Below are 56,359 nucleotides of genomic sequence, written 5' to 3' on the forward strand. Positions count from 1 at the left end.
CGCGCGCTCACGCAGCTCCCGGGGGTACTTACTCGGACGTGCCATGACTTCATCCTCCAACTAATGAAGTCTCCGGACATCCCGGGGCGGTTCACCAACGGCGACATCCGCTTCACCAGACGCACATAGACCGACGGGTCACAACAATCCACAACCCCAACCGCGCGGACGACCCCCGTGACATGCCGAGTCGGCGTGTCTGCCCCGCGCCGCGCGGTCGAGTGGGCGTGTCTGGCCCGGGTCGTGCGATCGAGTGGGCGTGTCTGGCCCGGGTCGTGCGATCGAGTGGGCGTGTCTGGCCCGCGTCGTGCGATCGAGTGGGCGTGTCTGGCCCGCGTCGTGCAATCGAGTCGTGCGATCGAGTCGGCGCGTCTGCCCCGTGCCACGCGATCGAGTCGGCGCTTCTGCCTCTGCCTGGGATGCTGAGTCGGCGCGTCTGTCTCACTCTCGGAACGCCGTACCACCCAAGCAATGCGGCCCTCTGCGCCGATCTGGTCAAGAGCGCCTTCGACGTGGACATGGCCGCGTCCGAATGCAGGGGATGCGGGCAATGCCGCCGCCTAGCGACTGCGGGGGAGTTCGACGTCGAGGACTGGTCTTCGGCGCTCGCTCACCCGTGGTCGGCAGCATCGCGACGCTCGTTGTCCCGGCTGACCTCGGCGGCGTGATCCGGGACAGATGCGCCGACTCGATCGCAGGGTCCGTCGTCGCGCTATAATTTGCGCATGCATGCAAATACGCAACCTCCGGTGTGGGGGGACGACGTCGTCACTCTTGCCGTCGAGGTGCTGCGGATGCTGGCTGACCCGACGCGTCTGCAGGTGGCGGGCCTGTTGCTGGATGAGGAACGGTCGGTCTCCGAGCTTGCCTCGATGTTGGAGAAGCCGGTGCCGGGGGTGTCACAGCATCTGGCGAAGATGCGGATGGCTCGGCTGGTGACGACGCGGAAGGAGGGGACCTCGGTGCTCTACCGGGTCGAGAACGGGCATGTGCGCCAGCTCGTCCTCGACACGATCGGCCACGTGGAGCATCTCCTGGACCAGGTCCCTGCGCACCATCGGTCGTCGGGGGAGGAGCCGGCATGACCCATACGTTGCACGATCACCCACGCGACCATGCCCGCGCCGGACACAGTCACGGCCATGATCACGGCCACGATCATGAGCACAGCCATGGGCACGTTGGGCGGTGGGCGCGCGTCAAGCATGCGGTCTCGGACGTCTTCGGGGCCCACTCCCACGATGCCGCGGACCAGGTCGACGAGGCGCTGGAGGCCGACGTACGTGGGCGACGGGCGCTGTGGATCAGCCTCGGTGTGCTCGCGCTGACGGCGGGGCTGCAGGCGGTCGTGGTGACCCTGACCGGGTCGGTGGCGCTGCTGGGGGACACGCTCCACAACGTCGCGGACGCGCTGACGGCGGTGCCGTTGCTCGTGGCGTTCTGGCTCGCTCGGCGTCCGGCCAACGATCGGTTCACCTATGGGTACGGCCGGGCTGAGGATCTCGCCGGGCTCTTCGTCGTCGCCATGATCGCGCTCTCCAGCATCCTGGCGGGTTGGGAGGCGATCGACCGGCTGTTCCATCCGCGTGAGGTCGAGCATGTCTGGGCGGTCGCTGCGGCGGGAGTGGTCGGGTTCTGTGGCAACGAGATCGTCGCGCGCTACCGGATCCGGGTGGGCCGCCAGATCGGCTCGGCGGCTCTGGTCGCCGACGGGCTCCATGCGCGCACCGATGGGTTCACCTCGCTGGCCGTGGTCCTCGGTGCTGCCGGGGTCGCGGTCGGGATGCCGTGGGCCGACCCGGTGATCGGGCTGCTGATCGCTGTCGCGATCCTCGGTGTGCTGCGCTCGGCGCTCAAGCAGGTCGGTGCTCGGTTGATGGACGCGGTCACCCCAGACGACGTACGGAGGGCGCGGGAAGCGGTCGGCACGGTGGACGGCGTGCTCGCGGTCCGCAGTCTGAGGCTGCGGTGGATCGGGCACACCCTCCATGCCGACGGCGACATCACCGTGTCAGCCGAGTTGCCCGTCTCTGCTGGGCACGACATCGCCCACCACGCCGAGGAGCATCTCCTGGAGGCACTGCCGCGGCTGACCAGTGTGGTCCTCCACGTCAGCCCCGACGGCGCGCACCCCTAGGCTCTGCCCTGATGAACATCTTCGAATTCGACGGCAAGAGTCCGCAGATCCATCCCGACGCCTGGGTGGCGCCGACAGCGACGCTGATCGGTGACGTACGCCTCGGTCCGAACGCCAGCGTCTGGTACGGCGCGGTGCTGCGTGCCGACGTCGGGCCGATCATCATCGGCGAGGGCTCCAACGTGCAGGACAACTCGGTGCTGCACGTACGGCCTGGCTCCTCCCTCGAGATGGGCGCGCACAGCACCATCGCGCACGGCTGCGTGGTGCACGGCGACCGGATCGGGACCGGGTCGCTGATCGGCAACGGGGCAGTGGTCTCCGACTCGGTCGTCATCGGCGACGGCTGCCTGATCGCCGCCGGCGCGATGGTCGTCGAGGGCACCGAGGTGCCCGACCACAGCCTGGTGATGGGCGTGCCCGCGAAGATCCGCGGCACGATCGAGCCCGACTCGAACCCGGCGGTGATCCTGGAGCTCAACGCGCCCGGCTATGTCGAGTTCATGAAGTTGCACCGCGCGACCGTACGACCGGTCTAACCCTCACCCTGAGGTGGAGGGTCAGTCGGCGCCGCAGGCCACGCAGTGGAGCGAGCCGACCCGGCGGTCGGCCTCGCAGGTCGCGCACGGGGCGATGGTCTCGCGGCCGCAGCCCTCGCAGTGCTTGCCGCGGACCGGGTAGCCGCAGTAGGGGCAGTCGCCCTTGCGTACGCGCATGGCCGGAATCCGCTTGGCCAGGAGCCGCTGGACGGCGACGAACACGCCGACGGTGGCCGCGGCGCCGAACAGCGACAGGATGAGCGGGCCGAAGTCGGCGTACTCGAAGGTGTAGTGGAAGGCGAAGACCAGGGCCATGATCACCCCGGTCGCGGCGAGCGCGAAGCCGAGCGGGAGGAAGCGGGAGCCGCTCCGGCGCAGCCGGTAGAGGACCCAGAACCCGACCAGGCAGAGCAGGATGATGAAGCCGAGGCGGATCCCGATCTGGATCGCCTCGTGGCCGGGGATCTCGCACGCCGTCTGGCCGTTGTTGCACTGGTCCCAGTCCATGTAGAGCGGCCACCAGCCGGCGACCTTGACGTAGAACCAGACGGTGCCGACGAGCAGGAAGGCGGTCAGCGCGACCGCCAGGAACCGCTCGCTGCGGGTCGACTCGACCTCGTCGGCGGCAATAGGGGTCTTCATGGCGTGCTCCTGTGGGCTCGGGTGCGGGGGTGGAAGCCGACCTCGAGGCGGCAGTCGAGGGCGGCTGCCACCCGGAGGAGGGTGTCGATCTTGGGTGGGCGGGACCCGGACTCCAGCCGAGCGATCGCCGACTGGGTCGTGCCGCAGAGCTCGGCGAGCTCGCGCTGGGACAGGCCCCGCGCGACCCGGTGCTCGGTGACCTGCGCGGCGATCCCGACGTAGAACGCGGTGTCCTCGTCGTCGGTGCTCATGAAATCGAAGGTATCGCAGAACTGCTATGGCTGTCCATAGCAGGACTGCTATCGAGTCGGTGAGACGATTCGGGGGCCGGGTCGCGTACGGCCTAGGCTTGACGCTCGTGAAGACGTTCGACGAGCTCTGGGCCGAGCTGAGTGAGAAGGCCCGGACCCGACCTGAAGGATCCGGCACCGTGGCACAGCTCGACGCCGGGGTCCATGCGATCGGGAAGAAGCTGGTCGAGGAGGCCGCCGAGTCCTGGATGGCGGCCGAGTACGAGGGCAAGGAAGCGACCGCGGAGGAGATCTCCCAGCTGCTCTACCACGCCCAGGTGCTCATGCTCGCCAGCGGAATCTCGATCGACGACGTCTACTCACACCTGTAGGGGAACCTCATGACAACCGATGACAAGCCTCTCCGGATCGCCGTCCCCAACAAGGGCTCGCTGTCCAGCTCCGCCTCCGAGCTCCTGCGCGAGGCCGGCTACCGCCAGCGCGAGGACTCCAAGCGCCTGACCCTCATCGACGACGAGAACGGCGTCGAGTTCTTCTACCTGCGCCCGCGCGACATCGCGCTCTACGTCGGCGAGGGCACCCTCGACATCGGCATCACCGGCCGCGACCTGCTCCTCGACTCCGGCGCCAAGGCCGACGAGGTCATCGGGCTCGGCTTCGGCCGCAGCCGGTTCCACTTCGCCGGCCGCGCCGGCGCCTTCACCTCGATCGAGGAGCTGCGCGGCAAGCGGATCGCGACCTCCTACGTCGGCGTCGTCTCCGCCTTCCTGGAGCGCGAGGGGATCGACGCGAGCGTCACCCGGCTCGACGGCGCCGTCGAGACCTCGATCCAGCTCGGTGTCGCCGACGCGATCGCCGACGTGGTCGAGACCGGCTCCACGATGCGACAGGCCGGCCTGGAGATCTTCGGCGACCCGATCATGCGCTCCGAGGCCGTCGTGATCACCCGGTCGGGCGCGCAGCTGCCGGAGGCGTACGAGACGTTCAAGCGCCGTCTGGACGGCGTCCTGATCGCGCGCAGCTACGTGATGATGGACTACGACATCCGCGCCGAGGACCTCTCCGAGGCCTCCGCGATGACGCCCGGCCTCGAGGGGCCGACGGTCAGCCCGCTGCACCGCGAGGGCTGGGTCGCCGTCCGTGCGATGGTGCCGCGTGCCGGTTCGCAGAAGCTGATGGACGACCTGTACGCCGTGGGTGCCCGCGCGATCCTGCTGACGGAGATCAATGCCTGCCGGATCTGAGCCCGCCGGATCTGAGCCTGCTGGCCCCAAGCTGCCGGTGAAGCTGCCGCACACCTGGCGCCCGCTCGGAGCGCGCTTCATGGGCTGGTTCCTCGTGGCCGCCCTGGCGGTCATGTGCACGATGGTCTGGGTCGGGTTCACGCCCGAGATCAAGGCACAGGTCACCATGTTCGAACGGCTCACCTTCGGAGCCGTGGGTCTCGGGATCGTGGCCTGCGTGTATGCGCTGACCCGATCGCGGGTCGTCGCCCGTGCCGACGGCCTGACCGTGGTCAACGGCTTCAAGCGCCGCGACCTGGAGTGGGCCGAGGTCCTCGCGATCAACTTCCCGCGTGGCGCTCCCTGGCCCAACATCGACCTGGCCTCGGGGCACAACATCTCCGTCCTCGGCATCCAGGCATCCGACGGGGGCGCGTCGAAGAAGGCCGTACGCACACTGCGCACGCTGGCCGAAGAGCTGTCCTAGCAGCAACCCTCCGGCGAACCACTTACTACGCTTCGGGGAAGACTCGCCCGAACCGCTGATCGTGGTGCCCGCGGCGACTTAACGTGTCTGCGTGACGTCATGGACTCGTGCTTTCGCGGCGCTGGCGGCCGTCCTCGCCCTGGTCTCGACCGTGCCGGCCCAGGCCGCGCCGGTGCACCCGGTCGCCACCTGGGGTGCCTCGGCCGACGAGGTGGGCGGCCAGACCGGCGCCGCCGGCCTGGCGGACCGGTCGGTGCGCAACCTGGTGCACACCTCGCTGGGTGGCTCCGGCGTACGCATCACCCTGTCCAACGTGTTCGGCGACCGTCCGGTGACCTTCACCTCGGCACACCTCGGTCTGGCCGGGGATGGAGCCGCGCTGGTGCGCGGCACGAACCGGCCGCTGACCTTCGACGGCGCCGATCAGGTCACCGTCGCCCCCGGCGCCGAGGTGCTCAGCGACCCGGTCGATGCGACGGTGCCGGCCGATAGGACCCTCGCGGTGAGCTTCCACGTCGTCGGCGAGAGCGGCCCGATCACCGGGCACGACGTGGCCACGCAGACCTCCTACGTCTCCGGGACGGCGGGCGCGGACGTGGCCGGCGAGGAGTCGGGTGCGGCATTCACGACGGAGATCTCGAGCTGGTACTGGGTCGAGAGCGTCGTCATCGAGAAGCCGCGCCGGGTCAAGACCGTGGTGCTCTTCGGCGACTCGATCACCGACGGCAACGGCTCAACGGTCGGAGCCAACCGGCGCTACCCGGACGTGCTGGCAGACCGGGTGGCGGGGAGCACCTACGCCGACCGGTTCGCGATGATGAACGAAGGCATCTCTGCCAACCGCGTGCTCGTCGACAGCACCGGTGGCCAGCGCGGTCTGGACCGCTTCCGGCGAGACGTCCTGGACCAGCCCGGCGTCTCCACGGTCGTGCTGCTGGAGGGGATCAACGACATCCGCTGGGACGACGCCGACGAGGCCTCCGACCTGACCGCGGCCTACCGCGACCTGATCGCGCAGGCGCACGCCGAGGACGTGTGCGTCGTCGGCGCCACCCTCACCCCGTACGAGGGCGGCAGCCGCTACACCCCCGCACGCGATCGCGTGCGGGTCGCGGTCAACGAGTGGATCCGGACCTCCGGCGAGTTCGACGGCATCGTCGACTTCGACGCGGCCACGCGTGACCCCGACCGACCGGCGCGGTTCCTGCCGGCGTACGACTCCGGGGATCATCTCCACCCCGGCGACGCCGGCTATGCGGCGATGGCCGAGGCGGTCGACCTGTCGTTGCTGGAGTGCGACCGTTAGGCCGTGACGATCAGATCGCGGTGATGCCCCAGGTGATCTCGAGGCGCTCGCCGGGGGCGAGTGAGATCAGGTCGGTGCCGGAGTTGAAGGCGTCCGGGGGAGCGGTCATCGGCTCGACGGCGAGGCCGCCGCGTGCGGGTGCCTGGTCGTCGGCGCTGTAGACCATCAGCCACGGGTGGTGCTCATCGACCCAGAGCGCGACACCGCCGTCGGGGCCCTGGATCGTGACCGTCGCCCGCCCGTCCTCGCCACGGTCGAGATCGGTGAAGGCGTGGTCGAGGACGACGCCGCCGATGGGCTTGGCGGAGGTGAAGTCGTAGGCCGTCCCTGCCGTCGCCTCGCTCCCGGTGGGCAGCTTGCGCTCGGGGTCGGAGAGCAGTCGCGTCCGCGCCGGAAGGGTGAGCGTCCACTCGTCGACCGGACCGGCGCCGACGGTGAGATAGGGGTGTGCGCCGGCGGCGTAGGGCGCGGGGGAGCCGGCATGGTTGGTCGCCGACTGGGTCACGGTGAGCCCGTCGGCCCCGATGGCGTACGTCACCTCGAGGTCGAGCGTCCACGGATAGCCGCTCTGCGCCATCAACCGGGTGGCCAGGGTGATCGAGCTCTTGGCCTCCTCGATGGGCAGCCACTGCGACCACCGCACCAGCCCGTGGGAGGCGTTGTTGCGCGCGACCTCGGTGAGCCCGAGCTGGTACGTCTTCCCGCCGAACTCGTAGCGGCCGTCGCGGATCCGGTTGGGCCACGGCGCCAGCAGCTGACCCTTCCCGCCGCTGGACTGCTCCTCGTCGCCGAACCCGGCGATCAGGTCCCGCCCCTCGTAGGACAGCAGCCGCAGCGCGCCGCCACTCTCCGTCACCGTGGCGGAGTAGCCCCCGCCGTCGATCGTGAACTGCTCTCCACTCGGTCTCAGCACGCGCACAGGCTATCGAGGTGGCCGCGCCGCCCCGGTGGCTGGTCGGGGTTAGCCTCGGGCCATGGAACGACGACAGCTGGAGTTCTTCCTTGCGATCGCCGAGGCGGGCAGCTTCACCAGCGCCGCGGCGCGGCTGCACGTCGCCCAGCCGTCGTTGTCGTACGCCGTGCGGGGGCTCGAGCGGGAGCTGGGCGGTCCGCTCTTCGAGCGTCATGGCAGAGGAGTGCGGCTCACGCCGGCGGGCTCGGCGCTGCTGGGGCCGGCCCGTCGCGTCGTACGTGGCTTCGAGCTCGCCGCGGGTGCGGTCCGGTCGGTCTCCGACGAGGGGTTCGGGCGGCTGCGGATCACCTCCAGCACGGTCTGGGCGGTCGAGCCGCTGGTGCCGGTGCTGGCCGAGTTCCGCCGGATCCAGCCCGGAGCGCAGGTGGTCGTCACCGACCCGCAGCACCGCTCCGACGTCCTGGACCAGGTGCGCAAGGGCGAGGCCGACGTGGGGCTCATCGACGGCGCGACGCCGCACGGCCCCTTCGGCTCGCACCGCCTTGCCGAGCACGAACTGGTGGCGGTCCTGCCGCCGTCGGGCGAGGCGCCGGAGGAGATCCGGATCGAGGAGCTCGCCGAGGTCGGCCTGATCGCGACACCGGCCGGCACGGCGCTGCGCACGTTCCTCGATGCCCGCCTCGAGGCCGCGGGTCTGCCCACCGAGGTCGCCATCGAGACGGCCCACGTCGCCTCGATCATCCCGCTGGTGCTGGCGCGGGCCGGGGTCGCGATGCTGACCGAGGGCATGGCCGGTGCGGCGTCGCGAGCCGGGGCGAAGGTCGTGCCGCTGACTCCGGTGACGCGGGTGAGCGTGTCTCTGGTGTGGCTGGAGGAACGCGGCGACGCGCTGGTCGATCAGTTCGTCGCGCTCGCTCAGGATCTCACCGACCAGTGACTCACCTATAGAGACGCTCTATCGCAGCATCTCGATCTTGGTCTTGCTCACCGCGCGGGCGTGCTGGAATACCCGGGAGTCGAATGTCTAGTGTGTTAGACATATATGAACCGATTGGATGGAGCAAGCATGCGCCGCCCCCAACGCCTTGCTGTGGCCGCCCTCGCCATCGCGGCGACAGCCGGCACCCTGACCGCCTGCACGACCGCGAGCGAGCGTGACGGCTTCGCCCAGAGCGACTCCGGTGGAGCCGAGAACTCGGTGGTCCTCGCCGAGCAGCCGTGGGTCGACCTGCAGGTCGAGAACGAGATCGCCGTCCAGATCCTCCAGAAGCTCGGCTACGACGCGAGCATCAAGAAGAACCTGTCCGTCGAGAACGCGGCGACCGCGGTCTCCTCGGGCCAGATCGACGCCTACCTCGGCAACTGGTGGCCCTCCCAGGAGCCCAGCTTCGGCGACCCCATCGACTCCGGCGACGTCGAGGTGCTCTCCACGATCGTGAAGGGCACCGAGTACGCCCCGGCGATCCCCGGCGACGTGGCCGACGAGCTCGGGATCGAGTCGCTCGCCGACCTCGACGCCAACGCCGCGAGGTTCGGGAAGAAGATCTACGGCATCGAGGCCGGCTCGCCGGGTAACGAGACGATCCAGAAGGCGATCGATGAGGACGCGTACGGCCTGGGGGACTGGAAGCTCGTCGCCAGCGGCACCCCGGCGATGCTCGCCCAGGTCGAGAAGTCGCAGAAGGCCGGCCAGCCGATCGTGTTCCTCGGCTGGAGCCCGCACTGGATGACCGTGCAGTTCGACGCCGCCTTCCTCGAGGACCCCGACAAGGTGTGGGGAGGCGCCGGTGAGATCCGCACGGTCACCCGCAAGGGGTTCGAGGACGACAACCCGGAGATCGCCGAGTTCCTCTCCAACCTGACCTTCACCACCGACGAGGCCGGGCAGTTCTACTACGACCACGACAAGTCCGGGAAGGAGCTCGCCGACATCGCCGAGGCGTGGATCGACGACAACCCCGACAGAGTCGCCGAGTTCCTCGACGGGGTCGAGGACGCCGACGGAGAGAAGGCGGAGATCTGATGAGCGAGACGACGTTCCAAGCCGACGAGACAGCCGAGCCCGCGATCGTCGGGCGTGGCCTGAGCAAGGTCTACGGCCTCGGCAGGAGGCAGGCCGAGAAGGCACTGGCCGCCGAGGACCCGCGTGCTGCGGCGGCCGCCGCGGGCGGCTACCTCGGCGCCCACGAGATCGACTTCGAGATCGCCAAGGGCGAGATGTTCGTCGTCATGGGCCTGTCCGGCTCGGGCAAGTCGACCGTGCTGCGGATGATCAACCGGCTCAACGAGCCCAGCGCCGGCGAGCTCCTGATCGACGGCGAGGACATCACCCAGGTCTCCGACCAGCGGCTGCGCGAGCTCCGCAACAACGGCATCGGGATGGTCTTCCAGCACTTCTCGCTCTTCCCGCACCGGACGGTGCGGGAGAACGCGGCGTACGGCCTGAAGGTACGCGGCATCACGAAGCAGGAGCGGCTCGAGAGGGCCGACGCCGCCCTGGACCGGGTCGGCCTGGGCGGGCGCGGCGACAAGCTCCCGCACGAGCTCTCCGGCGGCATGCGGCAGCGGGTCGGTCTGGCCCGCGCGCTGGCCGTGGACCCGCCGATTCTGCTGATGGACGAGCCGTTCTCGGCGCTGGACCCGCTGATCCGGCGCGACATGCAGGATCTGCTGGTCGAGCTCCAGGCCCAGGACCAGCGCACCACGGTCTTCGTCACCCACGACCTCAACGAGGCGATGCGGATCGGCGACCGGGTGATGGTGATGCGCGAGGGCCGGGTCGTCCAGCTCGCTCCCGGGCCCGAGATCGTGGCGCACCCTGCCGACGACTACGTCAGCGAGTTCGTCTCCGACGTCGACCGGGCACGGGTGCTCAGCGCCGGTGACCTGATCCGGCCGGCCCGTCTCGTACTCCCCGAGGACATCACGCCTCACGACGCGCTGCGCAGGCTGGGGGAGAACGAGGTCACCGGTGCGTTCGTGACCGGCGCGGACGACAGGCTGCTGGGCGTCGTGACCGACGACCGGCTGGTGAGCCTGACCCGCCGCGGCGCCAAGAGCGTCCACGGTGCGCTGGGGGAGGACTACCACCAGGTCAAGGAGGGCGACGTGATCGGCGACTTCATGCATCTGGCGGGTCGCCAGGTCGTGCCCGTCACCGTCCTCGACGAGGACGGCAGGCTGCGCGGCGTGGTGCCGCGGGGCGCGATCCTCTCGGCGCTCTCCACCGTGAACGACACCGTGAACGACACCGACGAGGCTGCGGAGGTGGCCCATGCCTGACCTTCACATCGGCGACATCGGTGAGGACGTCATCACCTTCCTCACCGACAACCTCGGGCCGTTCTTCGACGGCATCAAGGAGGCGCTCAACTTCCTGCTCCGGATGGTCTACAACGTGCTCGGCGGCCTGCCGCCGGTCGCGATGATCATCGTGCTCGCGGTGATCGCGCTCCTGGTGACCCGCCAGGTCGTGCTGACCCTGGTGCTGACCGCAGGACTGCTCCTGATCGAGTCGATGGACCTGTGGTACGAGACGATGCAGACCACCACCTCGGTGCTCGTGGCGACGCTCGTCGCACTGGTGATCGGCATCCCGCTGGGCATCTGGTCTGCCTTCTCGCCACCGCTGCGGGCAGCGCTACGGCCGGTCCTCGACCTGATGCAGACGCTCCCGGTCTTCGTCTACCTGCTGCCGACGATCCTCTTCTTCGGCGTCGGCGACGCACCCGGCCTGGTCGCCACCATCGTCTTCGCGCTGCCGCCGGCGGTCCGGCTCACCCAGCTCGGCATCAACCAGGTCGACCCCGAGACCGTCGAGGCGGCCACCGCCTTCGGCGCGGGCCGCTGGGAGATCCTGCGCGAGGTCCAGCTCCCGCTGGCCAAGGACTCGATCATGACCGGCGTCAACCAGGTCATCATGCTGGCCCTCTCGATGGTCGTCGTGGCCGGACTGGTCGGCGGCTCCGGCCTCGGTGGCGTCGTCGTCAACGCGGTCCAGGGGCTGCAGATCGGCGCCTCGATCGAAGGCGGGCTGGCCGTCGTCGTCATCGCGATCTACCTCGACCGCGTCTCGGCCGCGCTCGGTGGCCAGCGTGGCCTGGTGCCGTCCTGGTGGCCGAAGCTCGGCCGCGGTCGCGGTGCCCACGCCACGCCCCCCGAGCCCGAGCTCACTCCCGCCTGACCCGAAATCCCTGATCGGAGGAGAACGACTGTGACCATCACCGAGCTGCATCGTCCCGCGGACGTCGTCGAGACGCCCTCGGGCGTGCGGATCCGCCGCGCCGGCGCTCGGATCGGCGCCGTCATCGAGGGCCTTCACCTGGCCGAGGCCGACGACACCCAGATCCAGGACGTACGCAACGCCCTGCTGCGCCACAAGGTGCTCTTCTTCCGTGGCCAGGAGGGGCTCACCGACGAGGCGCAGAGCGCGTTCGCGGCGCGGTTCGGCGAGCTGACGACCGCGCACCCGACTGTCAACACCGGCTCCGGGCGGGTGCTGCGGGTCACCGCCAACGCCGGGATGGCGGCCAACGCGTGGCACACCGACGTCACCTTCGTCGACCGGGTCCCGGCGATCTCGGTGCTCCGCGCGGTCACCCTGCCGCCCTACGGTGGCACCACGATCTGGGCGAACACCGCGGCCGCCTACGACCGGCTCCCGGCGCCGCTGAAGGCATTGGCCGACGCGCTGTGGGCGGTGCACACCAACTCCTACGACTACGCCCAGCGCGACGAGGAGCACGAGCAGCCCGACGCCAACTACTCCCGCGACGACTTCGCCTCGGTCCACTTCGAGACCCGGCACCCGGTCGTCCGCGTCCACCCCGAGACGGGGGAGCGGACGCTGGTCCTGGGCAGCTTCGTCAAGGAGTTCGACGGGCTCACCTCCACCGAGTCGATCCACCTGTTCAACCTGCTCCAGGACCGGGTCACCAAGCTCGAGAACACCATCCGCTGGGCCTGGCAGCCCGGCGACGTGGCGATGTGGGACAACCGCGCCACCCAGCACTACGCGGTCGCCGACTTCGACCACCACCCGCGCGAGATGCGCCGGGTCACGGTCGCGGGTGACGTACCGGTCTCGGTCGACGGGCGGCGTTCGGAGGTCCTCCAGGGCGACGCGCGGGCCTACAGCCGTTTGGACGAGCTGATCTCCTGACCCGTTCCGGGATCACGTGGTCACGATGATGTCGGCGCGGGCGGCGGTCAGGTCGCGGGCGAAGTGCTCGGTCTCGGCCGCTGCCCAGGCGTTCCAGTGGGGTGCGAAGGTGTCGCCGTCGCGGTCGATGCCGCGTCGCTTGCGATCGTCCTCGGGCGCGTCGACCCAGGCGAGGGCGGTGCGGAAGCCGTCGTACGCGGCGGCGCCGCTGCCGACGCCCTCGATGACGAGCAGCGGGCTCGGCGGGACCAGCACGGTCTCGGCGAACTCGCCCGCGTGCCAGTCGTAGCGGCGGTAGGAGCCGGGGGCTCCCTCGATGAGGGGGAGCAGGATCGTCTCGAGCTGGGCGATGCCGTCGGCGAGGCCGTCCCAGCCGGCGTACAGGTCGTCCATGTGGACCACAGGGGCCTGCGTCATCTCGGCCAGGGCGGTAGCGAGCGTCGTCTTCCCGGAGCCGGCGGGGCCGTCGACGCAGATCAGCCGTCCAGGCCCGAGGGTGGCGGGACGGCTCATCGCGATCGTCAGGAGATCAACGGTTGGGGAGTCGGTCAACTCAGGAGATGCCGTACTTCTTCAAGATGTCGTTGACGTCGGCCATGTCGTCGTCATCGTCATCGACCACCGGACCCTTCGCCGTCTTCGGCGCCGCGACCGAGGCCGGGCCTGCCGAGCCGGCGGGCGCGGCACCGGCAGCGCCCTTCCGGGCTGCGCGGCTCGGCTTCTCCTTGGTGGGAAGAAGGCGGGCGACGAAGATCAGCACGATCGCGAGGGCGGCGATGCCGAACCCGATCCAGACGGTCGGGCTGAAGGCCAGGCGTGCGGCCCAGTCGGCGACCGCGTCGACGATCCGGCCGCCGGCGCGCAGCAGCCCGGTCAGGTAGGCCGCCGGGGCGAGCAGGGTCCACCCGGCAGCCCTCACGCCGGCTCCGAGGCCGCGCCGTCGGAACGCGACCCAGGTCCAGATCGCGCCCAGAACGGTGAGCGCGGCGGCTAGTGCGAGGTAGGCGCCTTGGTCCATACCTGCAGTCTTCCACCGTCGTGGTCGTCTGACACCCGGACTGTCCCCGATATCGGCCCTGATGTCGCTCTGTTGTTGAATGGGGAGGCGATGAACGACAAACGACTCCTCGGCACGGCATTTCCCGGCGACACCGGCGAGACCAGCCCGGAGGTCGCGACCGTGATGAGGTCGTACGCCGCGGGCCAGGCCACGCACGCCGATGTGCTCACCACCCTCGCCGCTGCCCGGGTGCTCGTCCCGGTCGTCGCGGTGCTCGGGGAGGTCGAGGTCGACGAAGCCGGTCTGGCCCACGACAAGACCTCCGACATGGCCACCGTGCTGCTCACCGGCGCAGACGGGCGGCAGGCACTGCTCGGGTTCACCGGCACCGCGCCGCTGCAGGCGTGGCAGGCCGACGCCCGCCCGGTTCCGGTCTCGCTACGTGATGCGGCTCAGGCAGCCGTCCATGACGGCGCCGACGCGCTCGTGCTCGATCTCGCCGGCCCGGTTCCGTTCGCGATCGAGGGCGACGACCTGCAGAAGGTGGCAGAGGGCTGGCAGCTGGCGACCGTCGGGCCGCGTACGGCCTGGGTGCGGCCCTGAGGATCGGGCACGTCCCTGAGGATTGGGTGCCGCAGGGAATGTTGCAGTAGTGTTCCGTGTTGACCGATCAGCCGACGTACGCCGTCGGTTTGATCCAACAAGCGGAGATCACGACAGCGTTCTCCCACCCGCATCGACCGCCCAGCAACACAGGTCGTCGGGTCCGGTCCCGAAGACAGTGCCCCAGAATTTCAGAGGCCATGGATTCGGTGGTGCGAGCCCGATCGTGGGGTGAGCGTCATGACTGGCTTCCGCTTGTAACAATCCAGCGGGAGCCTTTTTTGATTTCCGGACCGCCCGTGCACGCGGCCCGGAAGCCGAGATCCAGAGCCTCCGCAGCCACAACAACTGGAGGACACATCAGCACTGAGCTTCGTATCAACGACCGGATCCGGGTTCCCGAGGTCCGCCTCGTTGGTCCCAACGGAGAGACGGTCGGCATCGTGCCGACCCCTGACGCGCTGCGCCTGGCCCAGGAGGCCGACCTCGACCTGGTCGAGATCGCCCCGCAGGGCAAGCCGCCGGTCTGCAAGCTCATGGACTACGGGAAGTTCAAGTACGAGAACGCCCAGAAGGCCCGTGAAGCCCGTCGAAACCAGACGAACGTGATCATCAAGGAGATGAAGCTTCGTCCGAAGATCGACAAGCACGACTACGAGACCAAGAAGGGTCACGTCGTGCGGTTCCTCAACGCTGGGGACAAGGTGAAGATCACGATCATGTTCCGCGGTCGTGAGCAGCACCGTCCCGAGCTCGGCTTCCGCCTGCTGCAGCAGCTGGCCGACGACGTCCAGGAGCTGGGCTTCGTCGAGTCCTCGCCGAAGCAGGACGGCCGCAACATGATCATGGTGCTCGGCCCCCACAAGAAGAAGGCCGACGCCAAGGTCGAGGCCAAGGAGGCCAAGGAGGAGAAGGCAGCCGAGCGCGCTGCCGACGAGGCCGCCGAGAAGGCGGAGCGTACGGCCGCGAATGCTGCCCGTCCGGCCTCCACCCCGAAGCCGAAGCGGCGCTCGGAGAACCTCGACCCCGACATCGACCTCTGACCGGTCGATCCACTGACTTCCGCCGCCGCGGCGCCCCGTGACCGGCCGGACGACGAGAGAAGGAAGAACTATGCCGAAGAACAAGACCCACTCCGGTTCCAAGAAGCGCTTCAAGGTGACCGGTTCCGGGAAGATCCAGCGCTTGCAGGCCGGCCGTAAGTCCGGCGCTGCGTTCGCCTCCGCGCCGACGACCGGCTCGCGCAAGAAGCACCGTCGCAACGCCGGTCTGGTGGAGCTCGCCCCCGCCGACGTGAAGCGCGCGAAGAAGCTGCTCGGTCGCTGAGCGATCACCCGAAACTTTCCCTAGCATTCAAGGAGCACTGAAATGGCACGCGTCAAGCGCGCAGTGAACGCTGCGAAGAAGCGTCGCACCACCCTCGAGCGGGCCTCCGGTTACCGGGGCCAGCGCTCGCGCCTCTACCGCAAGGCGAAGGAGCAGGTCACCCACTCGCTGGTCTACTCCTACAACGACCGCCGCAAGAACAAGGGCAACTTCCGCAAGCTGTGGATCCAGCGGATCAACGCCGCGGCGCGTGCCGAGGGCATGACCTACAACCGCTTCATCCAGGGTCTCAACCTGGCCGGCATCGAGGTCGACCGCAAGATCCTCGCCGAGCTCGCCGTCAACGACGTGGCCGCGTTCAACGCGATCGTCGCCCAGGCCAAGGCCGCTCTGCCGGAGGACGTCAACGCCCCGGCGAACGCCTGAGCTTGCGTTTGAAACGACGCCCCCACCGGCCGCTGTGCCGGGCTGGGGGCGTCGTTCTCTGTTGCGACGTGGGAGTCTTCGTCAGTGAATGAGTCGGGGGAGAACGTGAAGCTGTCCGCGGGGAACGCCCGCCTCAAGGAGATCCGCAAGCTCGCGCGACGTGCGGTGCGCTCGGAGCGGCGGGTCTTCCTGGCCGACGGTCCGAAGGCCGTCGAGGGCGCGCTCGGGGTTCCTGGCTGCGTGCAGGAGATCTTCGCGACCGAAGCCGGAGCCGAGACGTACGCCTCGGTGCTGGCCGACCAAGCGGTCACGCTGGTCGAGGACCGAGCGATGGCCGGCCTCTCCGACTCGGTGACTCCCGCCGGGGTGGTGGCGCTGTGCCGGTTCCTCGACGTCGCGCTCGGCGACATCGCGGGTCCGCTCGTGGTGATCTGTGCCGACGTACGCGATCCCGGCAACGCCGGCACGGTCATCCGCTGTGCGGACGCGGCCGGTGCGTCCGGGGTCATCCTGGCCGGCGACTCAGTCGACCTCTACAACCCCAAGACCATCCGGGCCTCGGTCGGCTCCGCCTTCCACCTCCCGATCGCGATCGAGCGGGACCCGCTGGTCGCGGTCAAGGCCGCCAAGGCCGCCGGCCTGACCGTCCTGGCCGCCGACATGCACGGCACCGCCGACCTCTTCAGCGCTGACGCGCTGCTCGCCCGGCCCACCGCCTGGCTGATGGGCAACGAGGCCTGGGGCCTTCCGCCCGAGCTCGCCGCCGAGGCCGACGAGATCGTGAGCATCCCGATCTTCGGCAAGGCCGAGTCGCTCAACCTCTCCACTGCCGCCGCCCTCTGCCTCTACGCCAGCGCGAAGGCCCACCACTCGGCTTGACCTTCAACTCGCGTGAAGGACGATGGTTGCGGCATGGACGAGCCACTGTTGACGATCGGGGCGTTCGCGCGGGCGGTAGGCCTGACCGCGAGCGCGCTGCGGCATTACGACGAGTGCGGTCTGCTGGTGCCGGCGGAGGTCGACTCCGGGACGGGCTACCGCTACTACACGCCCGAGCTCGCCGACCGGGCCCGGCTGATCGTGGGCATGCGGGAGGCCGGGGTGCCGATCGAGACGATGCGGGTGGTGCTCGACTCGCCGGCCGGCGAGGCCAGGGCCGCGCTGGCGGAGTTCCTCGAGGACCAGAGCGCGCGCACGGCGCGAGCCGAGGAGGCCGTACGCGGCGTGCTGGCCGCCGTCGACGCCGGGCCTGCCGCGAGGCCGGCGCTCGTCGAGCTGCCCGGTCCCGTGCTGGCCGCGGCGATCCGGCAGGTGCGGCACGCGGCGGAGTCCGATCCGGCCTCCGAGCTCGCCTCCGTCCTGATCGACGTCGGGGGCAACGGCGTGGACGTGGTGGCGACCAACCGCTACTGGATGGCGGTGCGGGAGCTTCCGGCGGCCGCCGAGGGCGACGGCGGCAGGGCGGTCCTGTCCCTGCCGGACGCGGCCGCACTGGCCGACCGGCTGGACGCGATCGCCGGCGCCGAGCTGCGTATCGCCGACGGCACCCTGACCCTCGCCGGGCAGGAGCTGGGCCGCGACACCACCTACCCGGCGCACCGGCTCGTGCTGGCCGGCCTGGAGCCGCCCGTCTCCCGCGCGGTGCTCGCCAAGGCCGACTTGCTCGCGGGTCTCGACGCGGCCGCGTACGCCGAGGTCGACCTCTTCCTCGGTGACCCGACGCGGCTCCGTTCGCCGCACACCGCCGAGCAGAGCGACGTACGCGGCGTGGTGACCGGCCCGCCGAGCCGGCTCCGGCTCGGCACGGCCCTGTTCGGCCGCGCCCTGGCGGCGTGTCTGGGGGACGAGATCCAGCTGGCGGTGACCGCGCCGGACCGGCCGGTGGTCGTGACCTCGCCCTACCAGCCCGGTTTCACCGCGCTGGTCATGCCCGTGCGACACGACTCCGCAGGCTGAGTCCGTGGGAGTGACCCAGGGCCGGGGGTTCCGCCCCTGGCTGGCGGCGTCGACCGCATCTGTCTTCGGCGACTCGGTGACCTTCTTCGCGCTCGGCTGGGCGGCGGCCGGCTTCGGCGCCGACGCGGCCAGCCTGGTGCTGACCATCGAAGGTATCCCGCTCGCGGTGCTGGTGCTCGCCGGGGGAGTGCTGGCCGACCGGATCGGGATCCGGCGGACGATGGCCGCCTGCGATGCCGCGATGGTGTTGGTCATGGCCGCGTTCGCGGTCGGCGCGATCGATGGTGCGGGACTGTGGATGCTGGTCGCGGTCGGTGCCCTCTCGGGTACCATCCAGGCCCTACGGCGACCCGCTGAGGGCGTCTTTCCGCGGCTGTTCGGGGCAGAGGACCTCGACCGGCGGATGGCGCTGGTCGGCTCGGCGCACCAGATCGCCCGCACCGCGGGACCCGCGGCCGGCGGCTTCCTGATCGGCCACGGGGGCCTGCCGCTGACCGCAGGCCTGGACGCGGCCACCTACGCGATCGTCCTCGTCGCGCTCCTCCTGGTCCGCCCGCCGCACGAGCCGGCTCCCGAGCCTGGCGAAGGCTCGGTCTGGCGCAGCCTGGCCGACGGTGCGAGGACGGCGGTGCGCACGCCCGGAGTCGTCCCGGTGCTGGTCGCCATCACCGGCCTGGCCGCGACGGTGCTCCCGCTGGTCATGCTCGCGCTGCCGCTCGCCGGCCGCGAACGTGGCTGGACGGCTGCCGAGACGGGTCTCGTCTCCGGCGCCTGGGTGGCCGGGGGACTGGTGATGACTCTCGCCGTTGCCCGCTACGGCGCGCCGCGCGCACCCGTCGCGGTCGCAGGCCCGGTGCTGGCGGCCGGGGGAGTGCTGCTGCTGGCGGTACGTACGGAGCTGTGGGCGGGGGTCGTCGCGATCGGCCTCGTCGGTGTCGGCACGGTGATGCTGACCAGCTACCTCCTCCCTGCCTACGTGGCTCGTACCCCGCCCGAGATGCTGGCAAGGTTCTCGAGCCTGACCCAGCTGGCCCAGACCGGCCCGGTCCTGCTCGCGACACCGCTGCTGGGTGTGGCAGCCGGGATCGACGTACGCCTGGCTCTTGCGATCATCGCCGCGCTGCTCCTGGCCACGGTGCCAGCCGCTGCCCGGGTCGCCCGGCTGCCTCTCCCGATACCCCAGAGGGTCTGATACACGAAAGGTAAATCTGTTTCACTCGGGATGCGGAGGTTCTCGCGGGGCGATCCGAAGGAGCACGGCATGACGAACGTGAGCAGACGACGACTGTTGGCCTCGGGCGGCGCGGCGGCGGCCGCGGGCGCGACCTTCCCGCTGTGGACGTGGTCGCCGAGCGCCTCGATCGCGGGCACCGGGGAGGGGCTGGATCCCGAGTACGTCTGGGACGTACGTGCCGACCCGGTCATCGAGCGTCTCTACGGCGAGGGCATCGACAAGGTCGCCGAGGTCAACGAGATCCTGAAGGGCTGGACCACCAACGACCAGCCCGTTCCCGACGGGCTGCCGGCCTATCTGGCCGACTTCATCGAGGAGGCGCGCCGCCTCCCGGCCTGGGCCGACCAGGGGAAGCTGCGGCTGGCCGGCACGTTCAACGAGGAGAGGTACGGCTTCTTCCTCGCGCTCCTCTACACCCTCGGCAGCGGCCTGATCAGCTGCGCCATCAAGCGCGAGGCGTGGTCGGTCTACTACTCCTACGGCGGCGCGAACATGCGCGACCGGATCGCCAAGACGACCGTGCTCGGCTACGACGTGATGGACGCCCAGGGCTGGACCGCCTCCGGCCGGCTGATGGTCGACTCGGTCAAGACCCGGATGGTCCACGCCGCCGTGCGCCACCTGCTGCCGCAGTCCCCGCACTGGCGAGGCGTCGGCGCCGGCCAGGAGATCCCGATCAGCCAGGCCGACATCCTGGTCACCTTCCACAGCCTCGGCACCTGGGTGATGAAGAAGTTCACCGAGTGGGACATCGCGCCGAGCAAGGAGCTCGCCGACGCCTTCCTGCACGCCTGGAACGTCGACCTCCATCTCCTCGGCGTGCAGGAGCAGTATCTGCCGAAGGACTGGGCCGCGGCGTACGCGCAGTACGACCAGGTCATGGGGCCCGCGACGGGCGGCACCCGGGAGGGTGTCGAGCTCGCCCAGGCGCTGCTCGACGCCGTGATCGGCGAGGGCAACCCTCTGCTGCGCCACGAGCTGGAGTCGCTGGGGCGCTACGTGATCGGCGATGCGTACGCCGACATGATCGCCTTCGACAACGACCCGGTGCTCGCGCCCGTCTGGGTGAGCGCTGTGCCGCTGCTGGTGACCTCCTACCAGAGCACGGTCCCCAACATCCCGCTCGTCTCCAACCTGCTCCCCGAGGCGGTGCACACCTTCATCAAGATCTACTTCTCGCCCGGCGACCCGGCGCCGATCACGCTGCCGCTGAGCAATCGGCCGGAGTAGCGGCCCTGGGCCGCCGGTCGGTCTAGGGTGGCGGCGTGGACGCCCGAGAACTCGCCGATGCCCTGCCCGACGGTGTCGTCGTCGCCGACGCGGATGGCGCGGTCGTCCTGGTCTCCGCCCTGGCCGGGCGGATGCTCGGCGTGGACCCGGTCTCGAGCCTGGGGAAGCCGCTGGGTGACGTACTCACGCTGAGCAACACCGAAGGGCAGACCTGGGCCGAGGCCAACCGGCCCTACGACACCCTGCGGACCGTCACCGGCACCCCGGAGCAGGCCTGGCTGCTGCCCGACGGCACCGAGGTGCTGGTCGTCTCGACGATCCGGCGCCCGTCCCTGGACGCCGACGTCGACCAGGTCTCGATCTCGCTGCGCTCGGGCCGGGGCCGCAAGCGCCTGGACCGGGAGCGGTCCGACCTGGTCGCCACCGTCGCCCACGAGCTGCGCTCGCCGCTGACCGGGGTCAAGGGGTTCGTCCAGGCGCTCCTGAACCGGTGGGACCGGCTCAACGACGATCAGAAGAAGCTGATGCTCAAGACGGTCGCCTCCGACTCCGACCGGCTCTCCCGGCTGATCGCCGAGCTCCTCGACGTGGCCCGGATCGACACCGGGCGGCTGCAGCTCTACCCGCGCGCCAGCGACGCGACGGTGCTGGTCACCCGGGTGGTCGAGTCGGTGCGCTCGGCGACCTCCCGGCCGATCGAGCTCGACATCTCCGCCGGTGAGGACGAGCTCGAGATCCACGCCGATCCGGACAAGTTCACCCAGGTCGTCACCAACCTCGTCGAGAACGCCGTACGCCACGGAGACGGCGTCGTCACCGTGAGCCTGGGTGTGCGGTCCGACGACCCCGACCAGGTCCTGCTGGTCGTCGAGGACGGTGGCGAGGGCATCCCCGTCGAGCTGCGGCAGCGCGTGTTCACCAAGTTCTGGAAGCACGGCGCCCGCGGTGGCTCGGGTCTCGGGCTCTACATCGTCGGCGGCCTCACCCGCGCCCACGGCGGCTCGGTCACGATCGCCGACGCCGATGGCGGCGGCGCCCGCATCGAGGTCGGCTGGCCCAGGACGGACTCGTCGGCCTGAGCGGCCCGAGTCTGACGCTGTGGCGTAGATCACGACCCCTTAAATAGGCATTTCAGATTCCGAATTAGTAGTCTGCTGATGTGCAGCTGACCCGGTTCACCGATCTGGCCCTGCGGATCGTGATGCGGCTCTCCGTCCTCGACGAGGGGGAGAGCTCCACCACGGTCGCTCTGGCCGAGCAGCTCCACGTACGTCCCACCCATGCCGCGAAGGTCGTCACCGCGCTCGGCCGCCTCGGCGTGGTCGAGACCAGGCGGGGGAGGACGGGCGGGCTGTCCCTGGCCGCGAGTGCCCGAGATACCTCCGTCGGCTGGATCGTCCGCGAGCTCGAGGGCCCCGGCGAGGTGGTCGAGTGCGACGGAGCCGAGCCCTGTCCGCTGCGTACGGACTGCCGGCTGCGGCGCGCTCTGCGGGAGGCGCAGGAGGCGTTCTACGCGACCCTCGACCCCCTCACCATCGGCGATGTCGCCGCGGCGCCGACGCGCACCCTACTGCTTTCGATCGGCTCGGGTCCGAGCGACTGATCCCATCCACCCACATCAACACGACGACGAAGGAGTCCCTCGTGATGTTGTCCCCTGCCTCTACCGAGGTCGTCCGTGCCACCCTGCCCGTCATCGGGGCGGCGATCGGCGAGATCACCCCGATCTTCTACCGCCGCATGTTCGCCGCCCACCCGGAGCTGGAGCGCGACCTGTTCAACCGTGGCAACCAGGCCCAGGGCGACCAGCAGCGTGCCCTCGCCGGCGCCATCGCGGCGTACGCCACCCTGCTGGTGGCCGAGGACGGCCCCGACCCGCGGGCGGTGCTCGCCCGGATCGCGCACAAGCACGCCTCGCTCGGGATCCGCGAGGAGCAGTACCCGATCGTCCACGAGCACCTCTTCGCCGCGATCGTCGAGGTGCTCGGCGAGGCGGTCACGCCGGAGATCGCGTCTGCCTGGGATGAGGTCTACTGGCACATGGCCGAGAGCCTGATCGCGATCGAGAACGAGCTCTACGCCGCCGCCGGCGTCACGCCCGAGACGGTGTTCCGCCGGCTGGTCGTGACGAGCCGGGTGCAGGAGTCGCCGGACACGGTCTCCTTCGTCTTGGCCGCGCCGGACGGCTCGGCGCTGCCGCCGGCGCGTCCCGGCCAGTACGTCTCAGTCGCCGTGCGCCTGCCGGACGGCGCGCGCCAGATCCGGCAGTACAGCCTCACCCGAGCGGCGCGGGCCAGTGCGTGGGGAATCTCCGTCAAGGCGATCCGGGGGCACCGCGAAGGCGACGCGATCGCACCTGCGGGCGAGGTCTCCACCTTCCTGCACGGCAACCTCTTCGAAGGCGATGAGATCGAGGTCTCCGCGCCGTTCGGCGAGCTCACCCTGCCCGAGCACGAGGCGCCGCTGGTGCTGATCTCGGCGGGCATCGGGATCACCCCGATGATCGGCTTCCTGCACCATCTGGTCCACACCGAGTCCGACCGGAATGTGCTGGTGCTGCACGCCGACCGCTCCCTGGCCAACCACGCACACCGGGTCGAGGCCACCGAGCTCGTCGAGTCGCTGCGCGGGGCCACGCAGCTTCGCTGGTACGAGGATCTCGGCGCCCGGGAGGCTGATGAGGTGCTCCGTGCCGGCCGGATCGACCTCGACGGTGTCGAGCTGCCGGCCGAGGCGGAGATCTACCTGTGCGGACCGGTGCCGTTCATGGCCGGCGTGCAGGCCGCGCTGCACCAGCGTGGTGTCACCGACGACCGGATCCACTACGAGGTCTTCGGTCCGGACGCGGGGCTCGCCTCGGCATGATGGATCTCCTCACCGCGACAGCCTGGCTGTTGCGGTGCTGCTCGCCCGGCTCGTCGGCGTAGGCTCCGCTCTGACCCGGCGCTTGGTGACGTGGCAGTTGCGCCGGGTCAGGGGCGGGAGCGGGCGAGCAGGAAGATGAAGTACGGCGCACCGATGAGCGCGACGACGAGACCCGCGGGGATCTGGGCGGGGCTGATCGCGGTGCGGCCGATGGCATCGGCGACCACGAGGAGCAGCGCCCCGACCAGGATGGCGACCGGGACGACCCGTGCGCTGCGCCCGCCGACGAGGGCGCGCGCGATGTGCGGCGCGACCAGGCCGACGAAGCCGACGACACCGACGGCGGAGACCGCCATCGCGGTGAGCACCGCGGCGGTCAGCAGGATCAGCAGGCGCACCCGTTCCGAGGAGACGCCGACCAGCCGGGGCGTGTCGTCGTCCAGCGTGAGCAGGTCGAGCTCGCGACGTACGACGAAGGCGATCGGGATCGCGACGGCCAGCGCCATCGCGACCGGGACGACCTGCTCCCAGCTGCGACCGTAGGTCGAGCCGGACAGCCAGGTGTAGATCCGCGGCGTGTCCCACGGGTTGGAGCGCACCAGCAGGAAGGTGCTGAGCGAGACCGACCCGTACCAGACGCCGATGCCGATGAGCACCAGCCGGTCGGTGTCGATCCCGCCTCGCCAGGCCAGGCCGTAGACGACTCCGAAGGCGACGAGCGCTCCGACGGTCGCGGCGATGAGCATGGTGGTCGTCGAGGCCGCGGCCGAGCTGCCACCGCTCCAGCCCGAGGAGAGGCCGGTCACCACGATGACGGCGCCCACGCCGGCGCCGCCGGTGATGCCCAGGATCCCGGGCTCGGCCAGCGGGTTGCGGCAGGTGGCCTGGACGAACGTGCCGGCCAGAGCGAGCGCCCCACCGGCGAGTACGGCCGCGGCGACCCGGGGCGCACGCTCGTCGAGAGCGAACTGGACCAGCGGGATGCCCTCGCCCTGAAGCCAGGCGACGATGTCGCCGGTGTAGAGCCACTGATGCCCGGCGAGCAGGCCGACGACGGTGGCACCGACGGTCAGTGCGAGGAGCAGGACGAGCACCACCAGGAACCGGAGCCGGCTGCGGATGGTGACGGTGGCGCCGGGTGGCCGGCGGGTGGGACCGGAGTCGCGCCCGCCACGGGCGAGGATCACCATCACGACCGCACCGGCGATCGTCGTCGTCACGCCGGTGGGCACCGACATGGCCTCGTTCGCACCGAGCACCGCCCGGACGAGGACGTCCGCCACGACCACGACGAGAGCGCCCACCAGACCGGCGGCCGGGATCAGGACGGCGTGCCGGTTCAGCGCCGGGACGAGCCGGCCGAGCAGGCGGACCAGGACCGGGGCACAGAGCCCGACGAAGCCGATCGGCCCCGCCAGCGTCACCGACGCCGAGGTGAGCAGCACCGCGAGCACGGTCCCGATCGCCCGCGTCGAGCGGACCGGTACGCCGAGGACGGAGGCGGCGTCGTCGCCTGCCGAGAGCAGGTCGAGCCGGCGGGCGAGCAGCAGGCCGCAGACTGTGGCCACCACGACCACCGGTGCCACCTGCCAGAACGCCTGCAGCCCGAGCTGGCTCAGCGATCCGCTGCCCCAGGCGAACAGGCTCGTGGTCTCCTCGGAGTAGAGGATGAGCAGCGTCGAGGTAGCGGCCTGGAGCGCGAGCGCCACCGCCGAGCCGGCCAGGATGAGCCGGGTCGTCGAGGTGCCCGCGCCGCCGGCGAGGGCGAGGACGATCCCGGCGGCCACGAGGCCGCCGAGGAAGGCCGTGATGCCGGAGGCCCACAGCGGGACCGACAGGCCGAACGCGGCGACCAGGGTGACCGCGAAGTAGGCGCCGCCGGTCACCGCCAGGGTGTCGGGGGCAGCCATCGCGTTGCGCGCGAGCGACTGCAGGAGCGCCCCGGCGACGCCGAGGGCGAACCCGACGGCGATCCCCGCCGCGAGGCGGGGGATCCGCGACCCGGTGATGATCTCCATCGTCGACGCGGTCGCGCCGTGCGACTGCTCACGCCCGAGCAGAGCGTCGAGGAAGTCGGCGGGGCCGACGCCCGAGGTGCCCTGGGTGAGATGCCAGGACGCGGTCAGCAGCAGCCCGGCGAGCAGGCACAGGAGGACGACAGAGGCGCCTCCGGCACCCGCTCGCGGGGCCTTGAGGGCATCGGTCACTTGAGCAGGTCGACGTACGCGTCCAGGACCTGCTCGGCCGAGCGGGGTCCGCCGAAGGTCCAGATGCCCTCGGGGAAGGCGTGGGTGCGGCCCTCGCTGACGGCCGGGATCGACTTCCAGACCTTGTTCTTGGCCAGCTCGGCGTTGATGTCGCCCGCGGGGTCGACGGTGCCGGTGTGGAAGAAGGTGGCGTCGCCGAGGGTGGTCATGCCCTCGATGTCGGTCTGCCCGAGGCCGTACGCCGGGTCGACCTCGCCGGTCCAGGCGTTCTTCAGCCCGATCTCCTCGCCGAGCTCACCGATCAGCGAGCCCTGGCCGAACGGGCGGATCGCCACGTTGGCGCCGTCGATCCAGCCGTCGAAGTAGACGAACTCGGTGCCCGCGGCGTCGGCCTCCGCGACCGCCTTCTTCGAGGCGGCGAGCTTGTCCTCGAACTCGCCGACGACCTTCTCCGCCTGCTCCTCGCGGCCGGTCGCCTCGGCGATCATCTCGAAGGTGGTCACCATGTTGGCGACGGGATCCTTGGCGTCCGCGCCCTTGGTGGCGAGGACGGGGACGTCGTACTTGGCGAGCTGCTTGAGGATCTCGTCCTCGGCGGTGTAGGCCTCGACGACGATCAGGTCGGGGTTGGTGCCGAACAGGGTCTCCAGGTTCGGCTCGCCCCGGGTGCCGACGTCGGTCGTGCCTTCGTCGAGCTTCTCCGCGGAGTCCCAGGTGTTGTAGCCCTTGCCGTCGGCGACCGCGACCGGGTCCACGCACAGGCTGAGGAGATCCTCGGTCTGCTGCCACTCCAGGACCGCGACCCGCTCGGCGGGCTTGTCGAGCTCGATCTTGTTGCCGAAGGAGTCGGTGAGGCTGACCGGGCCGCTGGAGGTCGCGACGCCCTCGCAGCCGGCAGAGGCCTTCTTCTCGGGCTCACCGGACTCGGCGGCGGTCGTCGTCTGTCCGCAGGCGGCCAGCATCAGGGCGCCGGCCGCTGTCAGGGCAGCAGTGGTCGTACGTCGAAACATCGTCTTTCCTCTTCGTGTCCGCCGGCGTCAGAGCCGGGCGTGATGCCTGCCGCGTGGCTCGACCCGGACGCGCCCGGACTCCAGATCGGAGGTCACCTCGATCGGGAGCCCGTACACCTCAGAGAGGTGTTCGGCGGTGAGCACGTCAGCGGGTTCGCCGGCGGCGTGCACATCGCCGTGGTGCAGCAGTACGACCTGGTCCGCCACTGCGGCGGTCTGGTTCAGGTCGTGCAGGACGACGCCGATGGCCGTCCCGTGGTGGTCCGCGAGATCGCGGACCAGGTCAAGGATCTCGACCTGGTAGCGCAGGTCGAGATGGTTGGTGGGCTCGTCGAGGAGCAGCACGCCGGTGTCCTGGGCCAGGCAGCTGGCCAGCCAGACGCGCTGCAGCTCGCCACCAGAGAGCTGGTCGACGGCCCGCTCCGCCATCGCGGCGGTCCCGGTGAGCTCCATCGCCCGGTCGATGCTCGCCAGGTCCTCCTCCGTCAGGGCGGCGAACCGCCGGCGGTGGGGATGGCGCCCGAATCCGACGACGTCGCGCACGGTCAGGCCGGAGGGGTGCGGGCGTGACTGGGAGAGCAGCGTGACCTTGCGGGCGAACGCGCGGGCGTTCAGCGGCGCGCTGTCGGCCCCCTCGAGCTGGACCGACCCGGAGGTCACCCGATGCAGCCTGGCCAGGGAGCGCAGCACGGTCGACTTTCCCGAGCCGTTCGGCCCGATCAAGGCGGTCACTCGCCCCGACTCGAGACCGATCGAGACGCCATGGACCACGGTCGCGCGGGCATAGCCGAGGACGAGGTCATGACCGGAAAGGGCGGGAGGCATGAGGTGAGGCTAGCCTAACTAATTCCAGGGCTGTCCAGAGGGGCCCATCATTCGGTCGGCTAAATCTGGTCCGGCGACACCCTTCACCGGCTACCGGTTCGCGTCACGGGCCGCCCGATTCCTAGACTGTCGCTCACACACTCGATGCGACGAAAGCCAGTGATGTCCGGTCCCAACACCGACTATGACCCGGTAGAGGTCACCCCCTTGAAGGCTGAGGAGGTCGAGGCCGCGCGCGACGCCGCGCTGAAGGCCATCGACGCCGCGACCAGTCTCGAGGAGCTCAAGCAGGCACGGCTCGATCACGCCGGCGACCGTTCGCCGCTGGCCCTGGCCAACCGCGAGATCGGCGCGCTGCCGCCGGCGGCGCGCAAGGATGCCGGCCAGCGCGTCGGCAAGGCGCGTGGCGCGGTCAACCAGGCGCTCGCGGCGCGGCAGAAGGTGCTCGAGGCCGAGCACGAGGCGCGGATGCTGGTCGAGGAGACCGTCGACGTGACGCTCCCGACCGACCGGCTCCCGGCTGGTGGGCGGCACCCGCTCACGACCGGCGCCGAGTACATCGCCGACATCTTCGTGGCGATGGGCTGGGAGGTCGCCGAGGGTCCGCTCATCGAGGCCGAGTGGCTCAACTTCGACGCCCTCAACCTGGGCCCGGACCACCCGGCCCGCACCATGCAGGACACGTTCTGGACCGAGCCGGCCGAGAACCACGTCGTTCTCCGGACCCACACCAGCCCGGTCCAGGCGCGCACCATGCTGACCCGCGAGGCGCCGATCTACGTGGTCTGCCCGGGACGCGTCTTCCGCACCGACGAGTACGACGCGACCCACTCGCCGATGTTCCACCAGGTCGAGGGCCTCGCCATCGACGAGGGCATCTCGATGGCGAACCTGAAGGGCACCCTGGACCACTTCGCCACCCAGATGTTCGGCGAGGGCATCGTGACCCGGTTCCGGCCGTCGTACTTCCCCTTCACCGAGCCCTCGGCGGAGGTCGACCTGACCTGCTTCGTCTGCCGTGGCGCTCAGGTCGTGGACGCCGGCGACGGTCAGCTCGTCACCTGCCGCACCTGCAAGGGCGAGGGCTGGATCGAGTGGGGCGGCTGCGGGATCGTGAACCCGCGCGTGCTGGTCGCGTGCGGTGTCGACCCGGAGAAGTACAGCGGCTTCGCGTTCGGCATGGGCATCGACCGCACCCTGATGTTCCGCACCGGCCTGTCCGACCTGCGCACCCTCTTCGAGGGTGACGTCCGGCTTACTACTGCATTCGGGAGTGAACTGTGAAGGCCCCCCTCTCCTGGATCAAGGAGTACGTCGACCTGCCGGAGGGTCTCGGTATCGAGGAGATCACCGACCGGCTGACCGCGCTCGGCCTCAAGCTCGAGGCGATCGAGACCTCCGGCGCCGGCATCGAGGGGCCGCTCGTGGTCGGCCAGGTGCTGACCCAGGTGCCCGAGCCGCAGAAGAACGGCAAGACGATCAACTGGTGCACCGTCGACGTGGGCGAAGCCAACGGCACCGGTGAGCCGCAGGGGATCGTCTGCGGAGCGCACAACTTCAAGCCGGGCGACAAGGTCGTCGTGATCCTGCCCGGTGGCGTGCTGCCGGGGAACTTCCAGATCTCAGCCCGGAAGACCTACGGCCACATCTCGGCCGGAATGATCTGTTCCGCGCGCGAGCTCGGGCTGGGGGAGGAGGCCGACGGCATCATCGTGCTGCCGGCCGACGCTCCCGCGCCCGGCACCGACGCCCGCGAGGTGCTCGGGCTCGGCGAGGAGATCATCGAGTTCGAGATCAACCCGGACCGTGCCTACGCCCTGTCGATGCGCGGCATCGCCCGGGACGCGGCGCTCGGCTTCGACGTACCGTTCCACGACCCGGCGCAGATCGACTACCCCGTCGCCGACGGTTCGGGCTACCCGGTCCGGCTCGAGGATGACGGCTGCGACTTCTTCGTCACCCGCGTGATCACCGGGTTCGACCCGGCCGCGCCGACGCCTGAGTTCATCAAGAAGCGGCTCGAGGCCACCGGCGTACGCTCGATCTCGCTGGCCGTCGACGTCTCCAACTACGTGATGATGGAGCTCGGCCAGCCGACGCACTGCTACGACCGGGCCAAGCTGTCCGGCGACATCGTGGTGCGGCGGGCGAGCGAGGGCGAGAAGATCACCACGCTCGACGACGTGGTCCGGGTGCTCTCCGACGAGGACCTGCTGATCACCGACGACTCCGGTCCGATCGGCATCGCCGGCGTCATGGGCGGGGCATCCACGGAGATCTCGGCGTCGACCACGGACATCGTGGTCGAGGCCGCGCACTTCGACCCGACCACCGTGTTCCGCTCCCAGAAGCGTCACAAGCTCGGTTCGGAGGCCTCCAAGCGCTTCGAGCGTGGCGTCGACCCGCTGCTGCCGCCCGCTGCGGCCCAGCGCGTCGTCGAGCTGCTCGTCGAGCACGGTGGCGGCCAGGCCGTCGGTGTCTCCGAGGTCGGGCCGGCGGCCTCGCCCGAGACGCGCGAGCCGTTCCGGACCATCACGATCCCGGTCGACCTGCCGGCCAGGATCATCGGGCTCGACATCGACGAGGCGACGGTGGTGAAGTCGCTCGAGCTGATCGGCGCGCGAGTCGCCGTGTCGGGTGACTCGCTGCGCGCAACCATCCCGAGCTACCGGGTCGACCTCACCGACCCCTACGACCTCGTCGAGGAGGTCGCCCGCATCGTCGGCTACGACAAGGTCCCCTCGGTGCTGCCGCGCCGGGCGACCGGTGGCGGCCTGACCCGCGCGCAGCAGCTGCGCCGCCGGATCGGGCGTGCCCTGGCCGGTGCCGGGCTGGTCGAGGTGGTCGACTTCCCGTTCGTGGGCGAGGCCGACTTCGATCGCCTCGGGCTGCCCGCCGACGACGTGCTGCGGCACACCGTCAAGCTGGCCAACCCGCTCAGCAGCGAGGAGCCCGGCTACACCACGACACTGCTCCCGGGCCTGCTCAAGGTCGCCGCCCGCAACGTCTCCCGAGGTCAGGACGGGGTCTCCCTCTTCGAGACCGCGACCGTCGCCTTCCCGGTGGACCAGGCCGCGCCGATCTACGGCGTCGACCGGCGTCCGACCGAGGAGGAGCTCGAGAAGCTGCTCGCCGCGATCCCGCGCCAGCCGCTGCATCTCGCCGTCGTGCTCGCCGGGGAGCGTACGCGGGGCGGCTGGTGGGGTGCCGCCGAGGCCGCGTCGTGGGCTGACGCCATCGACGTCGTACGCCGCCTGGGCACCGAGCTCGGAGTCCCTGTCGAGGTCGCCTCGGCCTCGCGGGCGCCGTGGCACCCGGGTCGCTGCGCGGTCGTCTCCGTCGACGGTGTCGAGTTCGGCCACGCCGGCGAGCTGCACCCCAACGTGTGCAAGGCGTTCGGGCTGCCGGCCCGTTCGGCAGCGGTCGAGATCGACCTCGACTTCCTGATCTCGAAGGTGCCCGCCACCGCTGCCGGCCCGGTCTTCTCGACCATGCCGGTCGCGAAGGAGGACGTCGCGCTGACGGTGTCCACCGACGTCACCGTGGCCGCCGTCGAGGCGGCGCTGCGCGAGGGCGCCGGCCCGCTGCTGGAGACCGTGCGGCTCTTCGACGTCTACGAGGGCGACCAGGTCGGCGAGGGCAAGAAGTCGCTCGCCTTCGCGCTGCGCTTCCGCGCTCCCGACCGCACGCTGAAGGCCGAGGAGACCGCGGTGGCCCGGGATGCGGCGGTGGCGAAGGCGGCCGAGCTCACCGGCGCCGTCCAGCGCTGAGGATCGACTGAACGAGGAGGGCCGCTCGCGCATCGTCGCGAGCGGCCCTCCTCGTCGCTATCCGTGGGCGCGGAGACCCATGCGGCGGGCCAGCGGCTCGGCGAGCTGCGGTGCGTACTGGCGTGACATGTGGGTGCCGTCGTAGTGGGTGATGGTGTCACCGACGACAGCGGGGCAGGAGCCGTCCCAGCAGAAGTAGGAGCTCATGTCGGCCACGTCGACACCGACCTCCTCGGCAGCCCGGACCTGGACGTCGATCGACCGCTCCCGCGACTCGACCGCGCCCATCAAGCAGTCGCCCAGCGTGGCGCCGGGCCGGGACAGGCACGTGCCGGCATTGGTGTCGAAGCCCTGGATGTCCCGGATCAGCACCGTACGCTTCGTGTGCCTGTCCACCCGGCGCAGGAAGTCGGCGTAGGCAGGGTGCATCAGCTCGTCGATCTTGCGGCTCTCGCCGACCCAATCGCCGTCCTCGTCGTAGACGCCCTGGATCGGCGGGGCGGTGGAGACCACGGTCAGGTCGGCGTCGAGGCGCTTGTACTGCTTGAAGGCCCAGCGGTTGAAGTCGTCGCACTCGGTGTAGGGATCCTTCTCGCCGCCACGGTCGGTGGTGATGGAGGCGGAGACGCAGCGGTTCTTGACCAGGAAGTAGACCCGGTAGCCGTGCTCCTTCGCTATCTGGTTCAGCGTCGGGACCCAGTGCAGGGCGTGGGAGTTCCCGAAGACCACCATCGTCCGGTCGCCGTCGGGGTCGCCGTCGACGCACAGATCGCGCTCGGAGTCGTCGGTGTAGTCGCACCGGGTGCGCCCCGGCTTGAGCGAGTCGAGCTCGGTGAGGGCCGGGCGCAGCTCGGTCGGGATCGGGGTGTCGTCACGCGCCGCGAGCACCGAGGCCCGCACCAGCGCCTCCTGCTCGTCCAGCGACGGCGGGGCGGCGGGTGCGCTGGCCAGCGTGATCGCCGGCTGGAAGGAGCCACGGGTGGCCTCGTAGTCGGCATAGGCGGTGCCGCCGAACGCGGTGGCCGCCACGAGCGCGATGCTGACCGGGTAGAAGGTCAGCGCGCGCCGGGTCGGCCGCCAGAGCGCGCGTTCACGGAACGGCGCCTCGACGAGCCTGAACGAGGCGTACGCCAGCACGAACGCGGCCGCGACTGCGGCTCCACGCTCGGGCCAGGTGAGGTCGCGCTGCAGGACGATCTCCGGCATCACCAGAAGCGGCCAGTGCCACAGGTAGAGCGAGAAGGACCAGTCGCCGATCGCCCGCATCGGCGCGAGCGACAGCATCCGGGCGCCGAGGGTGGTGTCACCCGCGGGCGTGGCGCCGGCCAGGATGACCGCCGCAGAGCCGAGCACCGGGAGCGCGGCGTGGTAGCCGGGGAACGGGGTGGACTCGTCGTAGGCCAGACAGGCCCAGAGGATCGCGGCGAGGCCGCCGAGAACCAGGACCTCCCGGACCAGAGGAGTGCCGCCCAGGCGTTGTATCACCCGGCCGCTGGTGACCAGGATCGCCAGGGCGGCTCCGATCCCGAGCTCCCAGGCTCGGGTGAGCGAGGAGAAGTAGGCCGCGGTCGCCTCGCCCGGCGTGTGGACGAGCGACCAGACGAAGCTCGCGACGGTGATCAGCGCGATCGCGGCGAGCAGGAAGCGGCGAGCCCGTGCCGAGGCCTGCTGGACGTCACGCTCGCCGCCGCCCCGGGAGGCGCCGATCCTGCTCGCCAGGACGATGCAGATCAGCGCGACGAGCGGCCAGACGAGGTAGAACTGCTCCTCGACCGCAAGCGACCAGAAGTGCTGGACCGCAGAGGGCGGCAGCTCGGCCTGGAAGTAGTCGGTCCCGGCGACCGCCATCCGGATGTTGGCGGCGAACGCCGAGGCCCAGACCGCGTCGACGGCGAGCGGGGCGACCTGCGCCGGACCCAGGAGCACCACCGCGGCGACCACGGTGGCCGCGAGCGTGAAGGTGGCGGCCGGGAGGATGCGCCGGGCCCGGCGCGCGTAGAAGTGTCTCAGCGATATCCGGCCGGTGCGGCCGAGCTCACCGACGAGCTGCTGGGTGATCAGGAAGCCCGAGATGACGAAGAAGACGTCGACGCCGACGAATCCGCCGGCGAACCAGGAGACCCCCGCGTGGGCAGCGAGGACGGTGAGGATGGCGACGGCGCGTAGCCCCTGGACGTCGCCGCGTAGCTGCTTTGCGGGGGCTTTGGCGGGAGTCGTGGGGGCGGCTGGGGCGGGGGAGGGGACCGAGATGTCAGAAGACATAGACAGAAGAGGCTAGCAATTCTCCTCGAGCACGGATGGCCCCCGCGGGTATCAGGCGCTGCCCAGGACCTCCAGGACGTTGCGGATGTCCTCGCTCGTCGTCTGCCACGACGTCACGAACCGGACCTGGCCGCCGAGCCGGTGGAAGAGCACCCCGGCTGCCTCCAGGCGGTCGGCCGTCTCCTCGGGGAGATCCATCCAGGCGAGGTTGGCGTCGACGGGGTTGGTGATGCGTACGCCTGCCGTCCGAAGGCCGGCGGCGAGCTCCGCCATCCGCTCGTTGGCGTTGCGGGCGTTGTGGAGCCAGAGGTCGTCGGTGAGGTAGGCCAGCAGCTGGGCCGACTGGTAGCGCATCTTCGAGGTGACGTGGCCGCTGCGCTTGGTGCGGTAGACCAGCTCGTCGGCGGTGGCGTCGGTGAAGCAGACGATCGCCTCGGCCGAGAGGGCACCGTTCTTCGTCGCGCCCAGCGAGAGTACGTCGACCCCGGCTCGCCAGGTGAGGTCGGCCGGGGCCGCGCCGGTGGCCACGACGGCGTTCGCGAAGCGGGCGCCGTCCAGGTGCACCCGAAGGTCGCGGGTCTTGGCGATCGCGGTGAGCTCGGCGACCTCCTCCGCGGAGTAGACCGAGCCGTAGTCGGACGGTGAGGTGATCTCGAGGACGGCTGGCTGGGAGTGGTGCGGGTCGCCCCAACGTACGCCGTCCAGGTGGGCCTGCAGCGGCTCCGGCGCCATCTTGTAGTCCTCGCCGGCGATGCCGGTCATCACCGCGCCGCCGCTGAGGAAGGAGGTCGCGCCGCCCTCGGAGCTCAGGATGTGCGCGGTCTCGTGGCAGACCACCGCGCCCCACGGCGGGGTCATGGCGGACAGGGAGAGGGCGTTGGCGGCGGTGCCGCTCAGCACTGGGAAGACGCGCGCCGTCGGGTGCTCGAAGACCTCGCGCACGCGGGCTTCGAGCGCGGCGGTGACCTCGTCACCTCCGTAGGCGAGCGCGGAGCCGGAGTTGACGGCGGCCATCGCCTCCAGGATCGCGGGGGAGACGGAGGCGGCGTTGTCAGAGCGCAGTTCGACGGTCACGGTTCTATTCTCGTCATGACGGTTCCACTCGTCCGCGGAAGGTCCGATAATCCCGTACGTACGCGATATATCGCTATGACAGAATGGCGGCTGTGACGACGCTGAGTGTGCTGGACGAGGTCACCTGGGCAGGCGCGCCGGTGGCCGGCGAGCGGACCCGGGCGCTGCTGCGCGCGCTGGTCGAGGCCGGTCCGCGAGGTGCCTCCGAGGCTGCTCTGGTCGAGGAGGTCTGGGGGCGTGACGACGTCCCGGCGCATCCCTCGAAGGCGCTCCAGGTGGTCGTCTCCCGGGCCCGGACGGCGACCGCGTCCAGCGCCATCGAACGTACGCCGCGCGGCTACCGCCTCAACCTCCCGGCCGGTGAGGTCGACGCCTGGTCGCTGCGTCCGGAGGCGCTGAGGCTGGCCGCCGAGAAGAGGTACGCCGAGGCACTCCCGCTCCTCGAACGGCTCGTCGGGCTCGACCCCGACGAGGAGGTCATCGAGGCGGTGCTGCGGGCGGTCGCCGCGGTGCATGGTGTGCCGGCGGCGCTGGAGCGCTTCGAGACGTACCGGACCGGGCTGGCCGACGGACTCGGCGTAGACCCGAGCCCACGGCTGCGGGCCGTCCATGCCGAGCTGCTCGCGCGCGACCGCCCGGTGCGCTCGGGGCTGCGTCACGATGCCGACGTGCTGATCGGCCGCGAGCAGGACGCCGCCGAGGTCTCCGCCCTGCTGAAGGGATCGCGGGTCGTCACGGTCCTCGGGCCTGGCGGCCTGGGGAAGACCAGCCTGGCCCAGGTGATCGCCCACGGCGCCGAGCAGCCGGTGGTCCACTTCGTCGAGCTGGTCGGCGTGACTGCTCCCGAGGACGTGGTCAGCGAGGTCGGCTCGGCGCTCGGCGTACGCGACTCGGTCGCCCACCGTGACCGGCTCACTCCCGATCAGCGGGCCGACGTACGCTCACGGATCGCGCAGCAGCTCGACGGCGTGCCGACCCTGCTCGTCCTCGACAACTGCGAGCACATTGTGGCCGCCGTCGCCGACCTGGTCGCCTTCCTGGTCGCGACGGTGCGCGACCTGACCGTCCTCACCACCTCGCGGAGTCCGCTCGCCATCGGCGCGGAGCGGGTCTACCCGCTCGGCCGGCTGGGGACGTACGACGGCAGCGAGCTGTTCCGGCGCCGTGCGGTCGCCGCGCGGCCCGGGGTCCACCTCGACGAGGTCCGGGTCGACGAGATCGTCACCCGGCTCGACGGCCTGCCGCTGGCGATCGAGCTGGCCGCGGTCAAGGTGCGCGCGATGTCGGTCGATGACATCGCGCGTCGGCTGGAGAACCGGTTCGAGCTGCTGCGGGGTGGCGACCGTAGCGCTCCCGACCGTCACCAGACCCTGGTCGCGGTCATCGACTGGTCCTGGAATCTTCTGTCCGAACGTGACCGGAAGGCGATGCGCTGGCTCTCGGTCTTCCACGACGGGTTCACCCTCGCGGCGGCGGAGGCGATGCTCGGCGCCGACACGTTCGCCGCGATCGAGGAGCTCGTCGACCAGTCGCTGCTGACCGTCGTCGACGCACAGCTGGGGTCCCGCTACCGGATGCTCGAGACCGTCCGCGAGTTCGGCCGGATGCAGCTGATCGACGCCGGCGAGGAGACCGCGGCCCGAGCGGCTCAGCGCGCGTGGGCACGGGACTACGCCGACGCGAGCGCCGGCCGGATCTACTCCCCGGAGCAGTTCGACGCCATGGACGAGCTGCGCGCCGAGGAGAGCAACCTCGCCGACATCCTGCGCCAGGTCCTGGCCGACGACGAGGCCGAGTCGGTGATCCGTCTCTTCTGTGCGATGGGTGTCTTCTGGACCATCGCGGGCGAGCACCAGCGGGTGATCATGCTGGGCGGACCGGTCGCCGATCTGCTCCTCGAGTGGGAGCCGCCTCCCGAGCTGCTGGAGAAGACCCGGCTCGTCCTGGCCCTGTTGCTCTTCGGCGCTGCCGTCACCGGCGGCTCCGGGCTCGAGCGGCTGATGACGATCCTGGACCGGGTCGGCGCCGAGGCCGCGGACCCACAGCTCAGGGTGATGCTGAAGGTCATGCGGGCGATGGCGGGAAGCGTCGCCAGAACCGGAGCCGGCCGGCCGCTGGAGGACGAGCTGGCCCACCTGGTCGATGACCCCGACCAGGACGTACGCGCTCGTGCCTACACCTTCCTCAGCCACGAGCGGGAGAACCTCGGCGACCCCGAGGGTGCGGTCGCCGCGGGGAGGGAGGCGCTGCGCCTGACCGGCACCGACGGCGGCCTCTGGCCACAGGCGATGCTGCACGCCCAGCTCAGTGGCCTCTATGCCCAGCTCGGCCGTCTGGGCGAGGCGGCCGAGCACGCCCGCGAGGCCGTCCCGGTCCTGCGCCGTCTCGGTGCCGACGACGACCTCGTCCAGACCCGCGCCATCCTGGTGACGTACGCCGTGGAGCAGGGCCGTCTCGAGGAGGCCGCCGAGATCCTCGCCCAGCTCGCCGACGAGCAGCCGCACGGCGGCTTCGGCTCCCGGGGCGCCGTCCACGGCGCCCGCGCCCAGCTCCTCCTCGCCCAGGGGCGGATCGGCGAGGGGCTGGCGCTGTTCCGCGAGGTGGTGGCGACGATGGGCGAGATGCCGTTCCCGGGATTCACCGACGACGCCGACCTGGTGCCGTGGCGCGTGGCGGCCGAGGCGGTCACCGTGGTCGCCTGTGCCCGCCACGGTGAGGGCGCGGAGGGCTCCGACCTCTTCGAGGCCCTGATGGGCAAGGCGCCGCGACTGGTCTCCGAGGAGCGCCGAGCCCAGGACTATCCCGTCACCGGGATGGTGCTGCTCGCGCTCGGGCTCTGGGGCCTGCTGCGGGACGCGCTGCCGCGCGAGGAGTCGGTGCGGCTGGTCGTGCTGGCCGACAGGTTCGGCTACTCCCGATCGTTCCTGGACATGCGCTGGGAGCGTGCGGTCGCCGACGCGAACCGGCTCGCGCCGGGCGTACTGGATCGGGTCTGCGAGGAGTACGGCGAACGCCGCGGGCTCGCCCTGCTGGACGAGGCCCGCGGCGTCATCGCGCGCCTGGCTTGAGACCTGCGAGCGGTCAGAGCTTCTTGCTGTAGCTCCACACCGAGAGCGGCGCGAAGATCGCGACGATCGCGGCGCAGCCGACGAGCGCCCACACGACGCTCAGGGTCACGTCCCCGGCGTTCATCAGGTCGCGGGTGGCGTTGATGACCAGCGTGACCGGGTTGACGTCGACGAAGTGCTGCAGCCACTCCGGCATGGTCTCCTTCGGCACGAAGGCGGGGGAGAGGAAGGTCAGCGGGAACATGATCATCATGCCCAGGCCCTGCACCCCGCCCGCGGTCTTCAGGACCGTGCCGAGCCAGGTGAAGATCCAGCTCAGCGACCAGCCGGCGAAGATGGTCAGGGCCCATCCGGCGAGCACGCCGCCGACTCCGCCACCGGGCCGGTAGCCCATCAGCAGGCCGACCACGATGGTCAGCGTCGCCGCGATCCCGTAGCGGAGCAGGTCGGCGACCGCAGGACCGGCCAGCGGTGCGATCCGGGCGATCGGGAGCGCCTTGAACCGGTCGAAGACTCCCTTGTCCATGTCCTCGCGCAGCTGGGTGCCGCGCGCCATCGAGGCGGTCAGCGCGGTCTGGGCCAAGATGCCGGTGATGATGGTCGGCAGGTACGACTTCACGTCACCGGAGATCGCGCCACCGAAGATGTAGGCGAACATCGCGGTGAACAGCAGCGGCTGGATCGTCACGTCGAAGAACTGCTCGGGGTTACGCATCATCTTGATGTACGCCCGGCGGGCCATGGTCAGCGTCTGGGCGATCGTCTCGCCCACGCCCGGGTGCGTCTTGAGCGGGCGGTCGGCGACGGCGTACGTGGAGATCAGTGCAGCCATGTCAGGCCACCTCCTCGGCGTGGATGTCGGAGTGGATGTCGGAGTCGACGGGGGTCTCGGTGCCGTGGCCGGTCAGGGCCAGGAAGACCTCGTCCAGGGTCGGCTGCTGCACGTTGGCGGTGGTGATCGAGATGCCAGCGTGGCGAAGGCCGATGAGCACGTCGGCGGCTCGGTCGGCGTCGGCAAGCGGTACGTTGACGCCGCCCGCCTCGGGAGTGAGCACCGGATGGTCGCCGGTGACCTTCTCGACCACGGCGGCGGCGGTGGCGACCTGCGTCTTGTCGCTCAGGCGCAGGTGCAGCGTGGAGTTGCCGACGGAGGTCTTGAGCTGCTCCGAGGTGCCTTCGGCGACCTTGACGCCGCGGTCGATGACCGCGATCCGGTCGGCGAGCTGGTCGGCCTCGTCGAGGTACTGCGTGGTGAGCAGGACGGTGGAGCCGCCGGCGACCAGCGTACGGATGGTGTCCCACATCTGGCCCCGGGTGCGGGGGTCCAGGCCGGTGGTCGGCTCGTCGAGGAAGATCAGCGGCGGGCGGGACAGCAGCGAGGCGGCGAGGTCGAGGCGACGGCGCATGCCGCCGGAGAACTTCGAGATCTGCCGCTTGGCGGCCTCCTGGAGCCCGAAGGACTCCAGCAGCTCCTCCGAGGCGGCCCGAGCTGACTTGCCGGACATGCCCAGCAGGCGCCCGAACAGGACCAGGTTCTCGGTGGCGGTGAGGTTCTCGTCGACGGAGGCGTACTGCCCCGTCACGCCGACGAGCTGACGTACCTGGTGGGGGTTCGCCTTGACGTCGACCCCGAAGATCTCTGCCTTGCCGGCATCGATCGGGAGCAGGGTCGCGAGCATCTTCAAGGTGGTGGTCTTGCCGGCGCCGTTGGGGCCGAGCACGCCGAAGACCTCTCCGCGGCGGATCTCGAGGTCGATCCCGTCGACCGCGGTGAAGTCTCCGAAGGTCTTGACCAGACCTGAGGCCGATACGGCCAGTTCGGTGGTGGTTGTCATGCTCCCAGGGTGTGGGGCGTCGGTTTCAGGGCGCCTTCACCGTGGTTTCACGACTGCCGGGCCGGTTTCAGTGGCCGGTTTCAGCGGGCGGCATCCAGGCGGGCGAGGACGTCGTCGAGATCCTCGCCCACCACCAGCGACTCCGCGGGGGAGCCGTGCAGGAAGCCTGCCTCGGCGATGCGCTCCATCATCTCCACGAGCGGGTCCCAGAAGCCGTTGACGTTGAACAGGCCGACCGGCTTCCCGTGCAGCGAGAGGGTCTGCCAGGTCCAGACCTCGAAGAGCTCCTCGAGGGTGCCGATCCCGCCGGGGAGCGCGAGGAAGGCGTCGGCGCGCTCGGCCATGAGCGCCTTGCGCTCGTGCATGGTGTCGACCACGACCGTCTGCATCCCCGGCGCGCCTTCGACGCGACCCCACTCGCGGTCGACCATAAACCGTGGGATCACGCCGAAGACCCTGCCGTTGCCGTCGATCGCGCCCTGGGAGATCTGGCCCATCAGGCCCCCGCCGCCCGCTCCGTAGACCAGCTCGATCTCGCGTTCGGCGAGGCCCTTGCCGACCTCGTAGGCCTTCTCCATGAGCGTCGGGTCGTTGCCGTCGCGGGAGCCGAGAAAGACCGCCAGATGCTTGATCATGGGCGTGAGGTTAGTCGTCGTCGGTGATCGCCTGGTTCGTCAACGCGCGGAAGCGCTCGTAGACATCCTTGTCGCCGGTGACCTGGATGCCCTCGTCGTCGCGCCGGCGCCAGAGCCAGGCGTCCAGGTCGGCCGCGGCGCCCTCGATGACCACGTCGGGCTCGGTGCCGCCGGGGATGGCGTCGGGGGAGACGACGCTGAGGTCGGGCTCGTCCTCCAGGCTGTCGCCGTTGGGGCGGGTGCCGGAGACGAGGCCCAGCTCGACCCAGGTCTGGGTGTCGGTGTCGACCGCGTCGACGCGTACGTACTGGCCGCTGCCGGCGAACCTCGCCCAGTCGGGCTTGCCGCCGTAGAAGACGTCGAGGATCTCGTCGACCCCGTCGGCGGCCAGGGCCGGGTCGAGCGGCGTCACGTCGCCGGCGGTGAGCTCGGCGTCGAGGCGGTGGATGAGGATCTCGTGGGCCTGCCTGCGGTAGGTGAAGGCGGCGGTCTGGTCCGGCGACCAGGACCAGGTGGGCTCCTCGGGCCCGGTCTGCTCCAGGGTCTTGATGAACCTGGCGTTGAGGTCGTCGAAGTGGGCGAGCAGGTCCTGGTAGGTCGCGTCCTCCGGGCGCTCCGGCTCGGAGTAGGTCTCGCTGGTGGGCTCGGCCGGCCGAGTCTCCAGGACGTATGTCCAGAAGTGCTGGACCTCGGCGGCGACGTGCCACAGCAGGTCCGCGGCGGTCCACTCCGGTGCGGTCGGCACCGGGGTGGTGGGGTCCGTGTCTGCGAGTACGGCACGGAAGCGCGCCGACTCCGACCGGATGTGGTCGAGGTAGGCGGTGGGGGTGAGGCGGGTTGTCATGGAGCGAACACTAAGGGCCCGCGTCTCAATCTCCGAACGGGTTTTGCGACATACATGCAGCCTGACGTATGTTCATGCACATGACGAAGAAGCGCGTCGCCGTCGCCGGTGCCAGTGGATATGCCGGAGGTGAGCTGCTCAGGCTGCTGCTGGCCCACCCCGAGGTGGAGATCGGCGCCCTGACCGCCGCCTCCAGCGCGGGCAAGACCCTGGGGAGCCTCCAGCCCCACCTGATCCCGCTCGCCGACCGAGTTCTGGAGCCCACCACCGCCGAGACCCTGGCCGGTCACGACGTCGTCTTCCTGGCGCTGCCGCACGGCGAGTCCGGGCCGATCGCGGCAGGCCTTCCCGATGACGTGGTCGTGATCGACTGCGGCGCCGACTTCCGGCTCGCCGACGCCGAGACGTGGACGAAGTTCTACGGCACCGACCACGCCGGCACCTGGCCCTACGGCCTCCCTGAGCTCCCCGGACAGCGGGCAGCGCTCGCCTCGGCCAGCCGGGTCGCGGTGCCGGGCTGCTTCCCGACCGTCTCCACCCTGGCCCTCGCCCCCGCGATCGAGGCCGGCATCGTCGAGCCCGAGGTCGTCGTGGTCGCCGCCACCGGCGCCAGCGGCGCGGGGAAGTCGTCCAAGCCGCACCTGATCGGTGCCGAGGTCATGGGCAACGTCAGCGCCTACGGCGTCGGCGGCGTCCACCGGCACACTCCGGAGATCGTCCAGAACCTGTCCGCGCTGGTCGACGGCGGGGTGACGGTCTCCTTCACCCCGGTGCTGGTGCCGATGCCGCGCGGCATCCTGGCGACCTGCTCCGCGAAGCTCAACGAGGGCGTGACGGCGGCGGATGCGCGCGCCGTCTATGAGAAGGCGTACGGGGACGAGCCCTTCGTCCACCTGCTTCCCGAGGGCCAGTGGCCGCAGACGCAGGCCGTGCTCGCCTCCAACGCCGTCCACCTGCAGCTGACCGTCGACGAGGCCGCCGGGCGGCTGGTCGTGGTCGGTGCCGAGGACAACCTCGCCAAGGGCACCGCCGGGGGAGCGATCCAGTGCATGAACCTCGCGCTCGGACTCGACGAGACCATGGGTCTGACCACGGTGGGAGTGGCCCCGTGATCGATCTGGAGACCGTCGCCCACGAACCGGGTCGGCCCGACCCCGCCAAGGCCCGCACGCTGGCCGGCGCCCTGCCGTGGTTGAAGGAGTATCACGGCAAGATCGTCGTGGTGAAGTACGGCGGCAACGCCATGACCGACGACAAGCTCAAGCGTGCCTTCGCCGAGGACATCGCCTTCATGCGGTTCGCCGGCTTCAAGCCGGTCGTCGTGCACGGCGGCGGCCCGCAGATCTCGAGCATGCTCGACCGGCTCGGCATCGAGTCGGAGTTCCGCGGCGGGCTGCGGGTGACCACCCCCGAGGCCATGGACGTGGTCCGGATGGTCCTGGTCGGCCAGGTGCAGCGCGAGCTCGTCGGGCTGATCAACGAGCACGGTCCGCTGGCCGTCGGGCTCTCCGGCGAGGACGCCGGACTCTTCACCGCCGAGCCGGCCAGCACCATCATCGACGGTGAGGAGATCGACCTCGGCCAGGTCGGCGAGGTCGTCGACGTACGTCCCGAATCGGTCCTCGACATCATCGAGGCCGGCCGGATCCCGGTCGTCTCCAGCGTCGCGCCCGACGTCGATGGCGCCGTCTACAACGTCAACGCCGACCGCGCGGCCTCGGCCCTGGCTGTCGCGCTCGAGGCCGAGAAGCTGCTGGTACTGACCGACGTCGAGGGTCTCTACCTCGACTGGCCCGACCCCGAGGAGGTCATCGGGGAGATCAGTCCCGAGGCGCTGGAGGGCATCCTGCCCGAGCTGGCCAGCGGGATGATCCCGAAGATGAGCGCCTGCCTGGAGGCGGTCAAGGGCGGTGTCAAGCGCGCCACCGTCGTCGACGGCCGCGCCGAGCACGCCGTACTGCTGGAGCTGTTCACCGCCGAGGGGGTCGGCACCCAGGTGCTCCCCGGCGTCACCACGAAGACCCGCAAGGCAAGGGAGCTCGACAAATGACGACCTACTCTGAGCGCTACGCCGGCGCGCTGATGAACACCTTCGGTGCTCCCAAGCTGGTCCTCACCCGAGGCGAGGGTGCCCACGTGTGGGACGAGGACGGCAAGGAGTACGTCGACCTGCTGGCCGGTATCGCCGTCAACGCCCTGGGCCACGCCCACCCGGCGCTGGTCTCCGCGGTCACCTCCCAGATGGAGTCCCTCGGCCACGTCTCCAACTTCTTCACCTCCCACCCCCAAGTCGAGCTGGCCGAGGCGCTGCTCGCCCGGGTCCCCGGCGGCGAGACCGGCCGGGTCTTCTTCACCAACTCCGGCACCGAGGCCAACGAAGCCGGCTTCAAGCTGACCCGGCGCACCGGGCGGACGCACATCGTGGCTGCCCAGGGCGCCTTCCACGGCCGCTCCATGGGTGCCCTGGCGCTGACCGCCAAGGAGGCCTACCGGAAGCCGTTCGAACCGCTGCCGGGCGAGGTCACCTTCGTCCCCTACGGCGACGCTTCCGCGTTGGCGGCGGCCGTGACCGACGAGACCGCGGCGATCATCCTGGAGCCGATCCAGGGTGAGGCCGGCGTCATCGTGCCGCCCGCCGACTATCTCGCGGCTGCGCGGGCCGTCGCCGACGAGCACGGCGCGCTGCTCTGGCTCGACGAGGTGCAGTCCGGTCTGGGCCGCACCGGCCGCTGGTTCGCCCACGAGACCTCCGGGGTCACCGCCGACATCGTCACCCTCGCCAAGGGGCTCGGTGGCGGCTTCCCGATCGGTGCCTGCATCGGTCTGGGCCGGGCCGCGACTCTCTTCGAGCCCGGCAACCACGGCACCACCTTCGGTGGCAACCCGGTCGCCTGCGCCGCAGGTCTCGCGGTGATCGACACCATCGAGGCCGACGGGCTCCTCGAGCACGTCACCGTGCTCGGCCAGAAGCTGCGCGACGGCCTCGCCGCCGACCCTCGGGTCACCAGGGTCGACGGGGAGGGCCTCTTCATCGGAGTGGTCCTCGCCGGTCTCGACTCGGGCGCTGTCGCCGCTGCCGCCCTCGAGGCGGGCTTCATCCTCAACAACGCGACGCCCGAGCGGATCCGGATCGTGCCGCCGCTCGTGCTCACCGAGGACGACGCCGAGAGCCTCCTGGCCGCCTGGCCGTCCATCCTCGACGCGGCCCAGGGAACGGGGGCGAGATGACCAGACACTTCCTCCGCGACGACGACCTCACCCCGGCCGAGCAGGCCGAGGTGCTGGCGCTCGCGGCAGCGATGAAGCAGGATCCGTACGCCGCCAAGCCGCTCGCCGGCCCGGTGACCGTGGCCACGATCTACGACAAGCCGACGCTGCGCACCCAGGCGTCGTTCTCCTCCGGGATCGCCGAGCTCGGCGGCCACTCGATGCTCGTCGACGGCCGCCTGGCCGGGATCGGCGAGCGGGAGTCCGTCGCCGACGTCGCCCGGGTCCTCGGCCGGCAGGCGGGCGAGATCGTGTGGCGTACGTTCGCGCAGACCGACCTCGAGCAGATGGCCGCCCACTCCGGGGTCCCGGTCGTCAACGCGCTCACCGACGAGTTCCACCCCTGCCAGCTGCTCGCCGACCTGCAGACGCTGCGCGAGCACAAGGGATCGCTGGCCGGCCTGACCGCGGCCTTCCTCGGCGACGCGGCCTGCAACATGGGCAACTCCTGGGCGCTGGCGGGGGCGATCGCCGGGATGCACGTCCGGTTCGGGGCGCCCGAGGGCTACGCGCCCGACGCGGAGGTGCTGGTCCGGGCCAAGGAGATCGCCGAGGAGACCGGCGGCTCGGTCACCGTGACCTCGGATCCGGTCGCGGCGGCAGCCGGGGCCGACGTACTCATCACCGACACCTGGGTCTCGATGGGCAAGGAGAGCGAGGCGGCCGCGCGGGTCGCGGTGTTCTCGCCCTACGCGCTCACGACCGACCTGCTCGGCCACGCCGACCCCGAAGCGGTCGTGCTGCACTGCCTGCCCGCCTACCGCGGCAAGGAGATCGAGGCCGAGGTGCTCGACGGTCCGCGCAGCCTGGTGTGGGACGAGGCGGAGAACCGGCGCCACGCCCAGAAGGCGATCCTGGCCTTCCTGTGGGAGCGACGATGACGACCAACGAGACGCAGCGGCCCGCGACCAAGGGAGCGCGCCAGTCCCTGATCGTGGACATCATCTGGAGCAAGGAGATCCGGTCCCAGACCGAGCTCTCCGAGGCGCTGTTCGCCCACGGGGTCAACGTCACCCAGGCGACGCTCTCGCGTGATCTGGACGAGCTCGACGCGGTGAAGGTGCGGGCGCCTTCGGGCGCGCTGGTCTACGCGGTTCCCGGTGAGGGTGGTGACCGCACGGCCGTCGCCCCGGGGGAGTCGGCCAGCGGACGCAGCAAGCTCGGCCGACTCGCCCGAGAGCTCCTGGTGAGCGCCGACGGCAGCGGCAACCTCGTGGTGCTGCGTACTCCTGCAGGGGGTGCCCAGTACTTCGCCTCCGCGATCGACCGGGCCGAATATCCCGACATCCTCGGCACCATCGCCGGCGACGACACCGTGCTCGTCATCGGCCGCGAGCCCAAGGGCGGCGCTGCGCTCGTCAACCGCTTCCTCAGTCTCGCCGGCAAGACCACAGACATTCCGTAAGTTTCAGAGCAAGGAGCAACATCTCGTGAGCAAGGTCCTGACCTCCCTTCCCAAGGGTGAGCGCGTCGGTATCGCCTTCTCCGGAGGTCTCGACACCTCCGTGGCGGTCGCCTGGATGCGCGACAAGGGCGCGGTTCCGTGCACCTACACCGCCGACATCGGGCAGTACGACGAGCCCGACATCTCCGGTGTCCCGGACCGCGCGATGGCCTACGGCGCCGAGATCGCCCGCGCCATCGACATCAAGCCGCAGCTCGTCGAGGAGGGCTTGGCCGCGCTCGCCTGCGGTGCCTTCCACATCCGCTCCGGTGGCCGTGCGTACTTCAACACCACGCCTCTGGGGCGTGCGGTGACCGGCACGATGCTGGTGCGTGCGATGCAGGCCGACGACGTCAACATCTGGGGCGACGGGTCGACCTTCAAGGGCAACGACATCGAGCGGTTCTACCGCTACGGCCTGATGGCCAACCCCGAGCTGCGCATCTACAAGCCGTGGCTCGACGCCGACTTCGTCCACGAGCTCGGTGGACGCCACGAGATGTCGGAGTGGCTGGTTTCGCACAACCTGCCCTACCGCGACTCCACCGAGAAGGCGTACTCCACCGACGCCAACATCTGGGGCGCCACCCACGAGGCCAAGACCCTGGAGCACCTCGACGTGTCGCTGGAGACGGTCGAGCCGATCATGGGCGTGAAGTTCTGGGACCCGTCGGTCGCCATCGAGACCGAGGACGTCTCGGTGACCTTCGTCGAGGGCCGCCCGGTGGCGATCAACGGTCAGTCGTTCTCCGATCCGGTGGCGCTGGTCTACGAGGCCAACGCGATCGGCGGTCGTCACGGCCTGGGGATGTCGGACCAGATCGAGAACCGGATCATCGAGGCCAAGTCCCGCGGCATCTACGAGGCGCCGGGCATGGCGCTGCTGTGGGCGGCCTACGAGCGGCTGCTCAACGCGGTGCACAACGAGGACACCATGTCCAACTACTACAACGAGGGCCGCAAGCTCGGCCGGCTGCTCTACGAGGGCCGCTGGCTCGACCCGCAGGCGCTGATGCTGCGCGAGTCGATCCAGCGCTGGATCGCCTCGCTGGTCTCGGGCACGGTCACCCTGCGGCTGCGCCGGGGTGAGGACTACACCGTGTTGAACACCGAGGGTTCCCACTTCTCCTACCACCCCGAGAAGCTCTCCATGGAGCGCGTCGAGAACGCCGCCTTCGGTCCCGTCGACCGCATCGGCCAGCTCACCATGCGCAACCTCGACATCGCCGACTCCCGCTCCAAGCTGGAGATCTACGCAGGGCATCCTTTGGACCAAGGCACGGTGCTGGTCGAGAACGGCACCCTCTTCGGCGAGCTGCCCGCCGGGGGCTTCGACCGCATCGCGGCGACCAACGGCAAGCCCATCGCCGTGCTGCCGGTCGAGGAGCAGGTCCTGGACGAGAGCGTCCTGGACGAGGCCGCGCTGGAGGCGGGCAACGACTGATGGTGCGTGTGCACCGCGAGTCCGCACGGGTTCTCCCGGTCAGTGCCGACGGTGAGGTGCTCCTCCTGCAGGACACCGACCCGGGGAACCCGTCGCGGGGCGCCTACTGGACCAGCATCGGGGGCGCCATCGACCCCGGTGAGGACGCGGTAGGCGCTGCCGCACGGGAGCTGTGGGAGGAGGCCGGCATCCGGGTCCAGCCCGAGGCACTCGTCGGCCCGGTCCAGATCCACGCCGACGAGTACAGCTGGAACGGCGTCGACTACAGCGGCCACAACGCCTACTTCGCCCTCGTGCTCGACCGTGAGGTCGAGATCAGCTTCGCCAACCTGGAGCCGGTCGAGGTCGGGTCGGTCGTCCAGGCCGGCTGGTGGACGCCGGACAAGCTTCGCGCCGAGGGCACCGCGACCCCGGGCGCGCTTCCTGACATCATGGAGATCGCCATCAAAGCCGTACGAGGAGAGTCGTGACCACGCCTGCCAACACCACCAACGAGGGCAAGCTCTGGGGCGGCCGGTTCGCCGGTGGTCCGTCGCCGGAGCTCGAGGCGCTATCGCGCTCGACGCAGTTCGACTGGCGGCTGGCGCTCTACGACATCGCCGGATCCCACGCCCATGCGAAGGCGCTGGGGGCGGCCGGGCTGCTCACCGGTGACGAGGAGAACGAGATCCACCGGGGTCTGGACGTCCTCGCCGACCGGTTCACCGCCGGGCGGCTGCTTCCGGCTGCCTCGGACGAGGACGTACACGGTGCGCTGGAGCGGCTGCTCATCGAGGAGATCGGTCCCGACGTCGGGGGCAAGCTGCGGGCCGGGCGCTCGCGCAACGACCAGATCGCGACCCTCTTCCGGAGCTATCTGCTCGACCACGAGCGGGTGCTGCGCGGGCTCGTGCTCGATCTCATCGACGCGCTTGCCGCACAGGCTGATGAGAACCTGGGCGCGATCATGCCGGGGCGTACGCACCTGCAGCACGCTCAGCCGGTGCTGCTCTCCCACCACCTGATGGCCCACGCCTGGTCGCTGCTGCGCGACGTCGACCGGCTCAACGACTGGCAGAGCCGGGTCGTGTGCGACTCGCCCTACGGGTCCGGGGCGCTCGCGGGGCAGTCGCTCGGCCTCGACCCCGAGCTGGTCGCCTCCGAGCTCGGCTTCACCGGTTCGAGCGCCAACTCGATCGACGGGACGGCTTCGCGTGACTTCGTCGCCGAGTTCGCCTACGTGTGCGCTCAGATCGGGGTCGACGTCAGTCGGATCGCCGAGGAGATCATCCTGTGGGCGACCAAGGAGTTCGACTTTGTCACGCTGCACGACTCCTGGTCGACGGGGTCGAGCATCATGCCGCAGAAGAAGAACCCCGACATCTCCGAGCTCGCCCGGGGCAAGGCCGGACGACTGGTCGGCAACCTGACCGGGCTGCTGACGACGCTGAAGGCGCTGCCGCTGGCGTACAACCGCGACCTGCAGGAGGACAAGGAGCCGGTCTTCGACTCCCTGGACACCCTCGAGGTCCTGCTCCCGGCCTTCACCGGCCAGGTCGCGACGCTGGTCTACAACACCGACCGCATGGCAGAGCTCGCCCCCCAGGGCTTCTCACTGGCCACCGACATCGCCGAGTGGCTGGTCCGGCAGGGCACCCCGTTCCGGATCGCGCACGAGCTCGCCGGCGCCTGCGTCCAGGCGGCGGAGAAGCGCGGCGTCGAGCTGGACGCGCTCACCGACGAGGAGTTCGCCACGATCTCGCCGGCGCTGACCCCGGACGTACGCCTGGTGCTGACCATCGAGGGATCGGTCGCATCCCGCGACGGCCGTGGTGGCACTGCTCCAGACCGGGTCGCCGAGCAGCTCGCCGAGCTCCGGGCCAAGGCAGCCGGGTTCCGTACGTCGTAGTGCTCGCGAGCCTGTTGAACCAGCGCCCCGAGGTGACCGCTCCGCGGCTCCTCGGGGCGACGCTGTCCTTCGACGGCGTGAAGGTGCGACTCACCGAGGTCGAGGCGTACGCGGCCGACGATCCCGGCTCGCACGCCTTCCGGGGAGAGACGAACCGCAACCGGGTGATGTTCGGGCCGCCCGGGCGGCTCTATGTCTACTTCACCTACGGGATGCACCATTGCGCCAACCTCGTCTGCCATCCGGAGGGCGAGCCCGGCGCGATCCTGCTGCGTGCCGGCGAGATCATCGAGGGGATCGAGGTCGCCCGGGAACGACGTGGAGCGGTACGCGAGGTCGATCTCGCCCGGGGACCCGCGCGACTCTGCTCGGCGCTCGGGATCGACCTGACGATGGACGGGACCACCGACTTCGAGCTTGACCTGGCGCCGGCCGACACGTGGGCGCGGATCGAGGTCGCGGCCGGGCCGCGCGTCGGGCTGCGGCTCGCTCCGGACCGTCCCTGGCGGTTCTGGGTCGCAGGGGACCCGACGGTGTCGCCCTATCGGCCGGCGAAAGCCCTCCGATAGCTGGCCGCACGGGCCGATGACCGTCCACAGGCCCGGTTCGGACCGCGGTTCTCCACAGGCCGCATCGGCTCGGGCGGAACTGTCGGTGACCCTGATCAGGATGGTGGTCGGAGGTGATCGAGATGACGGTCGCAAGGGTAGAGAAGGAGCCATCACCCGACGATGGCGAGCGGATGGGGCCGGCCGGCGGGCTGGCGACGGTCAACGAGGTGCGGTTGATCGGCAGGCTGTCGCTGGCCGCGGAGGAGAAGGAGCTGCCGAGCGGAGATCAGCTGACCGCGTTCCGGGTGGTCGTCAACAGACCGCGTGACAAGCGCCGGGGGAGCCGGGTGCAGATCGACGCGCTCGAGTGTCACACCTGGGTCGCCCGGGTCCGGCGAGCGGCGATGACCTGGCAGGTCGGCGACGTCATCGAGGTAAACGGCTCCCTGCGTCGCCGGTTCTTCAAGACCGGTGGCCGGCTGCAGTCGATGACCGAGGTGGAGGTCACGTCGGCCAGACGGGTGAGCCGGGCAGCCGCCGCGGCCAGACAGGCGAGCTAGTGGCGCGATTTCTCCAGCCGTGCCGAGTCCAGGAGGCGGATGAGCACGCCGGGGTGCGGCTTGGGCTGGAAGGAGGTCGCCTTCTCCGGGAGCAGCTGCCCGATCGAGGCGGAGGAGAGGATGGTGTCGAAGGTCGGTGCCGCCAACAGCACGGCGACGTCGCGACCCGGGCGGGCCCGTTTCAGCGCGGCGTCGACCTGGTGGGCGTGCAGCACCCGCGACGGCTGCCGGCGCAGCTCCGGGAGGACGCGGTCGTGCAGATAGCCGACATCACCGGTGATCGGGGTGTTGGCGGCGTCCACGTCGAGGGTGGCCCAGCCCCGGCCGTCGCTGAGCACGATGACACCAGGCCCGAGCCGGCTCAGGGCGGCGTCGCGGCTGCCGGCGGTCCACTCGGCGCCGACGGACTCGGCCGCGGCCCGTAGGTCGCGCAGATTCACCCCGGCCAACACTCGATGGATCGCGCCGAGCTGCAACGGCGTGTCGTCCTGGTCGATCAGCATCGCCAGCCCGAAGTCGGTCGCCGCGCCGTCGCCGGGCTCGGCGAGCCCTTGGAGCTCGGCGTACGCCGCGTAGCGGTGGTGTCCGTCGGCGATCAGTGCCTGCTGGCTCGCCCATGCCTTGCGCAGCTGCCCGATCAGCGCCTCGTCGGTGATCGCCCAGACACGATGGTGCTGCCCGCCGTGGTCGTCGTACTGCTCCTCCGGAGTGCCGCTCTGCACCTGGTCGAGGAGCGCCGCGATGCCGTCGGGCGCGTGGTAGGTGAGCAGGATCGGCGCCGGATGCACCCGCATCTGCCGCATCCGTGAGGCGAGCTGCTCGGCCTGGGCGGTGCGTACGCCCTCGTGGGGGATCACCGCGGCGTCAGCGGGGTCGTCGGTGCGGTGCGAGACGTCGAGGATCCCGACGACGCCACGCACGGTGATCCCGGCGGCGGTGTACTCGTGGAGGTAGAGCGCGAGGTCCTGGTGCTGGCGCAGATCGCCGCGCGCCAGCCACGAGCTGATCCGGGAGGCGACCCCTCGATAGGGGCGGGAGTAGAGCCGCGCGGAGGTCGGGTCCCCGATCCGTGAAGGGGCCAGCGAGAGCGCTCGAAACGGCTCCAGGCGCAGCGGACGCCCGAGGTACGGCGCCCTGACCACACCCGTATCGTCCATCCGCACATCGTAGGGTCACACTGGTGCCATTCGCCGAACCCCCGACTCAGAGAAGGAACTTCGTGTGCTGACCGGCCATCAGTTGAAGGGCTCAGCCCAGCCGCTCGCCGCCGCCCATGACGTGGCGATGCTCGACCTCGACGGCGTGGTCTACATCGGGGGCACAGCGGTCCGGCGCGCCCCCGAGTCGCTCGCCGCCGCACGCGAGGCCGGGCTCAGGCTGGCGTTCATCACCAACAACGCCGCCCGGCCTCCGGCCAAGGTCGCCGAGAACATCCGCAACCTGGGCATCGAGGCGACCGCCGAGGACGTGGTCACCTCCGCCCAGGCCGCTGCGCGTGTCCTGGCCGAGCGGCTCGCCCCGGGGGCGAAGGTCGTCAACCTGGGCGCCGCGGGCCTGCGTGAGCCGCTCGAGGCCGCCGGCCTGGTGCCGGTGGCCGTCGACGAGGACGCCGAGGCGATCGTCACCGGCTACAACCCCGAGCTGCTGTGGAAGGACATCCTGCGCGCGGCCGTGCGGATCAAGGACGGGCTCTTCTGGGTGGCCAGCAACACCGACATGACCTTCCCGGCGGCGTACGGGATCGCGCCGGGCCACGGCGTCCTGGTCGACACGCTGCGCCGATTCTCGGGCGTCGAGCCGGTCGTGGCGGGCAAGCCGTCGCGACCCCTGCTGGAGGAGACCATCCGGCGCACCGAGGCCGACCACCCGCTGATGGTCGGCGACCGGCTCGACACCGACATCGAGGGCGGTCGCAACGCCGGCATCGACACGCTGCTGGTGCTCACCGGCGTCACCGGGCTCGAGGATCTCGTCGGGGCCGAGCCGCAGCGACGGCCCTCCTACATCTCCGCCGACCTGGGCGGGCTGCTGGAGACCCACGCGGCGCCGGAGATCGACGGCACGACCGCGCGGCTCGGCGGCTGGACGGCAGAGGTACGCGACGGAGAGCTCCAGGTCACCGGCGAAGGGAACCCCGACGACTGGTGGCGGGTGGCCGCGGCCAGTGCCTGGGCACACCTGGACGCCACCGGATCGGTGGCCGCGATCGGCGCACAGGCCGTGCCGCCTGGCCCGGATGCCGACGGCGGGACGGTAGTCTCAGCCCCATGAGCGAGCAGCATTTCGACGAGACTCCGGCTGAGGCCTCGGCCGGGCTGGGTGGCGCGGGCACGGCGCCGCACACCGGTGTCGCGCGCGTCGACGCGGTGCTCGAGACGCTCGACCGGCTCGACGAGCTGCCGCTGGCCGAGCACGTCGGCGTCTTCGAGGCCGCTCACACCGAACTGCGTCGCGCCCTGGACCCCGACACCGGGGCCCACGACGCGATGGCCCGGATCGCCGCGGCCTCCGGGGATTCCCAGCCGACCGACCAGCCCTGAGAGGCGAGCGCATGCCTCCTCGCCGCCTGCGTCTCGACGCCGAGCTGGTCCGGCGCAAGCTGGCCCGTTCCCGCGAGCACGCCAGCGAGCTGATCGCCGCCGGGCGGGTCACGGTTTCGGGCAACCGAGCCACCAAGCCGGCCACAGGCGTCACCACCGACGTCGCGATCGTGGTCACCGAAGACCCCGACCGCCCTGACTTCGTCTCCCGCGGCGGCCACAAGCTGGCCGGCGCACTCGCGGCGTTCGAACCGCTCGGACTTTCGGTCAAGGGCCGCCGCTGTCTCGACGCCGGCGCGTCGACCGGCGGGTTCACCGACGTACTCCTGCGCAACGAGGCCCGGCAGGTCGTCGCCGTCGACGTCGGCTACGGCCAGCTCGCCTGGCGGCTGCAGCAGGACGAGCGGGTCGTCGTCCACGACCGCACCAACATCCGCGACCTCTCCCTCGACGTGGTCGGCGAACCCGTCGACGTCGTCGTCGGCGATCTCTCGTTCATCTCCCTCGAGCTCGTCCTGGACGCGCTGATCCGGGTGACCAGCCCCGACGGCGACCTGGCGCTGATGGTCAAGCCCCAGTTCGAGGTCGGCAAGGACCGGGTCGGCAAGGGTGGCGTGGTCCGCGACCCCGTCCTGCGGGCCGAGGCCGTCAATGCCGTCGCCGCAGCCGCCGCGAGACGCGGCTGGGGCGCACGCGCGGTCACCACCAGCCCGCTCCCGGGTCCCTCGGGCAACGTCGAGTTCTTCCTGTGGCTACGCCGTGGGGAGGCCACGGTCACCGAGGCGGAGATCGAAGAGGCCGTGCGCGAGCAGCGCGGGCTGGAGAGCCCCGCCACCGGAGATGTGTCGGTGCCGTCTGAGAAGGTTGATCCGTGAGCGAGCGCCAGCGAGTGAACCGTCCGATCAACACGCGAGCGCGTCCGTGTTCTCGCGCTTGCGCTACGGGGGTGCTCGCGTGACCGATGCCGACGCCCCTGGCGTGGACCCAGCTCCCGTGGACGCGGCCGAGGTTCGGCGCGTCCTCATGCTCATCCACACCGGGCGGGAGGAGGCCCGCGAGGTCGGTCTCGCCTGTGCCAAGTCGCTCGCGGTCCACGGCATCGTGGTCCGCGTGCTGGCCAGCGAGGCCGCCGACCTGGGCATCGACCCGGCGGCGTACGAACCGAAGCTCGAGCTCGCCACCGACGAGGACGACGCGAGTCGCGACTGCGAGCTTGCGCTGGTCATCGGTGGCGACGGCACCATCCTGCGCGCGGCCGAGATCGTCCAGCCCCATCGCACCCCGGTCCTCGGGGTCAACCTCGGCCATGTCGGGTTCCTGGCCGAGGCGGAGTACGACGATGTCGAGTCGACGATCGAGGCGATCGTTCAGCGTCGCTACACCTCCGAGGACCGCCTCGCGCTCGAGGTCAGCGTCTTCGAGGACTGTCAGAAGGTCTTCCGTACGTTCGCGGTCAACGAGGCCAGCGTCGAGAAGGCCGCGCGCGAGCGGATGCTCGAGGTCGTCGTCGAGATCGACGGCCGCCCGCTGTCGCGGTGGGGCTGCGACGGCGTCGTCTGCGCGACCCCGACCGGCTCGACGGCCTACAACTTCTCCGCCGGCGGCCCGGTCGTGTGGCCGGGCGTCGAGGCGCTGCTGCTGACCCCGATCAGCGCCCACGCCCTCTTCGCGCGAGCCATGGTGGTCGCGCCGACCTCGGTGCTGGCCGTCGAGGTCATCTCACGGGCCGACGGCGCCGGCGTGCTCTGGTGCGACGGCAGGCGTTCCTACGACCTGGGCCCGGGTGCCCGGATCGAGGTCACCCGGGGGGTGGAGCCTGTCAGACTCGTTCGCCTGCACCAGGCCCCGTTCACGGATCGTCTGGTGCGGAAGTTCGGACTGTCTGTGGAGGGATGGCGAGGCGCCGCGGAACGGCGTCCGTTCAGGATGAACGGAGGCGAGAATGCTTGAGGAGATCAGGATCTCCGGACTCGGGATCATCGAGTCCTCGACCCTGGAGCTCGGACCAGGGCTGACCGTGGTGACCGGTGAGACCGGCGCGGGCAAGACCATGATCGTGACCGCGCTCGGGTTGCTGCTCGGCGGCCGCGGCGACGCCGGCTCGGTCCGCAAGGGCAAGAAGGCGGCGCGCGTCGAGGGCGTCATCGATGCCCGGTCGCTGCCCGGTGTCGTCGAGGCGACCGAGGAGGCCGGGGGAGAGGTCGAGGAGGGCCGCGTCCTGGTGGCGCGCACTGTCGCGGCCGAAGGCCGGGCGAGGGCGTACGTCGGGGGAGCGACCGTCCCGGTGGCGACCCTCGGCTCGGTGACCTCGCCGCTGGTCGCGGTCCACGGCCAGTCCGACCAGCACCGGCTGCTGCAGCCGCGCGCCCAGCGCGACTCGCTGGACCGCTTCGGCGGCGACGCGGTTGCCAAGCTCATCGCGGCCTACAGCGAGATCCACACCGAGCTCCGAGCCGTCGAGCAAGAGCTCGACGAGGTCACCACCCACGCCCGCGAGCGGGCGCAGGAGGCGGATCTGCTCCGCTTCGGCCTCGGTGAGGTCGAGGAGGTCTCACCGGAGTCCGGCGAGGACGTCACCCTCGCTCAGGAGGAGGAGAAGCTCGGCTACGCCGACACGCTGCGCACCGCCGCCGAGCAGGCCCGCGAGGCGCTTTCCTCGGAGGTCGACGCCCCCGACGCCCTGGGCGCCATCTCAGCCGCGCGCCAGGCTCTCGACGGCGTCCGCGACCACGACCCCGACGCCGCGTCCCTGGCCGACCGTCTCGCGGAGGTCTCCTACCTGCTCTCCGACCTGGCCGCCGATGTCGCCTCCTACGCGACCGCGATCGAGACCGACCCGGCGCGGCTCTCCGTGGTCTCCGAGCGCCGCGCGGCGCTGACCGCGCTGACGCGGAAGTACGGCGAGACCATCGACGAGGTGCTCGCCTGGGCCGAGACCGGCGCCAAGCGACTGCTCGAGCTCGACTCCGACGACGACCGCATCGAGGAGCTCCGCGGGGAGCGCACCCGGCTGCGCGCCGCTCTCGCAGACGCCGGCCTGGCGCTGTCGGCAGCCCGCACCGAGGCGGCCGGCGCTCTGGCCGAGGCGGTCAGCGACGAGCTCACCGGACTGGCGATGCCGCACGCGCGACTGGTGGTCGACGTACGCCAGAAGGAGACCGACGCCCCCGCATCCGAGGACGAGCCGCACGCGCCGCTACTGGTTGGATCGGGGCAGGGCGGTTCGGGCAAGGACCACCGCTGGCTGCGCTACGGCTCCAACGGCCTCGACGAGGTCGAGCTGCTGCTGGCGGCCAACACCGGCTCGGAGCCGCGCCCGCTCCACAAGGGCGCCTCCGGCGGTGAGCTCTCCCGGGTGATGCTGGCGATCGAGGTCGTCCTGGCGGCCACCAGCCCGGTCCCGACCTTCGTCTTCGACGAGGTCGACGCCGGCGTCGGCGGCACCGCCGCGGTCGAGATCGGCCGTCGTCTGGCCCACCTCGCCCGCACCGCCCAGGTCCTGGTCGTCACGCACCTGCCCCAGGTCGCCGCGTTCGCCGACCACCATGTCGCCGTCGAGAAGACCAGCGACGGCGTGGTCACCAGCTCCGGCCTCACCGTCCTCGACGACGAGTCCCGCGAACGCGAGCTCTCCCGCATGCTGGCGGGGCTGACGGCCTCCGACACCGCCATCGCGCACGCCCGCGAGCTCCTCGAGGTGGCCCGCGCGGCGAAGGTCTGAGCCCGCCGAAACCTCGGTTCTGGCGACCCGAGTCGGTCGTTGTGGCGAACGACACATGCCACGACGACCGACTCGGCTGTCAAACGTACGCATTCGGCCGCCACAACGACCGACT

At 70.7% G+C, this 56,359-nt stretch carries 56 protein-coding genes; 41 read left to right on the top strand and 15 right to left on the bottom strand.

What is annotated here, in order from left to right:
• Positions 1–725: 725 nt before the first annotated feature.
• The 3 genes from ABT304_RS06415 to ABT304_RS06425 are packed head-to-tail and all read left to right on the top strand — an operon-like array spanning position 726 to position 2,676.
• A complete protein-coding gene (locus ABT304_RS06415) occupies positions 726–1,085 on the top strand; it encodes an ArsR/SmtB family transcription factor (protein WP_350713843.1) in 360 nt (119 codons plus the stop codon).
• The gene (locus ABT304_RS06420) at positions 1,082–2,137 is read left to right on the top strand and encodes a cation diffusion facilitator family transporter (protein ID WP_350713844.1); all 1,056 of its coding nucleotides are present in this window, start codon (positions 1,082–1,084) and stop codon (positions 2,135–2,137) included. Before ABT304_RS06415 ends, ABT304_RS06420 begins: the two co-directional genes overlap by 4 nt.
• An 11-nt stretch (positions 2,138–2,148) precedes the next feature.
• Positions 2,149–2,676 carry a gamma carbonic anhydrase family protein gene (locus ABT304_RS06425; RefSeq protein ID WP_350713845.1) on the top strand — a complete coding sequence of 176 codons (528 nt, stop codon included), beginning with the start codon at positions 2,149–2,151 and terminating at the stop codon, positions 2,674–2,676.
• A 21-nt stretch (positions 2,677–2,697) separates the two neighbouring features.
• Here ABT304_RS06425 and ABT304_RS06430 read toward each other — a convergent pair whose 3' ends face one another.
• Together ABT304_RS06430 and ABT304_RS06435 are read right to left on the bottom strand one after the other, a co-directional pair.
• Positions 2,698–3,318, bottom strand: coding sequence for a hypothetical protein (locus ABT304_RS06430; protein ID WP_350713846.1), 621 nt, complete (start codon positions 3,316–3,318; stop codon positions 2,698–2,700).
• Positions 3,315–3,569, bottom strand: coding sequence for a helix-turn-helix domain-containing protein (locus tag ABT304_RS06435; protein WP_160023855.1), 255 nt, complete (start codon positions 3,567–3,569; stop codon positions 3,315–3,317). The genes ABT304_RS06430 and ABT304_RS06435 overlap by 4 nt, the downstream gene beginning before the upstream one ends.
• Before the next feature lie 107 nt (positions 3,570–3,676).
• Between ABT304_RS06435 and ABT304_RS06440 the strand changes: the two genes are divergently transcribed.
• The 4 genes from ABT304_RS06440 to ABT304_RS06455 all read left to right on the top strand — a co-directional run bounded on the left by ABT304_RS06440 (position 3,677) and on the right by ABT304_RS06455 (position 6,585).
• A complete protein-coding gene (locus tag ABT304_RS06440) occupies positions 3,677–3,940 on the top strand; it encodes a phosphoribosyl-ATP diphosphatase (RefSeq protein WP_008359350.1) in 264 nt (87 codons plus the stop codon).
• A gap of 9 nt (positions 3,941–3,949) precedes the next feature.
• Positions 3,950–4,813 (top strand): ATP phosphoribosyltransferase, encoded by an 864-nt coding sequence (gene hisG / locus ABT304_RS06445; RefSeq protein ID WP_350713847.1) that lies wholly within the window; start codon positions 3,950–3,952, stop codon positions 4,811–4,813.
• Positions 4,797–5,279 carry a PH domain-containing protein gene (locus ABT304_RS06450; protein ID WP_350713848.1) on the top strand — a complete coding sequence of 161 codons (483 nt, stop codon included), beginning with the start codon at positions 4,797–4,799 and terminating at the stop codon, positions 5,277–5,279. Before hisG ends, ABT304_RS06450 begins: the two co-directional genes overlap by 17 nt.
• A 91-nt stretch (positions 5,280–5,370) precedes the next feature.
• A complete protein-coding gene (locus ABT304_RS06455) occupies positions 5,371–6,585 on the top strand; it encodes an SGNH/GDSL hydrolase family protein (RefSeq protein ID WP_350713849.1) in 1,215 nt (404 codons plus the stop codon).
• A gap of 10 nt (positions 6,586–6,595) precedes the next feature.
• Here ABT304_RS06455 and ABT304_RS06460 read toward each other — a convergent pair whose 3' ends face one another.
• The gene (locus tag ABT304_RS06460; protein ID WP_350713850.1) at positions 6,596–7,498 is read right to left on the bottom strand and encodes an aldose 1-epimerase family protein; all 903 of its coding nucleotides are present in this window, start codon (positions 7,496–7,498) and stop codon (positions 6,596–6,598) included.
• A 61-nt stretch (positions 7,499–7,559) separates the two neighbouring features.
• Between ABT304_RS06460 and ABT304_RS06465 the strand changes: the two genes are divergently transcribed.
• The 5 genes from ABT304_RS06465 to ABT304_RS06485 all read left to right on the top strand — a co-directional run bounded on the left by ABT304_RS06465 (position 7,560) and on the right by ABT304_RS06485 (position 12,659).
• Positions 7,560–8,435, top strand: a complete 876-nt coding sequence (locus ABT304_RS06465; protein ID WP_350713851.1) for a LysR family transcriptional regulator — start codon at positions 7,560–7,562, stop codon at positions 8,433–8,435.
• A gap of 129 nt (positions 8,436–8,564) precedes the next feature.
• Positions 8,565–9,521, top strand: coding sequence for an ABC transporter substrate-binding protein (locus ABT304_RS06470; RefSeq protein WP_350713852.1), 957 nt, complete (start codon positions 8,565–8,567; stop codon positions 9,519–9,521).
• Positions 9,521–10,780, top strand: coding sequence for a quaternary amine ABC transporter ATP-binding protein (locus tag ABT304_RS06475; protein ID WP_350713853.1), 1,260 nt, complete (start codon positions 9,521–9,523; stop codon positions 10,778–10,780). Before ABT304_RS06470 ends, ABT304_RS06475 begins: the two co-directional genes overlap by 1 nt.
• A complete protein-coding gene (locus ABT304_RS06480) occupies positions 10,773–11,681 on the top strand; it encodes an ABC transporter permease (protein WP_350713854.1) in 909 nt (302 codons plus the stop codon). Before ABT304_RS06475 ends, ABT304_RS06480 begins: the two co-directional genes overlap by 8 nt.
• A gap of 30 nt (positions 11,682–11,711) precedes the next feature.
• Positions 11,712–12,659, top strand: coding sequence for a TauD/TfdA dioxygenase family protein (locus ABT304_RS06485; RefSeq protein ID WP_350713855.1), 948 nt, complete (start codon positions 11,712–11,714; stop codon positions 12,657–12,659).
• Between the two features lie 12 nt (positions 12,660–12,671).
• Here the strand turns inward: ABT304_RS06485 and ABT304_RS06490 are convergent, their stop codons facing one another.
• Complete coding sequence (locus ABT304_RS06490; RefSeq protein WP_350713856.1) at positions 12,672–13,172, bottom strand: nucleoside/nucleotide kinase family protein; 501 nt, start codon at positions 13,170–13,172, stop codon at positions 12,672–12,674.
• 40 nt (positions 13,173–13,212) lie between these two features.
• Positions 13,213–13,677, bottom strand: coding sequence for a hypothetical protein (locus ABT304_RS06495; RefSeq protein WP_350713857.1), 465 nt, complete (start codon positions 13,675–13,677; stop codon positions 13,213–13,215).
• Positions 13,678–13,767: 90 nt separating this feature from the next.
• On the opposite strand from ABT304_RS06495, the gene ABT304_RS06500 reads away from it, so the two are divergent.
• The 11 genes from ABT304_RS06500 to ABT304_RS06550 all read left to right on the top strand — a co-directional run bounded on the left by ABT304_RS06500 (position 13,768) and on the right by ABT304_RS06550 (position 23,299).
• Positions 13,768–14,262, top strand: a complete 495-nt coding sequence (locus ABT304_RS06500; RefSeq protein ID WP_160023843.1) for an SseB family protein — start codon at positions 13,768–13,770, stop codon at positions 14,260–14,262.
• Positions 14,263–14,561: 299 nt separating this feature from the next.
• Entirely contained in the window at positions 14,562–15,305 is a 744-nt protein-coding gene (infC, locus tag ABT304_RS06505; protein WP_350713858.1) for a translation initiation factor IF-3, read from the top strand.
• Between the two features lie 70 nt (positions 15,306–15,375).
• A complete protein-coding gene (locus ABT304_RS06510; RefSeq protein ID WP_008359371.1) occupies positions 15,376–15,588 on the top strand; it encodes a large ribosomal subunit protein bL35 in 213 nt (70 codons plus the stop codon).
• Between the two features lie 42 nt (positions 15,589–15,630).
• Positions 15,631–16,014 carry a 50S ribosomal protein L20 gene (gene rplT, locus ABT304_RS06515; protein WP_160023841.1) on the top strand — a complete coding sequence of 128 codons (384 nt, stop codon included), beginning with the start codon at positions 15,631–15,633 and terminating at the stop codon, positions 16,012–16,014.
• Between the two features lie 84 nt (positions 16,015–16,098).
• Positions 16,099–16,893 carry a TrmH family RNA methyltransferase gene (locus ABT304_RS06520; protein ID WP_350713859.1) on the top strand — a complete coding sequence of 265 codons (795 nt, stop codon included), beginning with the start codon at positions 16,099–16,101 and terminating at the stop codon, positions 16,891–16,893.
• 33 nt (positions 16,894–16,926) lie between these two features.
• Positions 16,927–17,970 carry a MerR family transcriptional regulator gene (locus ABT304_RS06525; protein ID WP_350713860.1) on the top strand — a complete coding sequence of 348 codons (1,044 nt, stop codon included), beginning with the start codon at positions 16,927–16,929 and terminating at the stop codon, positions 17,968–17,970.
• 4 nt (positions 17,971–17,974) lie between these two features.
• Entirely contained in the window at positions 17,975–19,162 is a 1,188-nt protein-coding gene (locus ABT304_RS06530) for an MFS transporter (protein WP_350713861.1), read from the top strand.
• 69 nt (positions 19,163–19,231) lie between these two features.
• Positions 19,232–20,434, top strand: coding sequence for an oxygenase MpaB family protein (locus tag ABT304_RS06535; protein ID WP_350713862.1), 1,203 nt, complete (start codon positions 19,232–19,234; stop codon positions 20,432–20,434).
• 35 nt (positions 20,435–20,469) lie between these two features.
• Positions 20,470–21,513 carry a sensor histidine kinase gene (locus ABT304_RS06540; protein WP_350713863.1) on the top strand — a complete coding sequence of 348 codons (1,044 nt, stop codon included), beginning with the start codon at positions 20,470–20,472 and terminating at the stop codon, positions 21,511–21,513.
• Between the two features lie 80 nt (positions 21,514–21,593).
• Positions 21,594–22,037 (top strand): RrF2 family transcriptional regulator, encoded by a 444-nt coding sequence (locus ABT304_RS06545; protein WP_350713864.1) that lies wholly within the window; start codon positions 21,594–21,596, stop codon positions 22,035–22,037.
• Positions 22,038–22,081: 44 nt separating this feature from the next.
• The gene (locus tag ABT304_RS06550) at positions 22,082–23,299 is read left to right on the top strand and encodes a globin domain-containing protein (RefSeq protein ID WP_350713865.1); all 1,218 of its coding nucleotides are present in this window, start codon (positions 22,082–22,084) and stop codon (positions 23,297–23,299) included.
• A 107-nt stretch (positions 23,300–23,406) separates the two neighbouring features.
• Here ABT304_RS06550 and ABT304_RS06555 read toward each other — a convergent pair whose 3' ends face one another.
• Genes ABT304_RS06555 through ABT304_RS06565 form a run of 3 tightly spaced genes read right to left on the bottom strand, consistent with a single transcriptional unit; the run spans position 23,407 to position 27,341 of the window.
• Complete coding sequence (locus ABT304_RS06555) at positions 23,407–25,506, bottom strand: iron ABC transporter permease (protein ID WP_350713866.1); 2,100 nt, start codon at positions 25,504–25,506, stop codon at positions 23,407–23,409.
• A complete protein-coding gene (locus ABT304_RS06560) occupies positions 25,503–26,516 on the bottom strand; it encodes an iron-siderophore ABC transporter substrate-binding protein (RefSeq protein WP_350713867.1) in 1,014 nt (337 codons plus the stop codon). Before ABT304_RS06560 ends, ABT304_RS06555 begins: the two co-directional genes overlap by 4 nt.
• Before the next feature lie 27 nt (positions 26,517–26,543).
• A complete protein-coding gene (locus ABT304_RS06565) occupies positions 26,544–27,341 on the bottom strand; it encodes an ABC transporter ATP-binding protein (protein WP_350713868.1) in 798 nt (265 codons plus the stop codon).
• 162 nt (positions 27,342–27,503) lie between these two features.
• On the opposite strand from ABT304_RS06565, the gene pheS reads away from it, so the two are divergent.
• Positions 27,504–28,625 (top strand): phenylalanine--tRNA ligase subunit alpha, encoded by a 1,122-nt coding sequence (gene pheS / locus ABT304_RS06570; protein WP_160023830.1) that lies wholly within the window; start codon positions 27,504–27,506, stop codon positions 28,623–28,625.
• A complete protein-coding gene (gene pheT, locus ABT304_RS06575; protein WP_350713869.1) occupies positions 28,622–31,111 on the top strand; it encodes a phenylalanine--tRNA ligase subunit beta in 2,490 nt (829 codons plus the stop codon). The genes pheS and pheT overlap by 4 nt, the downstream gene beginning before the upstream one ends.
• Before the next feature lie 57 nt (positions 31,112–31,168).
• Here pheT and ABT304_RS06580 read toward each other — a convergent pair whose 3' ends face one another.
• Positions 31,169–33,373, bottom strand: coding sequence for an acyltransferase family protein (locus ABT304_RS06580; protein WP_350713870.1), 2,205 nt, complete (start codon positions 33,371–33,373; stop codon positions 31,169–31,171).
• 51 nt (positions 33,374–33,424) lie between these two features.
• The gene (locus ABT304_RS06585) at positions 33,425–34,447 is read right to left on the bottom strand and encodes a threonine aldolase family protein (RefSeq protein WP_350713871.1); all 1,023 of its coding nucleotides are present in this window, start codon (positions 34,445–34,447) and stop codon (positions 33,425–33,427) included.
• Positions 34,448–34,539: 92 nt separating this feature from the next.
• Between ABT304_RS06585 and ABT304_RS06590 the strand changes: the two genes are divergently transcribed.
• Positions 34,540–37,515, top strand: coding sequence for an ATP-binding protein (locus ABT304_RS06590; RefSeq protein WP_350713872.1), 2,976 nt, complete (start codon positions 34,540–34,542; stop codon positions 37,513–37,515).
• Between the two features lie 13 nt (positions 37,516–37,528).
• On the opposite strand, the gene ABT304_RS06595 is transcribed toward ABT304_RS06590, so the two are convergent.
• The 4 genes from ABT304_RS06595 to ABT304_RS06610 all read right to left on the bottom strand — a co-directional run bounded on the left by ABT304_RS06595 (position 37,529) and on the right by ABT304_RS06610 (position 40,829).
• On the bottom strand, positions 37,529–38,347 hold the full coding sequence (locus ABT304_RS06595; RefSeq protein WP_350713873.1) for an ABC transporter permease: 819 nt from the start codon (positions 38,345–38,347) through the stop codon (positions 37,529–37,531).
• A gap of 1 nt (position 38,348) precedes the next feature.
• Positions 38,349–39,350, bottom strand: a complete 1,002-nt coding sequence (locus ABT304_RS06600) for an ATP-binding cassette domain-containing protein (protein WP_350713874.1) — start codon at positions 39,348–39,350, stop codon at positions 38,349–38,351.
• 80 nt (positions 39,351–39,430) lie between these two features.
• Positions 39,431–39,985, bottom strand: a complete 555-nt coding sequence (locus ABT304_RS06605) for an LOG family protein (protein ID WP_350713875.1) — start codon at positions 39,983–39,985, stop codon at positions 39,431–39,433.
• Positions 39,986–39,995: 10 nt separating this feature from the next.
• Entirely contained in the window at positions 39,996–40,829 is an 834-nt protein-coding gene (locus ABT304_RS06610) for a maleylpyruvate isomerase family mycothiol-dependent enzyme (protein ID WP_350713876.1), read from the bottom strand.
• 74 nt (positions 40,830–40,903) lie between these two features.
• Between ABT304_RS06610 and argC the strand changes: the two genes are divergently transcribed.
• From argC to ABT304_RS06660, 10 genes are all read left to right on the top strand, one after another.
• Positions 40,904–41,941 carry an N-acetyl-gamma-glutamyl-phosphate reductase gene (gene argC / locus ABT304_RS06615; RefSeq protein WP_502890294.1) on the top strand — a complete coding sequence of 346 codons (1,038 nt, stop codon included), beginning with the start codon at positions 40,904–40,906 and terminating at the stop codon, positions 41,939–41,941.
• Positions 41,938–42,879: an acetylglutamate kinase gene (gene argB / locus ABT304_RS06620; RefSeq protein WP_400462467.1), complete on the top strand. Its 942-nt coding sequence runs from the start codon at positions 41,938–41,940 to the stop codon at positions 42,877–42,879. The genes argC and argB overlap by 4 nt, the downstream gene beginning before the upstream one ends.
• Positions 42,876–44,057 carry an acetylornithine transaminase gene (locus ABT304_RS06625; protein ID WP_350713878.1) on the top strand — a complete coding sequence of 394 codons (1,182 nt, stop codon included), beginning with the start codon at positions 42,876–42,878 and terminating at the stop codon, positions 44,055–44,057. Before argB ends, ABT304_RS06625 begins: the two co-directional genes overlap by 4 nt.
• A complete protein-coding gene (gene argF, locus ABT304_RS06630; RefSeq protein ID WP_160023808.1) occupies positions 44,054–44,977 on the top strand; it encodes an ornithine carbamoyltransferase in 924 nt (307 codons plus the stop codon). The genes ABT304_RS06625 and argF overlap by 4 nt, the downstream gene beginning before the upstream one ends.
• Positions 44,974–45,501 (top strand): arginine repressor, encoded by a 528-nt coding sequence (locus ABT304_RS06635; RefSeq protein WP_160023788.1) that lies wholly within the window; start codon positions 44,974–44,976, stop codon positions 45,499–45,501. Before argF ends, ABT304_RS06635 begins: the two co-directional genes overlap by 4 nt.
• A gap of 25 nt (positions 45,502–45,526) precedes the next feature.
• Entirely contained in the window at positions 45,527–46,984 is a 1,458-nt protein-coding gene (gene argG / locus ABT304_RS06640; RefSeq protein ID WP_350713879.1) for an argininosuccinate synthase, read from the top strand.
• Positions 46,984–47,454, top strand: a complete 471-nt coding sequence (locus tag ABT304_RS06645; protein WP_350713880.1) for an NUDIX hydrolase — start codon at positions 46,984–46,986, stop codon at positions 47,452–47,454. The genes argG and ABT304_RS06645 overlap by 1 nt, the downstream gene beginning before the upstream one ends.
• Complete coding sequence (argH, locus tag ABT304_RS06650) at positions 47,451–48,872, top strand: argininosuccinate lyase (protein ID WP_350713881.1); 1,422 nt, start codon at positions 47,451–47,453, stop codon at positions 48,870–48,872. Before ABT304_RS06645 ends, argH begins: the two co-directional genes overlap by 4 nt.
• 32 nt (positions 48,873–48,904) lie before the next feature.
• Positions 48,905–49,441: a DNA-3-methyladenine glycosylase gene (locus ABT304_RS06655; protein WP_502890295.1), complete on the top strand. Its 537-nt coding sequence runs from the start codon at positions 48,905–48,907 to the stop codon at positions 49,439–49,441.
• 122 nt (positions 49,442–49,563) lie between these two features.
• Positions 49,564–49,983: a single-stranded DNA-binding protein gene (locus ABT304_RS06660; RefSeq protein ID WP_350713882.1), complete on the top strand. Its 420-nt coding sequence runs from the start codon at positions 49,564–49,566 to the stop codon at positions 49,981–49,983.
• On the opposite strand, the gene ABT304_RS06665 is transcribed toward ABT304_RS06660, so the two are convergent.
• Entirely contained in the window at positions 49,980–51,140 is a 1,161-nt protein-coding gene (locus ABT304_RS06665) for a DUF1015 family protein (RefSeq protein ID WP_350713883.1), read from the bottom strand. The genes ABT304_RS06660 and ABT304_RS06665 overlap by 4 nt on opposite strands.
• Before the next feature lie 64 nt (positions 51,141–51,204).
• Here ABT304_RS06665 and ABT304_RS06670 point away from each other — a divergent pair, with 64 nt between their 5' ends.
• From ABT304_RS06670 to recN, 5 genes are all read left to right on the top strand, one after another.
• Positions 51,205–52,254: an HAD-IIA family hydrolase gene (locus ABT304_RS06670; RefSeq protein ID WP_350713884.1), complete on the top strand. Its 1,050-nt coding sequence runs from the start codon at positions 51,205–51,207 to the stop codon at positions 52,252–52,254.
• Positions 52,251–52,523: a molybdopterin-binding protein gene (locus ABT304_RS06675; RefSeq protein WP_350713885.1), complete on the top strand. Its 273-nt coding sequence runs from the start codon at positions 52,251–52,253 to the stop codon at positions 52,521–52,523. Before ABT304_RS06670 ends, ABT304_RS06675 begins: the two co-directional genes overlap by 4 nt.
• Positions 52,524–52,534: 11 nt before the next feature.
• Complete coding sequence (locus tag ABT304_RS06680) at positions 52,535–53,398, top strand: TlyA family RNA methyltransferase (RefSeq protein ID WP_160023772.1); 864 nt, start codon at positions 52,535–52,537, stop codon at positions 53,396–53,398.
• 79 nt (positions 53,399–53,477) lie between these two features.
• Positions 53,478–54,473 carry an NAD kinase gene (locus tag ABT304_RS06685; protein ID WP_350713886.1) on the top strand — a complete coding sequence of 332 codons (996 nt, stop codon included), beginning with the start codon at positions 53,478–53,480 and terminating at the stop codon, positions 54,471–54,473.
• The gene (recN, locus tag ABT304_RS06690; RefSeq protein ID WP_350713887.1) at positions 54,466–56,244 is read left to right on the top strand and encodes a DNA repair protein RecN; all 1,779 of its coding nucleotides are present in this window, start codon (positions 54,466–54,468) and stop codon (positions 56,242–56,244) included. Before ABT304_RS06685 ends, recN begins: the two co-directional genes overlap by 8 nt.
• The last annotated feature ends 115 nt before the right edge of the window (positions 56,245–56,359 follow it).

Origin of the sequence: Nocardioides sp. NPDC000445 (genome assembly GCF_040300245.1) — a bacterium.
Taxonomy (GTDB): Bacteria; Actinomycetota; Actinomycetes; order Propionibacteriales; family Nocardioidaceae; genus Nocardioides.

Coding starts and splice junctions, on each gene's coding strand:
- ABT304_RS06490 (WP_350713856.1), bottom strand. CDS start 13,172: ATGAGCCGTCCCGCCACCCTCGGGCCTGGACGGCTGATCTGCGTCGAC.
- ABT304_RS06595 (WP_350713873.1), bottom strand. CDS start 38,347: ATGGCTGCACTGATCTCCACGTACGCCGTCGCCGACCGCCCGCTCAAG.
- ABT304_RS06665 (WP_350713883.1), bottom strand. CDS start 51,140: ATGGACGATACGGGTGTGGTCAGGGCGCCGTACCTCGGGCGTCCGCTG.
- ABT304_RS06610 (WP_350713876.1), bottom strand. CDS start 40,829: ATGACAACCCGCCTCACCCCCACCGCCTACCTCGACCACATCCGGTCG.
- ABT304_RS06420 (WP_350713844.1), top strand. CDS start 1,082: ATGACCCATACGTTGCACGATCACCCACGCGACCATGCCCGCGCCGGA.
- pheS (WP_160023830.1), top strand. CDS start 27,504: ATGTCCGGTCCCAACACCGACTATGACCCGGTAGAGGTCACCCCCTTG.
- ABT304_RS06535 (WP_350713862.1), top strand. CDS start 19,232: ATGACGAACGTGAGCAGACGACGACTGTTGGCCTCGGGCGGCGCGGCG.
- ABT304_RS06480 (WP_350713854.1), top strand. CDS start 10,773: ATGCCTGACCTTCACATCGGCGACATCGGTGAGGACGTCATCACCTTC.
- ABT304_RS06605 (WP_350713875.1), bottom strand. CDS start 39,985: ATGATCAAGCATCTGGCGGTCTTTCTCGGCTCCCGCGACGGCAACGAC.
- argC (WP_502890294.1), top strand. CDS start 40,904: ATGCACATGACGAAGAAGCGCGTCGCCGTCGCCGGTGCCAGTGGATAT.
- ABT304_RS06675 (WP_350713885.1), top strand. CDS start 52,251: ATGAGCGAGCAGCATTTCGACGAGACTCCGGCTGAGGCCTCGGCCGGG.
- ABT304_RS06465 (WP_350713851.1), top strand. CDS start 7,560: ATGGAACGACGACAGCTGGAGTTCTTCCTTGCGATCGCCGAGGCGGGC.
- rplT (WP_160023841.1), top strand. CDS start 15,631: ATGGCACGCGTCAAGCGCGCAGTGAACGCTGCGAAGAAGCGTCGCACC.
- ABT304_RS06600 (WP_350713874.1), bottom strand. CDS start 39,350: ATGACAACCACCACCGAACTGGCCGTATCGGCCTCAGGTCTGGTCAAG.
- ABT304_RS06500 (WP_160023843.1), top strand. CDS start 13,768: ATGAACGACAAACGACTCCTCGGCACGGCATTTCCCGGCGACACCGGC.
- ABT304_RS06525 (WP_350713860.1), top strand. CDS start 16,927: ATGGACGAGCCACTGTTGACGATCGGGGCGTTCGCGCGGGCGGTAGGC.
- ABT304_RS06510 (WP_008359371.1), top strand. CDS start 15,376: ATGCCGAAGAACAAGACCCACTCCGGTTCCAAGAAGCGCTTCAAGGTG.
- ABT304_RS06415 (WP_350713843.1), top strand. CDS start 726: ATGCATGCAAATACGCAACCTCCGGTGTGGGGGGACGACGTCGTCACT.
- ABT304_RS06425 (WP_350713845.1), top strand. CDS start 2,149: ATGAACATCTTCGAATTCGACGGCAAGAGTCCGCAGATCCATCCCGAC.
- ABT304_RS06660 (WP_350713882.1), top strand. CDS start 49,564: ATGACGGTCGCAAGGGTAGAGAAGGAGCCATCACCCGACGATGGCGAG.
- ABT304_RS06470 (WP_350713852.1), top strand. CDS start 8,565: ATGCGCCGCCCCCAACGCCTTGCTGTGGCCGCCCTCGCCATCGCGGCG.
- ABT304_RS06565 (WP_350713868.1), bottom strand. CDS start 27,341: ATGCCTCCCGCCCTTTCCGGTCATGACCTCGTCCTCGGCTATGCCCGC.
- ABT304_RS06550 (WP_350713865.1), top strand. CDS start 22,082: ATGTTGTCCCCTGCCTCTACCGAGGTCGTCCGTGCCACCCTGCCCGTC.
- ABT304_RS06495 (WP_350713857.1), bottom strand. CDS start 13,677: ATGGACCAAGGCGCCTACCTCGCACTAGCCGCCGCGCTCACCGTTCTG.
- hisG (WP_350713847.1), top strand. CDS start 3,950: ATGACAACCGATGACAAGCCTCTCCGGATCGCCGTCCCCAACAAGGGC.
- ABT304_RS06430 (WP_350713846.1), bottom strand. CDS start 3,318: ATGAAGACCCCTATTGCCGCCGACGAGGTCGAGTCGACCCGCAGCGAG.
- ABT304_RS06560 (WP_350713867.1), bottom strand. CDS start 26,516: ATGTTTCGACGTACGACCACTGCTGCCCTGACAGCGGCCGGCGCCCTG.
- ABT304_RS06680 (WP_160023772.1), top strand. CDS start 52,535: ATGCCTCCTCGCCGCCTGCGTCTCGACGCCGAGCTGGTCCGGCGCAAG.
- ABT304_RS06635 (WP_160023788.1), top strand. CDS start 44,974: ATGACGACCAACGAGACGCAGCGGCCCGCGACCAAGGGAGCGCGCCAG.
- ABT304_RS06435 (WP_160023855.1), bottom strand. CDS start 3,569: ATGAGCACCGACGACGAGGACACCGCGTTCTACGTCGGGATCGCCGCG.
- argF (WP_160023808.1), top strand. CDS start 44,054: ATGACCAGACACTTCCTCCGCGACGACGACCTCACCCCGGCCGAGCAG.
- ABT304_RS06450 (WP_350713848.1), top strand. CDS start 4,797: ATGCCTGCCGGATCTGAGCCCGCCGGATCTGAGCCTGCTGGCCCCAAG.
- ABT304_RS06645 (WP_350713880.1), top strand. CDS start 46,984: ATGGTGCGTGTGCACCGCGAGTCCGCACGGGTTCTCCCGGTCAGTGCC.
- ABT304_RS06580 (WP_350713870.1), bottom strand. CDS start 33,373: ATGTCTTCTGACATCTCGGTCCCCTCCCCCGCCCCAGCCGCCCCCACG.
- ABT304_RS06625 (WP_350713878.1), top strand. CDS start 42,876: ATGACGACCTACTCTGAGCGCTACGCCGGCGCGCTGATGAACACCTTC.
- recN (WP_350713887.1), top strand. CDS start 54,466: ATGCTTGAGGAGATCAGGATCTCCGGACTCGGGATCATCGAGTCCTCG.
- ABT304_RS06475 (WP_350713853.1), top strand. CDS start 9,521: ATGAGCGAGACGACGTTCCAAGCCGACGAGACAGCCGAGCCCGCGATC.